Below are 57,671 nucleotides of genomic sequence, written 5' to 3' on the forward strand. Positions count from 1 at the left end.
ATAAACCATTAAGTTTAGTGATTGTTTTTATTAGGACCAGGGGAATTTCTAATAATATAAAAGCGACTACCCTTGGGTAGTCGCTTTTTATATGTCTAAAATTTAAAGCTAGGCTTAGCCTTCAATTTTGTGTAGAATCATTTTCTTAGCTGTACTGATAGCCGCATCAATCCCCTGAGGATCTTTACCCCCTGCAGAAGCAAAGAATGCCTGGCCACCGCCACCACCTTTAATTTCTTTAGCTGCTTCGCGAACAATTGCTCCAGCATTCAAACCATATTCTTTAACCAAATTATCCGAGAACATGATGGTCAGGTTGGCTTTTCCATTTAAATCAGCACCAGCAATAAACACAAGGTTTTCAACTTCAGCTTTCAGTTGGTAAGCGACATCTTTAATTGCATCAGCCGATCCGATATTCATCTTTTTGCTGATGAAATTAACACCTTTGGTTTCAGATATATCAGATTTTAAAGCATTCTTCACAAGCTTAAGTTGATCCTTCTGGAAAGCTTCAAGACCTTTTTTCATTTCAGAATTTTCCGAAATAAGGGCTTCGATATTTTTTAGAAGATTTTGGTTCGACTTGAAAGTACGCTCAATCTCTTTAAGTGTGTTTAACTTGTCGTTGATGTATTTCTCAGCTTTAACAGCAGTAATCGCTTCAATACGACGAACACCTGCAGAGATAGCACCTTCTGAAGTAAACTTGAATAAACCAATTTGACCAGTAGCCTTAACGTGTGTTCCCCCACAAAGTTCAACTGACTCGTTTAATTTTACAACACGAACTAAATCACCATATTTCTCGCCAAATAGAGCCATTGCACCTAATTCAACAGCTTCCTGCATAGGAATGTTGTTCTTAATTTCAGTGGTCGCATTTTCGCGAATCTTTGTGTTTACAATTTCTTCAACCTTAGCAATTTCTTCTTCAGTCAATTTTTGGAAATGAGAAAAGTCGAAACGCAGATGATCAGGAGTCACCAAAGAACCTTTTTGCTCTACATGATCGCCCAATACTTCGCGAAGTGCTGCATGTAATAGGTGAGTAGCCGTATGATTGTTAGCAATTAATTGACGCTTTTCAGTATTAACAACGGCTTTAAAAGTCAGGGTTGGATCGCTAGGTAATTCATCAGTAATATGGATGATTAAGCCTGTCTCCTTTTTGGTATCAACAATGGAAACTTTCTCGCCATTTGCCTCGATATAACCCGTGTCACCAACTTGTCCACCACTCTCGCCGTAAAAAGGTGTATAGTTGAATACCAACTGGTACAAATCTTTCCCTTTGATATTCATCTTACGGTATCGAGTGATCTTTACGTCAGTCGATAAGTAATCGTAACCTACAAATTCTTCGTTATCGTCTTTTAGAATCTCGATCCAGTCGCCAGTTTCCATTGCAGTAGCTGAACGTGAACGGTTTTTCTGAGCTTCCATTGCCTCATTAAATTCTCTACGATTCACGACCAGGTCGTTCTCTTTAAGAATCAATTCAGTTAAATCTAATGGGAAACCGTATGTATCGTAAAGTTCAAAAGCAACTTTACCTTGAACAACTTTAAAGTCGTCTTCTTTTGTTTTTTCAATAATTTGATCAAGCAACTTGATACCGTTAGCAAGTGTTCTTAGGAAAGAATTCTCTTCCTCTTTCACCACTTTCTCGATCAAATCTCTTTGCTTAATCAATTCAGGGAAGTGTTTTCCCATAACCTCGATAAGAACCTCAACCAAACGGTACATGAAAGGATCTTTCAAATCAAGGAAAGTGTAACCGTAGCGTACTGCACGACGAAGAATTCGTCGAATCACGTATCCAGCTTTGTTATTCGATGGTAATTGACCATCAGTAATTGCAAATGAAATCGTTCTAATGTGGTCAGCAATTACACGCAAAGCGATATCAACTTCTTCGTTTTTGCCATAAGTCTTACCACACATCTTAGCAATAGCCTGAATGATTGGCTGGAAAACGTCTGTATCGTAATTCGATTGTTTTTTTTGCATAGCCATACAAAGACGTTCGAATCCCATTCCAGTATCAACATGCTGATGAGGTAATGATTCTAGCGAACCATCAGCTTTACGGTTGAATTGCATGAATACCAGGTTCCATATTTCAACAACCTGTGGATGATCCATATTAATAAGATCTCTACCATCAACAAGTTTTCTTTCGTCTTCACTTCTAAGGTCGATATGAATTTCAGAACATGGACCACAAGGACCAACATCACCCATTTCCCAGAAGTTATCCTTCTTGTTTCCATTGATGATGTGATTTGCAGGAAGATATTTCTCCCAGTAGCCTGCAGCTTCATCATCACGCTCCATCTTATCTTCTTCGCTACCTTCGAAAACACTGGCATATAAACGGTCGGTAGGAAGTTTTAAAACATCTACCAATAGTTCCCAGGCCCAATCGATAGCTTCTTGCTTAAAATAGTCGCCAAAAGACCAGTTGCCCAACATTTCGAACATGGTATGGTGATAGGTGTCATGTCCTACTTCTTCCAAGTCGTTGTGCTTACCCGATACTCGCAAACACTTTTGAGAGTTGGCAATTCGTTTGTATTTAATCGGAGAATTACCCAAAAAAAGATCCTTAAACTGGTTCATACCAGCATTAGTGAACATTAATGTAGGGTCATCTTTAATTACCATCGCTGCCGATGATTCAATTTTATGTTGTTTGGATTCAAAGAAATCCAAAAAGGTTTGTCTGATTTCGCTAGAATTCATATAGTATTATGTTTTAAATCAATGAGATTTTGATACTTAGCTTGCAAAGTTAGATTATTTCCTTAATTTTGCTCACATGCGTGAAGAAAAATGTATGTTTTTCTAAAAAAATAAATTGAATATTAACCTATGGCAAAAACCAAATATCAGTTTAATCCTGAGTCGATTAGTTACGAAGAAGTTGAAGTAAGCTTTAAGACTCGAGCATTAGGCTTTTTAAAACATATAGCTTCAAGTTTGGTCCTTGCTGTTATTATGGTGGCCATTCTCTTCAATTATTTTGGTTCACCAAAGGAGCGTTCGCTAGAACGTGAGAACCAGGAATTACTATCTCATTACGAAAGATTAAATAACGAATTCAATAAAGCACGTGTTGTTTTGGGTGACCTTGAGCAACGAGATGACAACATTTATCGTGTGATTTTTGAAGCGGAACCTATTCATAATAATATTAGAAAAGCAGGTTTTGGTGGGGTTAATCGTTACGGAAATTTAGAGAATTTAGAGAATGCTGATCTAGTTATTTCGACAGCAAAGAAATTGGATCAATTATCCAAATCTATTTACGTTCAAACCAAGTCGTATGACGAGGTAGAGGTAATGGTTAAGAATAAGTTCAAACTCTTAGCAGCTATACCGGCTATTATGCCAATTGCGATCAAAGATTTTAATCGTATTTCTGCGGGTTACGGATGGCGTGTTCATCCGATTTATAAGACTCGTAAATTTCATGATGGTATGGACTTTACAGGTAAATTGGGAACCCCGCTTTATGCCACAGGTGATGCTGTTGTTAAAGATGTTTCTATGCATAAAGGCTATGGGAAAACGGTTGTTTTGGATCATGGTTATGGGTATACAACTCTTTATGCTCATTTAAATGGTTATAACGTCAAGCGTGGACAAAAAGTAAAGCGAGGAGAAGTTATTGCATTCTTGGGTAATACTGGGAAATCGACAGGACCTCATTTGCATTATGAAATTAGAAAATCAGGTCAGACTTTAAATCCTATTAATTATTACTTTAATGACCTATCGGCAGATGAATATGACCGTATGGTTGCCTTCGCTGCGAACACTGGTCAAACAATGGACTAGTTTCACCAAAAAGATACTGGCAGACATAAAAAAGTGGCACGAAAAATTTAACTTCGTGCCACTTTTTTGTTAATTTAGTCTAAGCTTATAATTTAAGCTCCTGTCATACTGTTTGAAAAAGAGTCTGCTGTGCCATATCGAGAAACGAAAATAGAAAAACTCTACTACTCCATTGGAGAGGTTGCCGAAATGTTTTCGGTTAATACTTCTCATATCCGATATTGGGAGAAGGAGTTTGATATTATAAAGCCAAAGAAGAACAAAAAAGGGAATCGTTTTTTTACAAAGGCCGATATCGATAATTTCCATTTAATCTATCATCTTGTAAAAGAAAGAGGGATGACCCTTAGTGGTGCTAAATTGAAGTTGAAGGAAAACAAAGAAGATACTCAAAATAATTTTGATGTCGTGTCAAGACTTCAGGATATTAAGACGCTCCTTCTAGAGATGAAAGAAATGATCTAGAATTCCGAATCAGGAATATAACCCTTAAAATTTTAGAATTGAAAGTAAAAGATATAGTAGCTGCGATAGAAGAAATAGCACCCCTATCTTATCAGGAGTCCTATGATAATGCAGGTTTAATTGTAGGGAGATATGATTGGGAAATTACTGGTGCATTAATATGCTTGGATGTTGTAGAGGAAGTTGTAGAGGAAGCTATTAAAAAAGGCCTAAATCTGATCATATCACATCACCCCATTGTTTTTAAAGGGCTGAAACGATTTAATGGAAATAACTATGTGGAACGCACAGTAATGTTAGCCATTCAAAATAATATTGCCATTTATGCTGCTCATACTAATCTGGATTCTGTAAAAGGGGGAGTTAGTGATAAAATGTGTGATGTATTGGGCTTAGTAAATCGTAAAGTTTTAGATCCGCTAAGTGCTGATTTGAAGAAATTAGTGACTTATGTGCCATCTGATAAAGCAGAAGAGGTTCGTAAGTCTTTGTTTGAAGCTGGGGCAGGGCAGATAGGTCATTACGATTCTTGTAGCTTTAATTCAAAAGGAGAAGGTACTTTTAAAGCTAATGAGTCTGCGACACCTTATGTTGGTAAGCAAGGTGAGTTACATTATGAAGCGGAGACTCGAATTGAAACGATTTTTCCTAAGCATTTACAAGGGACAATTGTAAGCGCTTTATTCCGTTCTCATCCTTACGAGGAAGTTGCCTATGATATATATTCTTTAGAGAACAAAAACCCTCAAGTTGGTTTGGGCATGATTGGTGAATTAGAGAAGCCAATGGATAGTCTTGAGTTTTTGAAAAAACTGAAGGGCTTATTTCATTGTGGAGCTATACGACACACACCTATTATAAAGGATACGATAAGAAAAGTAGCACTTTGCGGTGGCAGTGGAAGTTTCTTATTGAGAAAAGCCATGGCATCCAAAGCTGATATTTATATAAGTGGAGATTTTAAATATCACGAATTTTTCGATGCCGAAGGAAAGCTAATTATTGTTGATATCGGACATTATGAAAGTGAACAGTTTACTAGAGAAATTTTTTATGAGATAGTTACAAAAAAATTCCCTAACTTTGCGGTTCGTATCTCAGAGATAAATTCGAATCCAATAAATTATTTGTAAACATATGACTACACAAAATCCAAAAGCTGCAGATTTAAAGGATATTTCAGTTGAAGAAAAATTGCGTGCACTATACGAAATGCAAAGTATTGATGCTGAGGTTGACAGGATTAAAACGCTAAGAGGAGAACTTCCTTTAGAAGTTCAGGATTTGGAAGATGAAATTGTGGGGCTTGACACCAGGATTATTAATCTTAACACTGAAGTGAGTGTACTTGGTGATACTATCACTAAGAAGAAGCAAGAGATAAAAGAAGCTGATTTGTTGATTAAAAAGTACGAGGCTCAACAGTCTAACGTTCGAAATAATCGTGAATTTGACTCTATCTCTAAAGAAATTGAATTTCAAAAGCTTGAAATTGAGTTATGCGAGAAGCGTATTAAAGAATTCACAGTAGAGGTTTCTGGCAAGAAAATCCAGATTGAAAAATCAGATGCTGTTTTAGCTGATAAAAAGATGGACCTTGAGGCTAAGAAAAGTGAATTAGACGCAATTGTTTCAGAAACTCAACTTGAAGAAGATAAGTTGAATGGTAAATCAGCTGAATACAAAACCAAAATTGAGCCGCGTTTAATTAATGCTTATAACCGTATTCGTAGTAATGCGCGTAATGGTCTTGCTGTCGTTACTGTTGAGCGTGATGCATGTGGCGGTTGTTTTAACAAAATTCCACCTCAACGTCAGATGGATATTCGTACTCGAAAGAAAATTATCGTTTGTGAATATTGTGGACGTGTTTTGGTTGACCGTTATATCGTTGATTACGATAGTAGCCTAGAAAAAGCTGATGTTGAAGAAGCTGATGCTAAGCCAAAAAGAAGAACTCGCAAAACAAAAGAGTAATTCTGACTATAGATATTACAAAGGCCGTCGAATTTCGACGGCCTTTTTGGTATGCTAGATTTGTGATGTGAATCCGATCTAGTTTGTTGGTGTAATTAAACCCTCTGCACTGATATTTAATTTAGCTTCAGGAAGATCACTTAGCGTTAATTCCTTCAGTTTTAAAGCAGCTTTGTTTTGTTTGTCAATTCGAGTCCCTAAACCTTTAATTTGTTTGCACGAAATTACTTCAGCCTTTTTGAATTCACCCTTCTTGTTTGTAAACACCTTTAGAATAGGAGCTAAACCATTAATGCCTGATACTTTCATACGACTATAAGTACAGAAATTTCCCAAGCTGTAGATGATAAAACGATCTTTGTACAGATCAACAGCTCTTAAAACATGCGGTCCATGACCTAAGATGACATCAGCGCCAGCATCAATCATTTTTCGAGCAAATTCATACACATTACCTCTGTCTTCACCCAAAAATAATTCTCGCTTTTTAGTTAGATGTTCGTATTTCGATCCTTCAGCTCCACCATGAAAAGAAACGACTGTCACATCACATCTTTCGTTTAGAGATTTTATAATACGTACAGCTTCTTCTGTATCATTAATATCACAAGTTCCTTTAATAGGAGCAAAGGCACAAAATCCAAATTTGACGCCATCACGTTCAACAACAATAGTAGGATATTCTAATAAACCGACATGCCTTAGACCAGTCTTTTCAATCAGTTCAATGGTATTTAACCTACCAGCAACACCTAAATCTCCTGAATGGTTATTAGCCATACTCAGGACATCGAATCCAGCATCAGCAATATGTTTGAAGAGAAAATCAGGACTTCGAAAAGCATAGCAATTAGCAGTATCCTGACATTTTTTTGTAATGGGTAATGAATCAGAAAAAGCACCTTCTAAATTTCCAAAACTGATGCTTGCATCACTTATAAATGGATAAAGTTCTTTCATGAGATTATCACCATTTTGTGGAGGTAGATATTTGGGATGAGGGAAATTAGTTCCCAGCATGATATCTCCAACTCCAACAATACTGACTAATTTTTCGTCAACTTGTTTTAGAATCGTATCAGGCGTTACGATGATACGATCTTGTAAAGGAATCGTATCAACAGCCTCTTGAGCTATTAGAGCTGATTGGCTCACAAGTAGAATTGATATGATTTGAAGTGAAAATAGTCTCATAGACGTGTGTATTGTAAATAAAATGTTTAATTACCAAGATCCACCAGCTCCGCCACCACCGAAGCTTCCGCCTCCAAAGCCTCCGAATCCACCAAAACTACTTCCTCCGCCACCAAATCCACCGCTACCCGATGAGAAATCGTTGAAAGAACTACCATGTGATCGTGAACTAGACCCCATCAGACCGAGTAGCATCCAAAATGGAAGACTACTTCCTGTACTACCCATGGTCTGATGTCCACGAGATCGAGAGCGTCCTATAAATGAAAAGATAAGGATGATAAAAAGAGGGATTAGGAATCCCAATGAGCCACCTTTACTTGAATACTGTTTTGCATATTGCTGATGATTGAATTCACCTTTTGCCAAGCCCATCAATACAGAACTAGCCTGATTGATTCCTTCATATATTTGACCTTGTTTGAAATAGGGAATCATCTCGTTACTCACAATCTCTTTAGCTGTAGCGTCAGGTATAGCGCCTTCAAGGCCATACCCTGTTGCAATGAATACTTGTCCGCGGCTTTCTGAAGTTTTTGGCTTGAAAAGTATCACGATCCCATTGTCAAAGCCTTTTTTTCCAACTTGCCACTTTTCACCTATCTCATATGCAAAACTTGAAGCATCAGAACCTTTTAGACTTTTAACCGTAACTAAAGTAATTTGATTACCTGTATTAGCGTAAAAATCGAGCAATTTTCTCTCTAAAGCATTCGCCTCTGATTTTGTAAGAACATTGGCAAAATCATTAACCAATACTTGCTGTTTAGGCCGCGCTGGAATGTCCTGCGCTTGAGAAAAACTTGAAAGAGCTAGAGTTAGTATTAATAATAGTTGTTTAAAATATCTCATTGCTTTAATTTTAGTTATCTCCAAATGAGATGTCATCACTTAATTCATTCACATCATCAGCTTGATAAGGGAAATGAGTTTTTAATTGTAGTCCAGCCATCTTTATACCTTCTGAAAGCCCAGTGGCAAACTCGCCTTGTTTAAAGTAGCCTAGTATTTCTTCTTTGGTATGATTCCAAAATGATTCTGGAACCTTAGCATTAATACCAGCATCGCCTAGAATGGCAAATTTATGATCGCGAATGGCGAGATAAAAAAGAACACCGTTTCTCAATTGAGTTTTGTGCATTTCCAGTTTTGAAAAAAGAAAAGCGGCTCTATCCATAACATCATCAGGGCAATTATTCTCAACATGAATACGAATTTCCCCCGATGTATTTGTTTCGGCTTCTGCAATGGCTCGTTTAATAGCTATTTGCTCTTCTTTACTAAAAAAATCAGCAGCTGATTTCATCTGTTATAATTTTAAATTTCGTTCAGATGGAAGTCGCCATAAGAACTTTTATTTCTGGATTGTAGAAATATCCTGAATGGCTCGTTTCATATTATTAATATTGGATGTGAGTATTGAGATATGTGATCTGAGAATATTTGATATCTCAGAGCACACATCATTATCTCATTACATTTATTAAAATTTAACCTCAGGAGCTTTTTCTGAACCTTTAGTGGCTTCGAAATAAGCTTTCTTCTCGTAATCAAAGAATCCCGCAAATATTGAATTAGGAAACTTTTTAATGTAAATATTATATTGCTTAGCCGACTCGTTGAATTTCTTACGCTCAACAGTGATGCGATTCTCCGTACCCTCTAATTGTGCTTGAAGGTTCATGAAATTCTGATTAGCTTTAAGCTCAGGGTAACGTTCAACACTCACCATCAAACGAGATAATGCAGAACTTAATCCGTCTTGAGCCGCTTGAAACTGCTTTATGCTAGCGGCATTCATATTATCAGGAGTAATATTTACTGAGGTTGCTTTTGCACGTGCTTCAATTACTCCTGTAAGGGTTTCTTTCTCATGTTCAGCATAACCTTTTACAGTATTTACCAGATTCGGAATTAAATCGGCACGGCGTTGATAAACATTTTCTACTTGTGCCCATTGACCATTCACATCCTCGTCCATGGTAACCATATTATTCTTAAAACCGACAGATTTACTTATTCCCCAAATAGCAAGAAGAGCTATAATAATTAGGATAATGACTGATTTTTTCATGTGTTTTGAATTTATTTTTGAAATTATTGTTAGAATTTTAGACGAATTCATTTGTATAATGACGATATGAATCTACATTATTTCTATGAGATAGATTTAAAACTACAAGATATTCGGCAAAATGTATGCCTATATGGATAAGTGGACAAAAAGAGTAGTTAAAATGACAGGCTGACAGAGTTGTATTTTGACTTTAGGGTATTTTCAATTTTCATCTATTACAATTATTGTAGGATAGAATAATTGCTTAAAAATTCTAATTTTGGGTCAGAAATCATAAAAATACCAAAAATAAAAGGGAGATTCGAATCCTCCCTTTATTATAAATTTTGCAAAAATGCGCATCCAATCTTTAAACGAAATCGAAAAATTAAAAGAACAAGAAGCTTCGTTTTGTATCTATTTCTCATCGCCCAATTGTGGTGTATGTCAAGTGCTAAAACCCAAAATAATGAGTCTGATGAAGGATGATTACCCTAAAATTCAAACTTATCAAGTAGATACAGCTATCCATCCTGAAATAGCAGCTCAAATGGGCTTTTATACGAATCCTAGTTTTATTGTTTATTTAAATGGACAAGAATATCTAAGAAGATCTCGTTCTATTAGTCTACAGGAGTTAGATGAGAGCTTAGCTCGCCCTTATAAGTTAATGTTCTGAATTTAAGGGTTTAATAGGTTCCTACATTTAGCATGACCAGTGGACACGCTTGTTCAGTCAGGATCCCATTGGCACGAGCTTTTATCTCAAATTCTGAATTCTCTGTTCCCGGTGGGAATAATATGCGTTGAGGTTTTAAACTGATTAAATAATCGTAATAACTTTTTTGGTTTTTTGCCGAAATATAAATTGCAACTGTATTAATATCGGTATAATGAGGGAATCCAGTTTCAATGTTTACAGTGTAAGCAGTACCTTCTTTATTACCAATAGCATAAGTCTTTATTTTATGCTCTTTTAATAGCTTGATACATTTGTTTGAATAGCGTTCAACATTCGTACTTGCGCCAATAACCAGAGTTGTTTTCATTTTGGAAGCTTAATGGTTAATATTTTGTTACCCTATGAATATACAAAATATTAAGCATAAGTTAAAAAGGCAAATGTTATTTATTTGAAATTCAATTCACTATTTTTTCTCAATGAGGACGGTCGCATAGGCTGAAACACCATCTTCGGTACCTTCAAAGCCTAGTTTCTCTGTTGTTGTGGCTTTTATGGCTAAATCTTCAATATCTATTCCCATAACATTGGCAAGTGTTTGTTGCATTTCAAGAATATGCGGATTGATTTTTGGTTTTTGCAAAGCGATGGTCGAATCGATATTACCAATTGTAAATCCTTTTTCAGCAATGATCTCAACCGTTTTCTTGAGCAATATTTTACTGTCAATTCCTTTTAGTTCAGCTGATGTGTCAGGGAAATGATAACCAATATCTCTCATGTTCGCAGCACCCAATAAGGCATCACAAATGGCATGAATTAAAACATCACCATCTGAGTGTCCAACACTTCCCTTATAATGATCCAATTGAATGCCACCTAACCAAAATTCTTCACCCTCTGCTAATTGGTGAACATCGAATCCGAACCCTACTCTAATTTTCATTATTTATAATTTTTATCATGACTGTATAGGCCTTAAATTGACTAAACAGTGTTGAAATGAATTTGTACAAAAAAATCCTCATGTGAAATGAGGATTTTAAAGTTATATATTTTTTTAATTTATCTTCTATTCGATTTCAAATCCAGATTTGCAGAAATGGAAACACGTAAAGTATTTTGTAGAGGATTATTTTGACTTGATGGGATTAAATATGAGAAATCAAGATCGAACATACTAAGTTTAACGCCAACACCAGCGGTGTAGAATTTACGATTCCCTTTATCTTCGTTTTCGTGAAAATAACCCGTACGAACGGCAAATTGATTTTGATACCAATACTCCAAACCTAAGCTCCAAGTTATTTCTTTGAACTCCTCACTCATGCCATTAGGGGCATCAGAAAATGAACTGAAAATACCAGACATCACACTCTTATCATTTTTATTTGAAGATAGGTTGTCATCATTCTCATCAATTTTTCTTCCAGATGAACTTGGAACTAATAGCTTATTCATATCAAGTGAGACAGAGATCGAATTATATTGGTCGATCTGGTGCTTATAAGTCGAACCAATTCTCAAATTCGTAGGGATAAATTCTTTCTCACTATCATCAGAATAACTTATTTTAGAACCAATATTAGATACATTTACTCCCCATGACCAGACTGATGGATTATGTGAAGAACCATATTCTTTTCGATGATAAATCGATAAATCTGCAGCAAAAGCATTAGCCGTTTTAGAAAGATTATCGTAACCTCCCTGTGAAATATCTGAGAATATATAGCGGAACGCGATCGCTCCAGAGAGATTGTCTCCCAAGAGGCGTGAGTAAGCGACATCAATAGATAATTCATAAGGACTTTTTTTAATTGGGATATCATCTGCTTGTTGTTGTAAGAAAATATCTCCAAGAGAAAAATATCTAAAGGATGCAGCTATGGTTTGATACTTATCTAAACTGTAATAACCTGAAAGATAGGATAGGCTCATGTCATCCGTTATTTCTCTTAACCAAGGTGTGTAGGAAGCGCTAATACCAGCCTCACTTTTTGTAAAACTATACTTTGCAGCATTCCAAAACATAGAGTTGTGATCAGGACTAGTAGCAACCCCCGTATTTCCCATGGCACCAGCTCGGGAATCAGGTGTTATAGAAAGAAAAGGAACAGCAGTTGAAATATAATTTGCTCCTGTTACTGATGTCCCTTGAGCATTAGCTTTGTTTAATAGAGTACAAAGAGCAAGTGCACAAAGTGCTCTAGCTATGATTTTTTGAATATTCATAAAGTTGAAATTGATTCGATCTGCAAATATATTATAATAACTCTGATTCTTTATTTTTATTATTTAAGGATGACTAATTTTTGAAATTTATTTGCCACTTTACCATCCTCAGTTCTCAGCTTAACTCGATAAAAATAGACGCCTCGGCCTATGGCGTCACCAAAGTCATCTTTTCCATCCCAGTTTATAGGCCCCACTCTAAAGCCAGAGGAGCTAATGGAAGTTTCTATGGTTTTAACTAGTTTACCAGAAACAGTCAATATTTGAATTAAGACTTCAATTTCACCACTTGCTTGATTGTGTTCAAAATAGAATCCTGTGTTCGTTGTGAATGGGTTGGGATAATTAAGGAGGTGTTTAATGGCTAATTTTGCATCCTTTGCCACAATAAAATCAATTTGACTTTCAGATGAATTGTTCACATTATCCCAGACCTTCAAGTTTAATTGATGTTCTCCTTCTTCAAGATTAGAAAGTTGGTAAGTTATTTGGCCTTTTTGGTAACTATCTAGTTCGGCTTGATAATGATCATTTAATTCTATGCTTTTATCATTGTTTTGATCTATTGTAGCAAGAATATTATGTCCAGAATTGGTCCCTAGTGTATTTATCCCACTTGAATCTTGAACGATTGCAAGTAGGAGTGGAGATTCATTGGTTGTTCCACCATTAACGAACTGTTCATCATTCATGTAAAGCTCAATTTCAGGACCTATTTTGTCGTCGATATTATTAATATCTGACCCACCTACAATAATATTATCGCTATATCCGCTTGCAGTAGTGGTGTTACTCTTTGCGTAGTATTGAATTTTTCCTTTACCATATTCAAAATTGATATCCTTTGGCACTAAAAAACTAAAGCTAAACTCACCGTTTTTTATACTGGCTTTCCCTGAATAAAGAGCATTTCTTTGCTCCTTGTATTCAAAAGGAGTTTCGTCGTTGCCTAATGTGGTTTTATCAGAAAATTTGTCAAAAACGGTAGGGTAAAGTATTCCATTAAATTGAGCGAGTTTTTGAGCATTTTTATCTTCAAGTTGCCCTGATATTGTAATCTTGCTTAGTGCTTTAAGAGTGTCAGTTGTTTGATTGATATCAATATTATTAAGCTTAAGAGTGGTGATATTTTCTTTGGGATAATTTAATTTTAAGGCAGGGTCTCCCAATAGGGTGAAGTTTCGTTTGTTATTACTTGAACCACTTGCATTTTTTGTGAGTCTCATAATATCACCCAAGCGTAAGTTCTCATTCTTGCTATCCCTAGAGAAAACATAGTTATAGAAATTCTGATTTAAAAAGAAATTAGGAGTTGAGTATACCAAGCGTGTTGTTGTGAATAATCCAATTCCACCACCATTATCTCTAAGGAGAATTCTTTCGCCACCCGATAATTTTTGATATTGATCAAACCGACTGAATTCACAGGTTGCTGTCATAAATAGGGGGAGGCGGTTCTCATTTTTCCAGGAATCAATATCTTCAAACATCATTATTCGTTCATGAGCCAAACCATTTTCATTGCCATGCCCTGTATAGTTAACGATTAAGTTCCCTTTGTTGATATTGTCTTCTATGTTTCTATTTACTTCAGGGTACCTGTCTCCTGCTGATGTGCTTACTTGTGTGAAGTCATCCAGAAAGATACGATGAATTCTATATTCCGGATTACTTTCTTCGAGCTGAACGGCTAACTTGTTAGCATCGCGCATATGGACGTTATTATCTTCATCATCTCCAATGAATGAAATTGCGGTTTGCCATTTTCCTAGGTTTTCATTTTTGTTGTAGTTTAGAATTTTAAACGTTACAATTTGAGCTTCTTCTTTTGAATTAACTGGCAGGCGGCCAATACCGATATCTACCAAACCTAAAGCTTCACCTTCATTATCGTCGAGAAGACCAAAGAAATCATCGGTTACAAATGATTGAGTTGGTGAGAGAGAATAGATCGATTGATAAGTAGGAATTTTATTTGTGTTGCTTTGGCTAACCAGTTTATTGTCGTACGAACCATCCCCAAAGAGAAGAAGGTATTTGGGCATTTCGTTTTCGCTTGACGCTCTATCGTAAAACATCTTAACGAAATTTCGAATCGCTGCAACATCGACAGTTCCTGATGAAAATTCATTGTATATACTTTCAGTACTGACTAAAGAAACCTTAAGTTGATCTTGTGTTTTGTGAAAGCCTGCAATTTGATTAGCGTGGCTTAAGAAATCAGGATGACTCACTATAATAAGATCGGTGGCTGAAAGGCCATGTAAGTTTTGATTCGGTATTTCACCTACAAGTCTGGGACTAGGGAATTTAGAGTTGAGATCAAAAGCTATCAGTTCTTTTAGTTCGTTATGGGAAACATTTATGTTGGCTGTAGTTCCAACAAGTTCTCTTGCAATTTGTTTTACCTGCGAAGGATCAGTTACATCCCAAACCATTGTGTTTGAGTTCGAATTTTTTAGTTTGAAGTTTGTAATATTACCTGATCCTACTGATCGTGAATCACGAAAAGCCAACTGTTCTCCTTCAAATTGAAGTTGACATCTTGCATTTAACCTCATATAATCTAACCATCCTATTGATGATGAAGAACCTTTTTCATATTCAATTTTAATAGTGAATTGATCTTGTGTTGCCTTATAATCAGTAAATCGTTGTCTGATTTGAGAAGCATATGTGGCTGTATAGCTACCGGTATTCACTGATGGAATGTCAATTTCTCCAATGGAATTGTTATTGGAGCTTAATATGAATTTTGTGCTTGAAGAAGAGCGTCCAGCAACATGTGTGTTAATACTTATTTCTTCATCTGTATTGAGATTTGGAAAACTGAATTGTAGAGTATAAGACGTTGTAATATCAAATATCTGTCCAAACCAAAGTTGACCTGACCGGAGAAGATTTTTATTGTCCAGATCGACAACTCTGTAGGCATCGAAATCACTGACTGTTATATTTGGATTAAGCTCGTTACTTACTTTTTGAATTAATGGAGATGCGGTTTTGTCTGATGTCAAAAAATAATGAGATACATTACTGTAGAGGTGATTTTCATGAACAAACTCATCGGTATCTTCATCGTATTGCCAGGATCTTGGTCCTTTTGCATAAAATAAAATGTAATCTCTAGCGTTGAATATCCCATCGCTACCTTTGTACATATAAATGTGATTCAGTACAAGATCATCACTTTTAAGAGCATTATTCATTTTAGGAAGCATGCCACCACCACTACCATATACTCTTATGTTTGTTGGGTTTTCAATACCCATATCTAAAAGTTGTTGGTATGTTATCTTATGGATGGCTGTTGAATCGACACTTATTTTAATCCATTTACCATTTGATAATATGGAGTTGTTTGCATAAGTTGCGTTAGTACTACTTTTTGTTCTTTGTTCCGAAGCTTGAGGAATAAGTTTGATTTTGAATTTTTTTAATTTTTCAAGTAATCCAGTTGATGGATTTTTTCTGATGGGAAGAAAGTTAACTTGTAAGTACTCTTGCTTTCGAATTCCAACTTTACTTAGTTGAAAATCGAATTTGGATTTGATTTGAGATGGGTCTATTAGATCTAGTTCATCTTGTGTAAACGATTCATAAATGGTGTTGTTTAGAACAAGTGAATAATCAGAACGACTATTATCTATTTTTAAGTTTTTAGAAAAATAAGGTAGAAAGTTTGTGCTTGCTTCAGTATTTGAACCTTCGAAACTGAGTATTTTAATTGATTTGCCTTCATCGGTGAAAACTTCTGAATTAAACCAGTTGAGTTCAAATTCTTGTTGGTTTTGAGCAAAACAGAGCTGTGATGCAAGTGATAATATAAGTATAAAGAGCTTACGCATTATTGATTTTGATTGAATTGGTTTTAGAAAATATTATCAATGAAATAGACTGTGAATATATTCATAATTTAGATGAAGAAATAATATTATATCCAGAGAGGAAGTCTATATCTAATTAGAATACTAAGGCATTTTGATTTAAGTTAATATTAGATTGAAAATTTGGATAAGTATTTAGGTAAAATGAGTGTTGATTTATAAAATGTATAAAAAAGTAAAATTCTATACAATAAGTTCTATTTACTTTTAGTTATATTTGTTGGGTGAAGTGTGTGTTTTTTTTGATTAAAGACTAGTTTTCTTTAACTATTGGAGAATCTGAAGCTATTTTAAACTTCCTTTACTCAAATTATAAATAGTTGAAAAAAATTGGTAAATTAGAAGTTTACACTAACACATTGTTCAATAGATATGAAGGTTGTATGCTTTTTTGGCATTAACTGGATGAGGTTTATATGTCAGGTTAAAAGGAATATCATATTAATTGATTGATGATAAATCTTTATATTTGAGTAAGCCATTTAAATATTTAAAGTTGTACTTATTCCCTTCATTATCTGGGATAAATTTGAAGTAAAAAGAAAATTTAATCATATGAAATCGAATTTATTATTTTCCGCTTTCGCAATTACTTTATTGCTTTTTTCATCCTGTTCTAAGGTGAAGAATCTTGTAGGTAAGGAAGAACGTTCGTCTGCTACAGGTTGGGCTTATAATGATCCTGAGAATGGAGGATTTGAATACAAGAAGGGTTACATTCAGAAAACCGGACCAGGTTTGGTATTTATTGAAGGAGGAACTTTTGTTTTGGGTCGTACTCAGGATGATGTCATGTTCGAATGGAATAATATGCCACGTCGTGTAACACTTCCATCATTTTATATTGACAAGACTGAGGTTAAAAATGTCAACTATTTAGAATATTTACATTGGACAAAACGTGTTTTTGTTGATTATCCTGAGGTTTATAAAAAAGCATTGCCTGATACGATGGTTTGGAGATCTGAGCTTGCTTATAATGAGCCTTACGTAAATAATTATTTACGTCACAAAGCTTATTCAGAGTATCCTGTTGTGGGTGTTTCCTGGGAACAAGCTTCTGATTTTTGCGAATGGCGCACCGATCGTGTAAACGAAAGAATTCTAATTGAGAAGGGGATTTTGAAAGAAAACCCTGATCAACGAAACGAGAATAACTTTAATACTCAAGCCTACTTGATGGGACAATACGAAGGTGTTGTTGGAACCAATCTTAAAGATTTAAATCCTGATAATGAAGAACGTCGTGTACGTTGGTCAGATGGGATTTTGTTGCCTAAGTATCGTCTTCCAACTGAAGCTGAGTGGGAATATGCAGCTTTAGCTACTGTTGGTAACTCTACTGATGAGCGTATTGGAGATAAAAAGATGTTCCCTTGGAATGGACACTGGGTTAGAAATGACTCTAAGAAGCACAGAGGTGAAATGATGGCTAATTTTTCGAGAGGGAAAGGTGATTTTATGGGGTCGGCTGGTGCTCTTAATGATGCTGGTGATGTGACTGTACCTGTAGATTCTTATTGGCCAAATGATTTTGGTTTATTCTGTATGGCTGGAAATGTTAACGAGTGGGTTGCAGATGTCTATCGTCCACTTTCATCCTATGATGTTGCTGAGTTCAATCCATATAGAGGTAATGTGTTTAAAACACCATTACTTGATGAAGAAGGTAATATTGCTGAGAAAGATAGTTTAGGCCGTATTCGTTATCGTGATCAAAAAGATGCGGAATTGGTTAATCGTGTAAACTATAGAACAGCTGATAATAGAAACCATAGAGATGGTGATTTGGCTTCAAGTGTGGTTTCTGAGACAGAATGGACGAATGACGAACTTCGTACTAAAGGTTCATCTTTAATGTATTTAAATGCGCAAGGTGCAGATAACAAAACTTACAATACATTGATTAACGATGAATCACGTGTTTATAAAGGAGGTTCATGGAAAGATAGAGTATTCTGGTTGTCTCCAGGTGCCCGTCGTTTCTTAGATCAAAAGAGTTCTAGAGATGATATTGGCTTCCGTTGTGCAATGACACATGTGGGATCTCCAGTAGAAGGCAAATAGATTATATGATTCTTACATAAGATTTACCCCATCGCAATAAACGATGGGGTTTTTTCTTGTAATTTTTTATAAATTCGCTAGTTCAATTTCAAGCTCATTCTATGAATATTTCAGAGATTTATACCCTATTTCAAAATTTCCCTATTGTCGTTACTGATAGTAGAAAGGTTGTTAAAGATTCCATATTCGTTGCCCTAAAGGGGGATAACTTTAATGGTAATAAGTTTGCTTTAAGTACTCTTGAAAATGGATGTTCTTATGCTATAGTGGATGAAAAGGAGTATGCTATTGATGATCGATTTATATGGGTTGAAGATGCTTTGGATTGTCTTCAGCAGTTGGCAAGAGAGCATCGAAGAGTATTAGGTATTCCAATTCTTGCCATTACCGGAACCAATGGAAAAACAACAACCAAAGAATTGGTCAATGAAGTTTTGAAAAAGAAGTTTAAAACCTCAGCAACTCAAGGTAATTTCAACAATCATATTGGAGTTCCCTTAACTCTTTTGGAAATGAATTCTGATACAGAGTTCGGAATTGTTGAGATGGGAGCGAATCATCCTGGTGAGATTAAGATGCTTTGTGAGATAGCTGAACCTAATTATGGCTTGATTACAAATGTAGGTAAAGCTCATCTAGAGGGTTTTGGTTCCTTTGAAGGCGTGAAAAATACCAAAAAGGAGTTGTACGATTATTTATCTAAACATGATGGTGAGGTATTTGTCAATTGTGAAAATGATCATTTATTAGGGATGCTTAATAAACAAAAGATAGTTTTCTATGGCAATTCCGATAAGGCTTATTCTAAAGCTCGCTTTCTTCAAGCTGAGCCGAAACTTATTATCGAACTTCGGTCTCCAATTGGGAAGTTATATATTAAAACGCAGTTGATTGGAGCCTATAATTTCGAGAATGTTCTAGCTGCTGTGACTTTAGGGCGTTATTTTGGAATTGATGAAATTGATATAAAAGATGCTTTAGAAACTTACACACCAAGTAATAATCGATCTCAGCTGAAAAAAACAGATAATAATGTTCTGTTTCTTGATGCTTATAATGCGAATCCAACGAGTATGAAGGCTGCAATTGAAAATTTTGCAGCAATGAAAATGAAGAATAAATTTCTCATTTTAGGAGATATGTTGGAGTTAGGAAATGAATCTGAAAGGGAGCATCTTGATTTGTTGGAATTACTGAATCAGAATGAACTTTCTGATACAATATTGGTTGGGGATATTTTTTCAACTTTATCTTCAAAATACAAGTTCAAAACTTTTAAAACAGTTGGTGATCTAATTATTTATCTTGACACTTTGAATTTAAAAGACAAATATATTTTAATTAAAGGATCGAGAGGAATTAAGCTTGAAAAAGCAATTGAAAAATTATAACTAATGAATATAGCTTGGGTTTATTTATTGATTGCAGGACTTTTTGAAGCAGCCTGGGCGATAGGATTAAAATACACACAGGGTTTTTCTCGTTTATGGCCTAGTATATTTACAATTATTGCGATGGGTATAAGTCTTTATTTTTTGGGTTTGGCACTTAAGAATTTGCCGGTTGGAACTGCTTATGCGGTTTGGACTGGAATAGGCGCTTTCATAACAGCAATCTTAGGTATCATTCTGTTTGGAGAGAGTGTTCATTTTGCTCGGATCTTCTTTCTATTCCTTCTCCTAGTCTCAATAGTTGGTTTGAAATTTACCGCTAGTTAGAAATATTTGTTAGAAAGTTAGATCAGAGAATCTCTTTTTACTTTGTATAAAATAGTCTGCAATGATACTTCCGTTATAAATTTCATTATGAAATTCTTTAGTTACTAAAGGATTTAAAACTCTTCTTTTTTCACGCATCTTACTTAAATTGGCATAAAAAGAGTAGTGGGCTTTTAATAAAGCCTTAAAATTGTCGAACTCTAGACTAAGAAGAAATTTGATACCTGCTACACCGTCTAATATCATTCTTAATAATAGGGTAGTAAGAAGTTTTTCAGAGGGTAAGTTTTTATAAAGCATAAAAAGATTATTCCTGAAATTCAGGTGTAGTTTTCTTGAACTGTGGTTTGGCAGGGTTGCACCACCAACATGATATACGACACTCTCAGGATTGCAAACTATTCGAAAGCCTCTGTTCTTAATTCTCCAGCAAAGGTCAATCTCTTCCATATGAGCGAAGAAATCTGCATCAAGTCCACCTAGTTTTTTATAGATCTCTGATCGGATAAAAAGGGCGGCACCACTTGCCCACATAACATCGGTAAGTTGATCGTATTGCCCAAAATCAGGTTCGATAGTATCAAAGACCCGACCACGACAAAACGGATAGCCTAAATGATCTATATATCCCCCTGAAGCGCCTGCATATTCAAATTCTGACTTGTTATTGTATGCTTTAATCTTTGGTTGAGCTGCTACAATATAAGATTCCTTTTCAAATAAATTATAAATAGGGTCAAGCCAGTTTTCACTAACTTCAACATCAGAATTCAGAAGAACAAAATAGTCATGATCAAGCTGATCTAAAGCTTTATTGTAACCATCAGCAAAGCCATAGTTTTTATCTAGAATAATGGTTTTAAGCTTTGGGTATTCACTTTTTAGAAAGGAGATGGAGTCATCAGAAGAAGCGTTATCAGCCACAATAACCTCTGCCCATTCTCTATTGGAAAACTGGGTGACAGAAGGAAGAAACTGTTCTAATAATTTCTTTCCATTCCAATTAAGGATAACCACTGCAATTTTATTCATGACTTTGTATTGTACTTGATGTGAATTGTAAGCTAAATATAAACTAAATTACTGACCTATGAATCTCGTTTGTGTTTCCACCTTTTGTGTGACCATAACCAGTATGATGGATTTTCATTGATAATATTTTCGAGTAGACGAGTGTGTATTTCTGTAATCTCGTTTTCTTCAGTTTCTTTTGGTTTATCAGTAATTGGGATAAACTCGTATTCGTAATAACCACGTTTGATTTTAGTCATTTTTGTGTAAATAACGACCTGGTCAAGTTTTTTCGCAATTCGTTCAGCACCTTGAAGAATAGGCGTGTCCTGATTTAGGAAATTGGTCCAATAATGCAGGTTTCTTCTATTAGGTGTTTGATCACCAATAAAGGCTGTGATAGTAAAATGACCTTGATTTTTATGTCTGATCATTGTGCGTAGTGTATCATTTTTTGCAAGTGTTTTCGCCCCCAAACGCTCTCTGATTTTGATGTACATTTTGTCGAAAACCTTGTTGTGTAAGGGTTTGTAGATAGGAAGGAAATCACCAATATGGTAGGTTGCGAAAGAACTTAACCATTCCCAGTTACCGTAGTGACCAGTAACAGCAATAACACTTTTACCTTGAGTTTTATAAGGTTCAAGGGAATCAGGATTTTTCCATACACAACGCTTCTTTATTTCTTCTTGGCTAATATTCCATAGTTTGATGGTTTCAACAAAGGTATCACAAAAATGATGGTAGAATTCTTTTCGTATTTTTCTGATTTCTTCAGATGATTTTTCAGGAAATGAATTTCTTAAATTTTGATTAACGACTTTCTTTCTGTAGGCTATAACTCTATAAATAATGAAAAAAACAAAATCAGAGAAAATATATAATACCCAAAGAGGTAAGAAACTCAATAAGCGACAAAAAGCATAAGCTAAGTATGAAAGAAAACGAGTCATATATAAATTAAATATTGAATAAGTTGATGCTATTATTTTAGCATGAATTTCTGAACGCAATTTTTTATTTCATTGAAATTTAGTGAATTACTTGCGATTATTTCTTGCCCGAAGATGTAATCACTTTCGCCAAGAAAATCACAAACTTTGCCACCAGCTTGTTGTACTAAAAATGCACCCGCAGCAACATCCCAGGATTGAAGCCCATATTCATAAAAAGCATCGAAACGACCACAGGCCACGTAAGCCAGATCAGTTGCTGCTGAGCCAGGCCGACGAACACCTTGAGAATTGATGCATAAATATTTGAGTAACTCCATATAGTTATCCAATTGCTCGAAATTGTGATATGGAAAGCCTGTTCCAATTAAACTTGTTTCAAGAGTATTAGCTTCTGAAACTGATATGACTTTGTTGTTAAGATAAGCTGGAGCTCCATCCCATGAATAAAAGCATTCGTTTAAACTTATTTCATAAACAAGCCCAAGAACGATTTTGTCATCTTTTTTAAGTGCGATACTAACTGCAAAAGGTGAGAAACCATGAATGTAGTTGGTTGTACCATCTAATGGATCGATAATCCAATTGTATTTTTCTCCTGTTGTCGTCTCAGTGCCTTCTTCTGCAATAAATCCAGCCTCTGGAATAAGAGGTTTCAGTGCCTCGATGATTTTAGCTTCAGATGTTTTATCAACATAGGTCACAAAGTCATGTGTGCCTTTATTTTGAATAACATTAGCATTGATTTTATTTTGTTGCTCTTTTATAAAAGAGCCAACTTCAATGGCAATTTTTTGAGTTTGTCTGCAAACTGACTCCAGATCTATCATGAGCTGCGTGGCTTTATGTTAGGATTTAAGCAAGTTTAAATTTAAAACTTTTTTCATCGAAAAGTTTAACTTTCACGTTTCCATTATCATTTATTTCTAATAGGCTAACTTCAGCGATACGATTGCTAAGATTTGGGTTGTATGTGATCTCAACTTTAATATAATTCTCAGTGAAACCATACATGATTCCATCGTTATTATGATCTTCAAATAGAACTTTTGCATTTGTACCAAGAAAACTCTGGTAGAAAGCTCGGAGTTTCTTTTCTGATAGAATTTGAAACATTTTAGCTCTTTTCTTCTTATCCTCATGACTAACCTCCTCTTTAATTTCAAGAGCTTTTGTACCTTGTCGTTCTGAATAAGGAAAAACATGTAATTGAGAAATAGGTAACTCGTTGATGAAATTATAAGCATCAAGGAAATCCTCGTCTCTTTCACCTCGACTGCCTGCTATGACGTCAATACCAATAAAGGCATCTGGAGTCAGTTCTTTTATTTTAGCAATCCGTTGAGCAAAAAGTTCACGATTGTAACGACGTTTCATCAATTTAAGCACATGATTTGATCCTGCTTGTAGTGGAATATGAAAGTGGTTGACAAATTTATTCGATTGAGCTACAAATTCAATAATCTCATTACTAAGTAAATTCGGTTCGATGGATGAAATTCGAAAACGTTCAATGCCTTTGACCTTTTCAAGAGCTTTTATTAAATCGAAGAAATTCTCATTCGTGCTTTGCCCGAAATCACCAATGTTAACACCCGTTAGAATAATTTCTTTGGCGCCTTGCGCAGCTACTTTTTCGGCTTCATTTACCGTATCAGCGATGCTCATATTTCGACTTCCACCACGAGCAAAAGGGATCGTACAGTAAGTGCAGAAGTAATTACAACCATCCTGAATTTTTAAGAAGCAACGCGTTCTGTCTCCCATAGAGTAGGAAGCTTGAAAATCTTTTACCGATTCAACTTCGCATGGATGCATTTCTCCTGTGCCTTTTTTTTCCAGATGCTCAATGTATTTATGTATATTGAATTTTTCATTAGTGCCTAAAACCAAGTCTACTCCAGGAATTTCTGAAATTTCTTTGGGTTTTAGTTGAGCATAACAGCCAATAACAATTACAAAAGCAATCGGATTTGTTTTGATGATTTTCTTTATAGCTTGTCGACATTTTTTGTCAGCCTGATCGGTGACAGAACAAGTATTGATTACGTAGATATCAGCTTTTTCAGTCGCTTTAACCGTTTCGAATCCCATTTCTTTAAACGAACGACCAATGGTTGATGTTTCTGAAAAATTTAATTTGCAGCCTAATGTGTAAAAGGCTACTTTCTTTCCTTGCGACATGTTTTCTTCTCCTTTGCTGATAAAATTGGTATGAGGTTTAAACATCATAGTCTAAAGAAATAAGATTAGATTTGAAGTTCAAACTCTGATAATAATCTCAATTTGCCTGAAACTCTATTGATAGTCAGGAAAGTAAGAGGATTCTAAAAACGAAAAGAACTACCTCAGGATATGAAATAGTTCATTGTTTATGAATCTGTTGCAAAATTAGAAAAAAGAATCTACTATGCCATAACTTTTGGGCTAGAGTACTGCTGATAGAGTTGATGAATAATACCATCAGAAACTCCAATTTTTGGTATTTGAATGACATCAGAATTGGCCCATTCCATAATACTAAGGAAAATGGTAGCAGCAGGAATAATCACATCAGCACGATCAGGATTCATATCGTAGTTAATCATCAGTTGATCGTAAGACATACTGCTGAATAATGAATGGATTTCTTTTAGCTCATGGTAGCTGAGAACACGCTCCTTTCTAGGACTAGCGTATTTAAAAAGTTTATTAATATTTCCACCTGAACCAATCAGTTCGATATTATCTTTTGATGAACAGATATCCAGTAGACATTCTTTAATGCGAATAAACTCGTTAGGAGGAACACAGTTCTTTAAGATTTTGATGGTTCCTACGTCGAATGAACATGAAAAGTGAGCAATACCACCAGAGAAAAGTGTGATCTCAGTGCTGCCTCCTCCAACATCTACGTATAAGTAATTCTTTTTAGGATCAAGAAAGGTGGTGTGTTTATTAGAAAAGATGATGTTGGCTTCTTCTTTTCCGGTGATCAAATCGATTTGAATATCAGCTTCTTTTTTAATTCGTTGAATGAGTTGAGTCCCATTCTTAGCTTCTCTCATAGCTGAGGTGGCACAAGCGCGGTAGGATTCGATCTCGTGAACATCCATGAGTTTACGAAATGCAATCATGGTTTTGACCATTTTTTCCTCTTTCTCAATGGATATATTATTGCTTGTAAAAGTATCGGCTCCCAAACGAATAGGTACTCTTATAAGAGAAGATTTTCTTAAATATGACTCACCATCTTTCTCAATAACATTCGTGAATAACAATCGAACAGCATTGGAACCTATATCTATGGCGGCAAATTTTATAATCTTCATAAGGCATAAGCTTAAAGAAACAGTTTAAAACCATGTTTTAAACTGTTTCGGTTTGCCTAATTAAATTAAAGTATTTTTTTAAATTATCCAATATTAATTTGTTAGAGTAGTTTACTTGCCAATTCAGCCAGAAAACTACGTTCTCCTTTTATCAGATTTATGTGTGCAAAAATATCCTGATCTTTCATTTTATCCGAAAGGTATGTGAGTCCATTCGATTTTCGATCAAGATAAGGCGAGTCGATTTGTTCAATATCTCCAGTGAAAACCATTTTAGTCCCTTCTCCTGCTCGTGTAATAATTGTTTTAATTTCGTGAGGTGTTAAATTCTGAGCCTCGTCTACAATGAAAAAGGCATTTGATAAACTTCGACCTCTGATATAAGCTAGTGGTGTAATTTGAAGTTTCTCATCTCTTAATAACTCATCTATATAAAGATATTGCTTACTATGAATGTTAAATTTTTTCTTGATTACAGCTAGATTATCGAAAAGAGGTTGCATATAAGGGCTTATCTTTTCTTTAGCATCTCCGGGTAAATAACCCAAGTCTTTATTGGCAAGAGCCACAATTGGTCGTGCTAAGTAGATCTGATCGAATTGTTCTGAAAGTTGCAAGGCCGAAGCAAGTGCTAATAATGTTTTACCTGTTCCAGCAGTTCCGGTTAAAGCAATCAAATTGATATTAGGATCAAGCAGTGCATCAATGGAGAAAGTTTGTTCTGCATTGCGAGGGTAAATGCCATACGCGCTTGGTTTTTCAACGCGTTGTACTTTTTTATTTAGAGGGTTAAAGTGAGCGAGTGCACTGGAGTTATTATTTTTTAAAATAAAGTACCGGTGACCAGTCAGATCATAGTCTAAATTAAGTTCTTCTTCAGTAAGACCTTCTTCACCCTGATAGAGTTCTGCAATTTTCTCGTCAGAAAAATCATAAATGGTTTGTATGCCCAGACTTATCATGTTATCGACATCTTGAACCTGATCATTTTTAAAATCTTCAGCAGGAATGCCTAGTGATTTTGCTTTCATTCTTAGATTGATGTCTTTGGATACGAGAATTGTGGTTCTGTCTGGATTATCATTATTTACGAATTCAGTGATCGCTAATATTCTATGATCAGGAATGTTATCCTGGAAAGAAACTTTCATCTTTTCGGAAAATGCTTTTCCAGTTTCAATAAATAGTCGACCTCGGTCATTTCCTAGGGCGACTCCATCACTAAAAAGGTCATCACCGGATAATTTATCAAGTTCCCGAGTGAATTCGCGTGCATGAAAATTTATTAAATCATTTCCTTTCTTGAATTTATCCAATTCTTCGAGAACAGTGATGGGAATCAACACATCGTGTTCTGCAAACTTAAAAATCGAATTAAAATCGTGAAGAATAACGTTGGTGTCTAATACAAAAATCTTTTTTTCTGTGGTCATATGCGCGGGTATTAGAGGGTTAGTAGTTTGACCCATCGTTTCACATCAAAGCGAAGATTTTTTGAAACGAATGAATCGTTTAGTGTGCTGAAATTTATATGAAATGTCTTGTTAAGTCTTGTTACTGAAATTAACAAAAAAGAAAGGAAAATCAAGCTGAGATCTTATTTTTTAGTATTTTTTTTTTTGCTTTGCAAAGAAAAAAAAGAAGAATTATGAATTATCAGGAAACGATTAACTACCTGTTCAATCAGTTACCTATGTTTCAAAGAACTGGGAAGGCTGCTTATAAGGCAAATTTAGACACAACTTTGGCTCTGGATGCCTATTTTGAACATCCTCACCATAATTTTAAATGTATTCATGTTGCTGGAACAAATGGGAAGGGATCGGTTTCTCATACATTAGCTTCTGTTTTGCAATCGGCTGGCTACAAGGTTGGCTTATACACTTCTCCTCACTTGCGTGATTTTAGAGAGCGAGTGAAGATTAATGGAGAGATGATTCCTGAAAATTCAGTTGTAGATTTTGTGGCTTCTCATAAGCATAAGTTTGAAGAATTGTCACCATCATTTTTTGAGATGACAGTTGCTTTGGCTTTCGATTACTTTGCTAAAGAAAAAGTTGATATTGCTGTTATTGAAGTAGGATTAGGAGGACGACTGGATTCCACAAATATTATTGATCCAATTTTGACTGTGATCACGAACATTAGTTTTGATCATACAAGCTTATTGGGGAATTCGATACCTGTAATTGCAGGTGAGAAAGCGGGTATTATAAAAAATAAGATTCCTGTTGTTATTGGTGAAAAGCAGGATGAATCTCAAGACGTTTTTATCGAAAGAGCAAGACCTTTATCTGCACCAATACTATTTGCGGAGGATGAGTTTGAGGTCGTGAGTACGGATTTGTATGAAAACTATCGTCATCTCGTATTTAAAGACGTGAATTTAGAAAATGAGATTTCTTTAAAGTCTGATTTACTTGGTATATATCAAGTGAAGAATATCAGAACTGCACTTGTTGCTCTAGGTCAATTGAATCAGATGGGATTTAATTTAAGCGAAGAGATTATTAAAGATGGCATATCGAGGATCGTAGAACAAACTTCACTTTTAGGTCGTTGGCAACGTTTATGCAATAATCCTAGAATTATTTGTGATACAGGACATAATGTTGCAGGTGTTTCTGAAATATTAAAACAACTTGATTCGCTTAAATTTGAAAATCTGCATATGGTAATTGGTATGGTTGACGATAAAGAAATAGATGGAATTTTGAGTTTGTTACCAAAAAATGCGAATTACTATTTCACAAAGGCTTCTATTCCTAGAGCATTAAACGAGGAAATTCTAAAAGAGAAAGCGGAGAAGTTCCAATTAAAAGGTAAAACTTATAAAACTGTATCAGATGCGCTTAATGCTGCGAAAAATAGAGCCGGTAATAGTGATTTGATCTTTGTAGGTGGAAGCACTTTTGTTGTGGCTGAAGTTGTCTAGATTCCCTAATAAATAGGCTTCAATCGCTATAAACTGATTTATAGGTTATTGAAAGTAAATATAAATTGCAGGAATTATTATTTTTTTGAAAATATCATTTTAAATGATAATGATATATGTAAGGGTCTAGATATCTGATAATTTCTCTTTGTTATTGCTTCAATATTTACCAGTTTGATGTTAAGTTTTAATTTGTACTGAGACTAAATTAATGTTGATTTTTTTCTTTAATAAAAAATCACTTATTTTTGTTTTTGGTATGTGATTTACTAATCTCATACACAGTATCTATTTTCTACTTAGTTGTAGTATTCATTTATAATGATTTTATACTGTGTTTTCTCAGATTGGTCGAAATCTGACATATATCATTTCTAATCTAAGATGTATTAAAGAAATAGCTATGGTTCAAAGTTCAAAAAAAGTAGTATCTGCCGTTCCTGAGCCTTCTTTGCGAAGAATGCCTGCTTATTTATCCTTTTCTGAAGGATTAATGAAGAAAGGTCAAGAGTTTGTTTCTTCTACTCAGATTGCCAATTATATGAATATTGATCCTACTCAGGTTACAAAAGATTTATCTTACACAAGTATTGTAGGTAAAACTCGTGTTGGTTATGAGGTTAAGGCTATGGTTGAAATTCTTTCTAATTTCCTTGGCTTTACGGTTATGGATCAAGCTTTTTTAGTAGGAGCAGGATCTTTGGGATCAGCGCTTTTACATGATGATGGTTTGGCGAATTTTGGATTAGATATTGTTGCTGCATTTGATGTGAATCCAGTTATTGTTGGTAAGAAAATAAATGACATTGGCGTTTATCATATAGATCAGTTTCGTGATTTAGCTCAAGAAATGAAAGCGATTATCGGAATCATTACGGTACCTGCAGAATATGCACAATCAGTAGCTGATTTAATGGTTGCTTGGGGAGTGAAGGCAATTTGGAATTTTACACCAGCAAGAATAAAGGTGCCAAGTGATATTGTTGTTCAAAATACATCGCTTTATGCCAATTTAGCCATCATCTTCAATAAGATTCACACCGACAAAGAAAAAGTAATCTAACTTACTGGATTCTAAAATATAATAGAGGCAATTCGTTTAAGCGTTTTGCCTCTTTTTTGTTTAAATTCGAAGATTATAAGAAATATAGAATTACGATTAGTGAAGCATACAGGATGAGGGAGACATATATAGAAAATCAAGTTTTTGAAAAGATAGATTATAGTGAAATAGTTTTTGAAAAAGGTGAATATGAGGATTGCCGATTTGTGAATTGCAAGTTTGCAGGCATTAACTTCACCAATGTCAATTTTGTGGAATGTGAATTTGAAAATTGCGATTTAAGTATGGCAAAATTGAACGATACGGCTTTAAAAGAGGTTAAATTTCGAAATTGTAAATTACTAGGATTGAATTTCAACGATTGTAACCCGTTTCTCTTGTCTCTCTATTTTGAATCCTCTAATCTGAATCTAGCCTCTTTCTATAGATTAAAAATGAAGGCGACTCAATTTAGAAAGTGTAGCCTGCAAGAAGTTGATTTTATTGAAACAGATTTGTCCGCAGCTGTGTTTGATGATTGTGACCTGAACGGTGCTATGTTTGAAGATACAATTCTTGAAAAAGCTGACTTTAGAACGTCCTATGCTTATTCAATCGACCCCGAAATAAACAAAATTAAGAATGCAAAATTTTCAATGCCAGATGTCATCGGTTTACTTGGAAAGTATGGGATAAAGATAACTCAATAGTTTGCCCCGATTCCTATTTTGAATCGGGGCTTTTTGCTTATTTTGAATCGACATTGATTTGGTACCAATTGATATTACGAGTGAAATACATGGTTGCAGCTAGGATTAAGGTTAATCCAATACTACCCATTAGAAGAGCATAATCTGCCAACTGAAGGGTTACGAATAAGAATCCATAAATACTTGTTAGTGTTGATAGAAGTAAAAAGCTTAGCTTTTTTGATTTAAAAATTGTGAGTGAATAAAGACTAACCATCCCAACAATAGCTATACTCGAAATAATGTAGGCTGTATTGAAATTTGAATGTTCCGAAATTGAGATCAATAAAATGTAAAAAAGACATAGACCCAGGCCAACTAATATGTATTGGAAAGGATGGATTTTACGTCGGTTAATTATCTCTACTAAGAAGAATATTAGAAATGTAAGGGCAATACACATAACGGCATATTTGGATGACCTTACTGATTTTTTATAGTCGTCAAGAGGAAGAATTAGATCAATCCCAAAATTGGATTGACTGATCTTTTCAGCGTGCTTGCTACCTATCCAGGATTGAGGGAAATTTCTGTTGAGCTGTAAAACCTTCCATTCTGCATTAAAACCTTTATCAGTGACTTTGCGATGATCAGGTAGAAAATTACCATTAAAACTTGGGAATGGCCAGTTAGATTCAATTTTAATATTCGTGGTACTCCCTAAAGGAATAAAATTTAAATTTTGACTCCCTTGTAAGTTTAGTGTGAAAGAAAAATCAATAGTCTTACTCTTGTTTGTTTCAATATTTGGAAGTTTTACGGTTATTCCCGAATAGATTAGATCAGATATTCTTGAACCTGGTTCAACTTTTAAATCTGTCTTTTCCCAATTTAAAATAACTTGATCTTCAATGCCTCTTAAGTCTGAAATCCCTATGGTTAAGAATGCCTGATCGTACTTGATCTCTTTCAGATTATTTCTGTCAATTTCTTTATTTAAAAGAAACTGTCCATTCACAGCTAGTTTAGATTTGTATACAACAACTTCGTAAATCCCTCTTTTAAGTTTCTCTGGTGAGATGTTCCCATTAATATTAAGTTCTTCGGGCAGGATGTGGAGATATTTTGTCGTTTCATGGCTTTTACCTTCATCATTATTTTCATAAATTAAGGGGATACTTAATATAGGGCCTTTTATTTGTTGACTTCCAGCCCATTTATTACTGACTTCAATCACGGTTTGATTACTAAGAGATTCTCTTTCGTATATGATCGATTTGATCATTGAAGCTGGTATTAGCAACAATAACATTAGAATTGTGATGATAATAAGTTTAAGACTAATTGAATTCTTTAGCCAACTATTGATTCTGTCGATGGGAGATGTTTCTTTGTTCATTTGATCGTTCTAAAAGTACTTTGAAACTCAAAGTGTGTAAGTAAAAAAATATTAGTTAAGCAATTGCTCTATTGCTTTTATATGTTTTTTAAATGCAAGCTTACCTTCGTCGCACACGGTGTACTTGGTGTTAGGTTTTCGTCCAATAAATTCTTTACTAAACTTGATATATCCACTTTTTTCAAGAGATTTTAAGTGGCTAGCAAGATTACCATCGGTCACATCTAAAAGATCTTTTAGGGTGTTGAAATCAAGGTAGTCATTGACAATAAGGGCTGACATGATTCCAAGTCGGACTTTATTCTCGAAGGCTTTATTTAGATTTTTTAGGATTTCTTTCACGATCCGTATTTAAGATGCATAATAATACCATAGACAATGTGTAATATTCCAAAACCGATTGTCCAAATAATTAGGCCATAACCAATAAAATAGATACCCAATAAGCCTAATATAATTTCAACGATACCGAGACTCCTTATTTCCTCAAGCGTGTATTTACTAGCATTAACCAATGCTAAACCATAAAAAATGAGTGTAAGTGGGGCGATAATTCCGATGAATCCTTTTAATAATAAAATCAAACATAAAACACCTCCTGTAGCTAGTGGGATAAATAAATTAATGAGGAGGGTTTTAGATTGTGAATCCCAAAGCTTTTGCTTGTTTCTTTTAGCCTTTCGAGTTGTAAAGAATATTCCCGAACCAATGGATAATAGAAGTGTTGCTAAAGCAATAACTAAAAGCGTGGATAAATTTTCAATACTTAATGTAGCTTGTCTGTAAACTAAATAATCTTGATTGGCATAAATAGTTTGATAGGCTAAGTAAGCTCCAATAATTGCTAAAATACCTGCGCTTATCCCCGATAGTCCGCTTAATGATATAAACCTTGATGAGCGATTCATCATTTGTTTGATATCTTTTAAATCTTCAATATATTTTTGCTTATCCATAAAAGTACTTTGAATTACAAAGTAAAACTAATAAGAATATTTATAAGAAACTAATCGAGATGAAAAATTGTTTAATAAAATTTGTTTCAATACTGACTTGTTTTAGTTTTTCAGCATGCTGTTGAGGAGTTTCCCAATTATGAGTGCCATGATGATTGTTAAATAGAATTGACCTACAATACCAGAAAAAATACTTAATGATTTGGCAATCTGGCTTTGAGGTATAATCTCTCCAAAGCCTATTGTGGTCATGCAGACGAATGAATAATAGACAATGTCACTAATGTCTGTAAGACCAATGTTTTTTAGGGAATGTGATGGCTTGATTATTATGCCATAGTATAGTTGAATTGATGAAACTAATGATGAAGCTTATAGTCAGATAGATTGTATATTTTAATTACATTAAGCAATGTTTAATTATAAAAAGAACTCCCCGCTGGAAGGCGAGGAGTAGTGGTTATTTAAATTTGAGTTTCAAAAAATTTTAAGCTTCGTCAAGAATACGAAATGCGCATTCGAGAATTGTTGTGTCATCTAGTTCTACAATGCCGCCGTTTGGCCCTTGTTCAACATGAACTCCAATACTTTTACCTTCTCTGTAATTTACACCTCCAAAATAATTTCGGACAGTTTCTACATTAAGATTTAATTCTTTAGAGATTTTTCTCATGCTGCCTTCAGGCAAGCGATCCTTGATGTTTCTAAGTTCATTAAATGTGATTGTCTTAGTCATATGCTATAAGTTTTATTTATAAAGGATTAAAATTCGCTTAGCTCTTTAAATTTAGCGAAAGTATTTTTTAATTGAAAGTTATCGGAGCATAAATCTGGCTGAGAATGAATCTAATTTGGTAATATTCCGATAAATATTTCGCTCGTTTCTTATATTCTTCTTGGTTTCCAATTTAATCTTTAGATTAAATTTAGATTAATACATAAGCTCTCAGTTGAATTCCTTATAATTTAAGATTTGTATTATTTAAATCAGATCTATCTGATTTTTAGTAAAGCTGTATGTATCTTAGGTGCGTTAAGCTTTTTTCTGATTACGGTTGGGATTTATAAGATGGTAGCAGTAATTGGGGACGTTTTATAGGACTAATTTTTTAAAGACAGAATTTATTGTGAAGAAAAAATCTTTATTAGCCCGTTTCCTTATTTGGCGATTGAAGCATGTTAGCGATCGTCAGTTTATTTCTTTTCTAGGGATTCTTATTGGAATTACCTCAGGAATAGCAGCTGTTGTCATTAAAAATTCCGTTCATTTCATTAGTTCCTTGCTGCAAGGAACATTTGAGCTTGAATACGCGAATTTCCTTTATATGATATATCCAACGATTGGTATTAGTGTTGCTGTTATCTTTATCAAGTACATTATAAAAAGACCAGTCAGGCATGGAATCCCCAATGTGCTTCATAGCATTTCAAAAAACAATGGGCAAATCAATACTCACAACATGTTTTCGTCTGTAGTGACTTCGGCTTTTACTGTTGGTTTTGGTGGTTCTGTAGGATTGGAGGGACCAACTGTGGCGACAGGCGCTGCCATTGGATCCAATATTGGTCGGCTTTTTCATCTAAACTATAAGCAAACAACTCTATTGTTAGCCTGTGCGTGTACGGGAGCCATGGCTGCTATTTTTAAAGCTCCTATTGCTGCCATTGTATTTGCTATGGAAGTCATCATGCTCGACCTAACAATGTATTCCTTAGTACCACTTTTATTGGCTTCTTCTTCTGCAGTTCTGACTTCTTATTTTTTCTTGGGAATGGATGTCCTTTATCCTTTCGATGTGGAGAATGGTTTTGATCTTAAAGATTTGCCTTACTACATCGTTTTGGGCATTTTCACGGGTTTGATAGCGACCTATTTTACTAAGATGTACATGTATATTCAGGCTTTGTTTGATAGGATTGGTAAAGCTTATCTAAAACTACTTATTGGAGGTCTGTCACTGGGAATGATTATTTTCTTTTTTCCCTCTCTTTATGGTGAAGGTTATCATGGTATAAATGCAAGCCTATCGGGTGACTATTCTTATCTGTTCAATAATTCGTTATTCTATTCATTCAGTGAAAACTTTTGGGTTTTATTGATTCTACTTTCTCTGGTTATCTTTTTTAAGGTGATAGCTGCTTCTATCACTTTTGGTGCTGGTGGTATTGGTGGTATTTTTGCACCCACCTTGTTTATGGGCGTTAATGCAGGAGTCTTGTTTGCCAAGCTGGTTCATGCCCTGGGCTTGAGAAATATTGAGGTCAATAATTTTGCCCTTATTGGGATGGGGGGGATGATTGCTGGTGTGCTTCATGCTCCTCTCACAGGTTTATTTCTTATTGCCGATATATCAGGTGGTTACCAGTTGTTTGTCCCTTTGATGATTACTGCAACCATATCTTATGCTACGGTTAAAAGTTTCGAGTCTCATTCTGTTTATACCATGCAATTGGCTCGTCGAAAAGAGCTTATGACTCACGATAAAGATCAAAATGTACTTTCGCTGATGCGTGTGACACGTTTGATTGAGAAGAATTTTAATACCATCAATTCTGATGCGACTTTAGGTGACCTCGTTAAGGTGATTGCAAAATCACAACGTAATCTCTTTATTGTAATTGATGATGAGAATAATTTTGAAGGGATTGTAAAACTTGATGATATTCGTGAAATCATGTTTCAGCCAGATAAATACGATGTAATGTTTGTTCGCGACTTAATGATTATGCCGACAGTGGTGATTCAACATGATGAGTCGATGGCAGATGTTGCTCGTAAATATCAATATTCAGATAAATTTAATATGGTTGTTTTGCAGGATGGTAAATATTTAGGTTGTGTTTCTCGTGCACAAATATTCTCAACTTATCGTCGTATGCTCAAACATTTTTCTGAAGATTAATGTATGTTATTTGTCTTGATTTTGTCAAATTGACCTTTAAAATCCTTTACATGCCGATAATGATCTAAACATAGAATTATAGCTGTATTTCTGATACTTTTAAGTGCTGAACATTTTTTGAAAAAAATATCAGTTTTCACCATTCGCTCAATAATATTCTATTACATTTGCACTCGATTTTATAAAAGTCGAACAGCGGATTCTTTAGTTCATTCTAAAGATTGTCAACCCAATACATCGTTTAAATAAAGATTCCTTAGTCTTTTTTATGTATTGCTCTCTACTAAGGTTTGCCTGACTCCAGTAGCCATCTGACCGATCGAATAGTTTATTGTAATTTTCCTAATTTTGTGAGGCCCAAATATCCTCAATAAAATAATAGCCAGCGTCATGAAGAATAAGAGTTTATTGTCCCGATTTTTAATTTGGAGAATGAAGCATATTAAAGAAAGACAGTTTGTTCTAATTCTTAGTTTTATCGTTGGTATCGTAAGTGGATTAGCGGCTTTGTTGTTGAAAACAACGATTCATCAAACCCATCACTTTTTAACTCATAATCTTCATGTAGATTCATTCAATCTATTGTATTTAGCCTATCCTACAGTTGGTATTCTACTTACTGTTTTGTTTGTGAAATTCTTTGTGAAGGATAATATTGGGCATGGTGTCACTCGAATTTTGTATGCCATTTCAAAAAATAACAGTCAAATAAAATCTCATAATAACTATTCTTCGATAATTGCAAGTACACTTACTATTGGTTTTGGTGGATCTGTAGGGGCTGAGGCACCTGTCGTTTTAACAGGGGCTTCGATTGGTTCAAATCTGGGACGCCTGTTTCATCTCAACTATAAAACTATCACTTTAATGGTGGGCTGCGGTGTAGCTGGAGCAATTGGTGGAATTTTTAAGGCTCCCATGGCGGGTATGGTCTTTACCCTAGAGGTACTAATGTTGGATCTAACCATGGCCTCTTTAATTCCATTGTTAATATCATCAATAACTGGAGCAAGTATTGCTTATTTTTTTATGGGTAAGGATGTCTTGCTATCCTATAATGTTACTGAGTCTTTTGTATTATCCAATTTCCCTTATTACATTTTACTTGGTATTTTCGCTGGTTTGGTTTCCTTGTATTTTACCCGGGTGGGGATGTATCTGGAATCTCAATTGGAACTGATAACGAATTCATATAAAAAGCTACTTCTTGGTGGAGTTACTCTTGGTATATTAATCTTTCTATTTCCACCTCTTTACGGTGAAGGATATACAACTATTCAATCCTTGTTAAATGGAAATATTGATGGTTTAGTAAATAATTCTGTTTTCTATTTCTTAAAGGACAATTACTGGTTGCTTTTAGGTTATGTGATTTTGGTTTTAGGATTTAAAGTAATTGCCTCAACCGTAACGACGGGCAGTGGTGGTGTAGGGGGGATTTTTGCTCCTTCGCTATTTCTGGGAGGTGTCTCTGGTTTTTTTGTGGCTCGTTTTATTAATGGTTTTAATTTCATCAAACTATCCGAAAGTAATTTTACTCTTTTAGGAATGGCGGGTATGATGGCTGGTGTGATGCATGCACCTCTTACAGCAATCTTCTTGATTGTTGAAATTACAGGTGGTTATGAACTTTTTGTGCCTATCATGATAACAGCTACTATAGCTTACCTAACCATTATGTACTTCGAACCGCATTCTATCTACACAAAACGATTGGCAAAGCGTGGCGAACTAATTACGCACAATAAGGATAAAGCTGTACTAACCTTAATGAAACTAGGGAAGGTGATTGAAACCGATTTACAGAAGATAGATCCAGATGCCAGTCTTGGAGAGTTGGTGAAGATCATTTCTCATTCTCACCGAAATATTTTCCCTGTTGTTGATGAGGAAGGAAAGCTATTAGGAATTGTTCTTTTGGATGATATTCGTCACATCATGTTTAACCCTGATATGTATGAAGAAACCTATGTTCGCAACTTGATGACAATGCCCCCAGCAATTCTTGATGCTGATGCACCTATGGATAAGGTTATGAAACGTTTTGAAGAAACAGGAGCATGGAATCTACCGGTAATAATGGATGGTAAGTATTATGGCTTTGTTTCTAAATCCAAGATTTTTAATGTTTATCGACGAGTTTTAGTTCATTTCTCTGATGAATAAAAATATAGTGTGTAGACACTTAAATATTCTCTAAATTTTTGATGCTTTAAATTGATTATTTGTAACATTGTCATGTTGTAAATACACTTGTTTATGCAAGTTGTTTTAATAATATTCTTGACACATTTAATTATTAATAAGCTCATGAACCCAAAACATTATCAGTGTATCCCTGAAGATTTCTGGAAAGGTCGAATTGATGATCTTGAGGATTATGATGCATTCCGTTGGCATCAGATTATTGAACCCATAAATTTATTGGAGGAGATAACGGTTGTAGCTGGCGGCTTTGGCTTGCTAGGTTTTTGTTGTGATAAGGGGGTGCAGAGAAATTTGGGACGTGTAGGAACATCGAAGGGACCCAGAAGTATTCGCAAAGAAATGGCGAATTTACCTTGCTCTTTTCCATCCACGACTAAGATTTACGATTGTGGTAACATTGTTGGCACTGACGGAAAACTAGAGGATTTGCAGGAGTCTCTTGCACATGCTGTTTACAAGATGCTGAAAAATGGTTTATTCCCAATCGTATTGGGTGGCGGCCATGAAATAGCTTACGGACACTATAAAGGAATCGACCGATTTCTTGAGGAAACAAATAGTGAGAGTCTTGGTATCTTCAATCTTGATGCTCATTTCGATATGCGTCCTTACGATAAGGGAACTAGTTCTGGAACGATGTTTGCCCAAATTGCCGATGATTGTAAGGCGAAAAACAAGCCGTTTAACTATATGGTTGCTGGTATTCAGCAATATGGTAACACAGTTAGTTTATTTAAGAAAGCAGATGCTTTAAAGGTGAAATACCTGATGGCTAAAGATATCAATTCAGCCAATATGTTTAATGTTGGGCAGGAGCTTTTGCGCTATGCAAAAAAACAAGAGAATATCTATTTTACCTTGTGTTCAGATGTTATTTCGTCAGCTTACGCTCCAGGAGTTAGTGCACCTCAACCATTTGGATTGCATCCCGAAATAGTATTGAAGTTGATAAAGATGATGATTCGATCGGGTAAGGTTATTGCTTTCGATATTGCAGAAATTGCGCCGCGTTTTGATGAGGATAGTCGCAGTTCAAAATTAGCAGCGATTATTGTTTTTGCTGTTATCAACTCCACTTTAGAGGAAAAAGAATAATATTATAAATTGTTATCCTTTTCAAAAAGGATAACAATCTGTTGTATATATCTGAATTATTTTATCTTTGTGTGTGTGTAGATTACATCGAATAATTTTTGGTGTTTATGATTTCCATGAGAGAAGCTTATTCTTATTAATTGTAATCATTAATCTTCACTTAATTAAAACAGTTGATCTTTTTATAGTAGAATTCATCCTTTCTCTTTTTAGAAGGCCAATACTTACAGACTTCAACGAAAATATGTTAAAAATTAAAGTCTATGGCAAACCGACCCGTAACAATTAAAGATATTGCTGAAAAGCTGAGTATCTCCGTTTCTACTGTCTCTCGTGCATTGAAGAATAATCCTGAAATTAGTTTACAGACTCGTGAAGCAGTTCAGAAACTAGCTAAAGAATTGAAATATCGACCAAATCCGCTAGCTGTTGCACTTAAAACTCAAAAATCTAATGCGATTGGAGTTGTTGTTCCTCAGATTGTGAGTTCTTTTTATGCATCAGTAGTAAAAGGTATTGAACAAGTTGCAGACGAACATGGTTACCAGATTTTTGTAAGTTCTTCTAATGAAAAATTGGAAAAAGAACAAAAAAATGTTGATGGATTTCTAAACATGAGAATGGATGGTATTATTCTTTCTTTATCTCGTGCTACAAATACTTACGATCATATTCATAAAATTAAGGAAATGGGAGTACCTATCGTTTTGTTCGATAGAACTTCTAAAGAATTAGATGTTTCTAAGGTTGTGGCTGATGATGCAGCAGCTGCTCATGCCGCAGTTACGCACTTATTGGAAGGTGGGGCTAAGCGTATAGCTTTCCTTACAGGACCAGAATACATGTTATATGGAGTCAATAGAATGCGTGGTTATAAGCAAGCTCTTTCTGACAAAGGCATTGACTTGGATGAAACCTTAATTTCGCGTTGTGAATTTACCGTAGATTCTGCAAAACAAGCAACTATGGATCTTCTTTCACGTAGTAATCGTCCAGATGCTTTCTTTGCCATCAACGATGAGTTGGCAATTGGTGCTATAATGGCTACTAAAGAACTGGGATTTAAAATTCCGGAAGAAGTTGCAGTCGTTGGATTCTCAAACAGTCGTCGTTCTCGTTACATGGAACCATCCATTTCTACAATGGATCAAAATCCTAAGTTAGTAGGGCGAGAAGCAGCAAACCTTCTATTTGAACAAATGGAAGATAAGCCTGATAGCGACAAGGTAAGAGAAGCTGTTGTACATGCTGATTTAATCATTCGTGCTTCATCTGAAAAGTAAGAAAACGAAATATAGAGTATAAAAAAATCCTGCCTTAAGAGCAGGATTTTTCAGTATTATCGTGTTATACTAGTAGTCTTTACTTTGTTGTTTGACTAGTTCCTTAGTTGATAATAAACCACAAGCAGCAAAAATATCCAAGCCTCTTGAGCGGCGGATAGTTGTTGTAATTCCTTTTTTGTTTAATAGATCTTTAAATTCTTCAATTGTCTCTTCATCAGATCCAAGTAGAGGCGAATTTGGAATAGGATGAAAACGAATCAGATTCATTCTGCATTTAATACCATCCAAAATCTTACACAATTCTTTAACGTGAGCAGGTGTGTCGTTTATTCCTTTGAACATGATATACTCAAAAGAAACTCTTCGTTGACGACCAAAATCAAATTCACGAATCATTTTGAGAACATCCTTTACGGGATAAACGTTCTGAACTGGCATCAGTTTCTTTCTCTCATCGTCAAAAGGCGTGTGTAAGCTGACAGCTAAGTGACATTCACTTTCGTTCAAGAATGTTTTCATACCTGGAATAATTCCAATGGTAGAAACAGTAATTCTTCGTGGACTCATAGCCATGGCGTAATCGGCAGTCAATATTTCAAGAGACTTCATTACCTCAGGTACATTATCAAGAGGTTCTCCCATACCCATATAAACGATATTGGTTAGCTGATGCCATTCTGGCAAAGAACGGACCTGATTGATGATATCACCTGCCTTAAGCTGACCTTGAAAACCTTGCTTACCTGTCATACAAAATAAGCAGCCCATTTTACATCCAACCTGCGACGAAACACAAAGGGTTGCTCTGTCATCATCAGGAATATAAGCCGTTTCGATAAACTGATTAGGCATATTGGTTGGATATAAATATTTCTTTGTCCCATCAACAGAACATTGTTCTTTTATAGTTGCAGTCAAACCAATATCGAAATTGTCTTTTAGGATAGTTCTTGCTTTCAAAGACAAGTTTAGCATTTCATCAATACTCGTTATGTCTTTTTTATAAAGCCAGTCAGCAATTTGTTTTGCTGTGAATTTAGGAAGTTTTAGATCTAATACAACTTGGGTTAATTCTTCCAATGTTTTTCCTAATAGTATTTCTTTAGCCATCTGGTAATAGTAAATTTTATTTGTGTTTGAGACACTCTCAATCTTCCATTAGAAATAGATTTCCGCAACAATCTTATTAAACGGAACACCTTTGTCAATTAGCAAATCTCTAACTTCGACAACCATTTCAGGACTGCCGCAAAGGAAATATCTACAATCTTCAGGGAAAATCTCAATATCCTGCAAATATCGGGTTAATCTTCCATTATACAAACCCTCACCTTCTTCTTGAGAGCAACATCGAATATAGTTGCCTTTAAGAACTGGACGAAATTCTTTTTCGAAAAAGAAAGAGTGAGTAAATCGTCCACCATGAATTAATTTTTTGTCAGCTATTAAACCTGAGCGAAACATGGATGCAAAGGGTGCAATTCCAGTTCCTGAAGCAATCCACCATGAAGGACTTTCATCATCAATAAAATCACCCTCGGGAGGCGTCATGAATATGGTTGAACCATCTTTGTGTTCGCTTAGTCTTGGGGTTAACCAACCATCGTCTTTCACATTATAGAGAACTTGAATTGTATGATCATCTGTTCCACTAGCAATGGTGTAAAGTCTAGGTGCAACATCCATATCAGTGGTAATGCCAATGTATTGGCCAGATTTAAAATCCAAGTTTCTTTTAATCTTTAATACAAAAACACCAGGTGCGATTTCTCTATTTGATACAACAATGCTTTCGGTTAATTTTTGTTTCGTTTTTATATCTGTTGACATACGCTTTATGTATATAATGTAATTGCAATCTTTTAATACTCTAATACAAAGATAATATAATTTAGAAGACGTCTAAATAGTAATTTATAAATATTAAGAAACTTATATGGTTCGTTGATGATTGCTTATATTTTTTTTCAATAGCTTGAGTTCTGATTCTTTGAAATAGTTTTTCCATCTAGAATTGTAACTATATGTTTACTTCTTGCGTCCTATGTAGAGTTAAGTGTGTCTAAGAATTGATGCTTAATACTGGATAGATCATTAATCTAAAAAACATTGATATGAAAATCAGAAAGATGAATATGAAGCAATTATTGACCCTTGTAGGGATCCTTTTTATGCCATTTTATAGTAATTCTCAAACGATATATGCTGAAGCAGATACTAAGTATGACGGAATTGAAAGAGTCGAGGTTGAAGGCCGATTTGCTGATGTGAAAATACTGGGTACAGGTGAAGATGGCGTTGAATTAAAAGGAATTATCCGAGGAAAGTTAAGAGGAAGCAACGATTTTGAAATTAAACACCGTCAGGAAGGTACGGTTTTAAAGGTTTGGATAGAAGCTCCAAGATCCATAATGGGCAGATTTGAGGCGCAATTGAGCTTTAAAGTTCCTTATTCAATGGATGTGGATATTACCAATTCATCCGGGGATATTTATATAGAAGAAATAGTTGCTGAACAGATGAAATTGAAAGCGACTTCTGGTGATATTGTAATCAAGAATGTTGAATCTCTTCTGACGACTACAACAACATCAGGTGATTTAGAAATAAATTATTTGAAAGGAGCGATTTCAGCTACATCAACATCTGGTAATCAAAAATTTAATCATATTAGAGCAAGTGTTTCTACTGTTGCAACTTCTGGAGATCTTTTATTTTTTGATGTTGTTGGTGATTTGAGCACTAGGACAACTTCAGGAGATTTACAGTTTGAAGGTATTGATGGAAGTTTATCAAACGTGTCAACATCTGGGAACCTAATCATTAATAAGGCCAAAACGAGGCTTGATCTTCTTACGACTTCTGGTGATATAAGTGGTGATGAAATTGAACTCATTGGAGATTCAAAATTTAAATCAACTTCAGGAGACATATCGATTGATTTTGCTAATGATTTAGATGGAATGAGTTTCGATTTGAGAGCTTCTTCCGGAGATTTAAGAGCTGGCAGACATTCTGCTGAAGGAAAACTTTATATGAAACATGGTGATGTTTGGGTCTATGGACATAGTAGTTCCGGAGATCAAAACTATCGTTAAGATAAAATTATTTGAATTTGTGTGCGATTTTGGACAGTGGTTGTGACAAAGTCGAACACTTTTGAGAATAAAGATTTTATGAATTGTAATCTTGTGTGTTGTTAGTTAGTGTTTTGGCATTTTTGGTCTGGTTGTTGGTTAACAAAAGTGGAACCATAGCTCATAAAAGGTTAATTCCTTTGTTGACTTTGGGAGTGGTGTCCCAAATGATGGTTTTAATAGTATAATTAATTGGTTTTCTTTGAAAGTGGCTGCTGACTTTTGTCAGCGGCCTCTTCTATTTTATAGAGGTTAGGCTTTACTTTAGGATTGTTTTTTAACTTCTTGTGGAGTTAGTCCTGTGTGTGATTTAAACTGTTTGTTAAAATATGACGGACTGTTAAAACCACATTCATAAGCAATCTGAGCCATGCTGAGTTTTCCTTCCACTAAAAGTTTAATTGCATAATTAATTCTCATCTCATTTAGAAATTCCGTAAATGTTTTATTTGTTTTTGATTTAATGAATCGGCAAAAAGCTGTTTTACTCAAATGTGCCACTTTAGCAGCTGCTTCTAAATCAATCTTTTGTTGGAAGTTTTTACTGACGTATTCGTAAATTTGATACAATTTTTGATTACTGGAATGTTTAAAACTTTCAACAAATGCTTCGGATGCTAGATTACTCAAGTCCTCAGAGTTTGATAGGACATTTAATAGTTGCAGAAGTAGGATGATACGTTCAGGTCCTTTTGAATCGTGCAGATTTTCAAACAGTTCTACCATTCTTAATTTTGTTTTGCCATGAATACGAAATCCCCGTGTCGAATTTTTGAGGAAGAACTTAAGTTTATGAAACTCGGGTAAATCTAATAATCTATCTCCTAATATCTCTTTCTTAAAATGGATGACTTTGGCAGTGACAAATAGGTTAGGATTTTTTGTGTAATATGAATCCTCATTTTTCATTACGTGAGGGATGTTTGGGCCAAGAAAAATCATATCTCCATCAGTAAATTTATCGATACAGTCCCCAACGATTAACGTACCTTGACTCTTTTCGATATAAATTAATTCAAATTCAGGGTGATAATGCCATGGTACAATAATATGTGGTAAGACATCAATTTTCGATCTAAATGAATAATGTGTGTTTAAAGGAACTTCTTCAAGAAATAAAGCCATGATTGAATATTAAACAAAATTGTACTTAATTGTTATCGTTGGATGCATAATTTAATATTAGTGCAAATATAGTGTTATTAAATGGTAACATATTACCATATTTCTTTCAGTAATTATTGAAGCTTTGTCGGGAAGAAACTTTAAAACTAGCATTATGGTATCAATAAGTACAAGAATGAGTCAGGCAGGTAGTCAAGCTGAGGGCAAGCCTATGAATTTAAAAGCAGCATTAGGATTACTCACCTCATTATTTTTTATGTGGGGTTTTTTAACCTGTATGAATGATATATTAATTCCTCATTTGAAAGGCTTATTCGATTTGACCTTTACTCAGGCCATGTTAGTCCAATTCACTTTCTTCGGTGCTTATTTTTTGATGTCGCTGCCAGCGGGTCGAATTATTAGCAGGATTGGTTATAAATCGGGTATTGTCTTAGGATTATCAGTTGCTGGTATAGGCGCTCTCCTGTTTTATCCTGCGGCTTCATTCTTATCCTATGGATTTTTTCTTTTTGCTTTTTTTGTTTTGGCTTGTGGTATTGTCATCCTTCAAGTTGCTGCAAATCCTTTTGTGGCTGAGTTGGGAAGTCCTGAAACAGCACCTAGTCGTTTAAATTTAACACAAGGATTTAATAGTTTAGGTACAACAGTTGCTCCTATGTTTGGGGCCTATTTGATATTAGATAATAATAGTGACGATTTGATAAGCCAGGCTTCTGCTGTCCAAATGCCTTATATTGGTTTGGCTGTGGCATTAGGACTAATTGCATTGGTATTTGCTTTTGTAAAGCTACCAAAGATTATAGATGCTGAGGAGCAAAAAGCAGAAGGATCCGCTTGGAATCATTCCCATTTAGTTTTGGGTGCACTGGCCATTTTTATGTATGTAGGAGCTGAGGTTTCTATCGGGAGTGCTCTTGTTAGTTATTTGGGTAGTGATGCTCTAAATTTGTTTGGTGAGGCTCAAGCGGCCGGCTATGTTTCCATTTTTTGGGGCGGAGCAATGGTCGGAAGGTTTATCGGATCAGCTATTATGCACAAAATATCGTCTAATAAATTATTAGCTTTTAATGCTATAATGGTTGTGGTTCTTGTTTTAATAAGTATGATGACAGAAGGTTATATCGCATTATGGAGTATTGTTTTAGTTGGCTTGTTTAATTCTATCATGTTTCCTACTATCTTTACGCTCGCAATTGATGGTTTAGGACAACATACCAGTCAAGGTTCAGGTATCCTATGCTTAGCAATTGTAGGAGGAGCAATTGTTCCACTATTAATGGGAGTTTTGGCTGATAATTTTGGTCTTCAGAATTCATTTATTATTACCGTTTTGTGTTATGCCTATATTTTCTATTATGCAGTAAAAGGTTTCAAACACAATTAATTTTATTAGAATGAAAGAAATTGCATTAGGAATTGATATTGGAGGAACTAACACTGTTTTTGGTTTAATAGATAGAGAAGGTATTTGTATTGCTGAGGGGACCTTGCCAACTCAGAAGCATGCCGATGTAGAGGATTATATCGATGAGTTGTTTCAGGCAATTAATACTGAAAAAGAGAATTTACCTTACGATGTAGATATAAAAGGGATTGGGATTGGTGCTCCTAATGCGAGTTATTATACGGGTACTATCGAAGATGCAGCAAATTTACGATGGAAGAAGAGTATTCCTCTTGCAAAATTGGTTAAAAAAAGATTAGACGTTCCTGTTTATATAACCAACGATGCGAATGCTGCAGCTATGGGCGAGAAAGTTTTTGGTGCTGCTCGCGATATGAATAATTTTATGGTGATTACTCTTGGTACTGGATTAGGTAGCGGGATTTTTGCTAATGGAGATGTGCTTCATGGTCATGATGGTTTTGCAGGAGAAGTAGGACATATGATTGTTCGTAAAAGTGGACGTGAATGTGGTTGTGGACGTAAAGGCTGTTTGGAAACCTATGTTTCGGCTACAGGAGTGAAAAGATCGGTCTATAAATTATTAGCCAGACATAGTGGCGATAGTGAATTGAGAGATATCCCATTCAATAAATTAACGGCTAAAATGGTTGCTGAAGCGGCTAATCGAGGGGATGAAGTGGCTAAAGAAACCTTTACTTATACGGCTACAATTCTAGGGGAAGTTTTAGCTAATGTCGTTGCAGTTACTAGTCCAGAGGCTATTTTCCTTTTTGGTGGTTTAACAAAAGCAGGAAATATCTTATTTGATCCCGTTCGAGAGACTTTGGAGAAAAATCTCTTATCAATTTATAAGAATAAAATTAGAGTGCTTCCTTCTGGATTAAAGGATAATGCAGCTGTTTTAGGTTCTGCAGCTTTAGTCTGGAATAAGATGAAATAAGTATTTAAGATATCGCTTTAAGCGACGTAGAATAGCTCCATCTCATTGTGTAATGAGGTGGAGTGTTTTTATTTAGAAGTTTTTCTTGATCCATTTAGGGAGCATGTACATCCCAATAAATAAATATGGGTAATAGGAAATCAATCGCCAAATTAAAGCTAAGGTGATGGTGAGTCCTGCTTCAGGAATAAAATCTCCCAAATATTGTGTAAAGACCCACTCTGAAAATCCACTTCCACCAGGTGTAGGGCTTATTAGCATCATGATCCACATAAGAAGTTGGCGTGCAAAAATCATGATATGATCCAAGGTGGTATAGTCGCAACACCAAAAGGCTAACAATATTGAATTAACAACCCAATAACGTGCTGTCCAGGAACAAAAACTTGCAAAAAAGGCTTTCATCCAGAATTTGTAATTTTTGTTTTTCAAATCTTTTGAACTTTCAATAATATCTGTTCCGGTTTGATTTGCTCCCTGTTTCCACTTTCGAAGGATGGGCAGTTTAAATATCCATAATAATAACCACTTTAGTCCACGAGGATTTTTGAAAAGTCCATAACTCAATACAATTAAGTAGGCTAGTTTTAGCATGTAAGCTCCTAGAATCAGAAGTATAAGAGAAGATGTTAGAGAGGATGTGTTTTCTGTATCGAGTAAAAAGAGTTGTTGCCAATCCAAAATAAAAAGAATTAAGGGAAGCATGATGATGAAATAAAGCTCGTCGAGGAAAGAGGTAGCCATAACAACAGCTGAGCTTTTTCCTAAGCTTAAACCTTCTTTATTTAGGTAAAGAATAGCAAAGGAAGTTCCTCCAATGGCTGATGGTGTAACAGCAGATGTAAATTCCCAGAGCATTATAATACGGAAGGTCTTTCTCCAGGAGAATTCATTTCCGGTTAATATTCTTAATCTGGCCATATAGCCAAAATCACGAAGTGCCATCATAAGGAGAGCGACGAGTATTCCTACAAGGGTAAGCCAGGAAAATTCGACTAAATCAAATGTTCCGGGTTTGAAATCTTTTACAAGCAAATAGATAATTACCACAAAACCAATCAAAATAGGCCAAATTACACGTTGGGGACGTATGGCTTTGAGTAATTTCTTCTGGTTCGTGATATTATTCTGCTCCATTAGATAAAATTCTATTCAAATTATTGATTAAATCTGGATCTGACTTTCAAACTTAATCAATAATAATATAAAGTCTAGGAGACTTTGACTTAAATATTATGATTTTCTGATTAAGAATTTATGCCTTGAATATTTTTCAATTTTAATCAAACTGCTGTGCAAAAAAAATCCTCTACAACTTCAAGCTGAAGTCGTAGAGGTTTTAGTTTTATTTATCACAGGTTAAATCCAGGATTCTAATTTGAATCAGGTGACCTAACAAGTCTTATTTTCTTTCGATAGTTTGTGATCTGTTCGGACCTACAGAAACAACAGTGATAGGTACACCAGTCGCTTTTTCAATGAAGTCAATATAGGCTTTAAAATCCTCAGGGAATTCATCTTCGTTTGACATTGAAGTCATATCAGTGTTCCATCCTTTGAATTCGGTGTAAACAGGTTCAATAGCATCAGTCATTTCGTAAGGAACATAGTCGATTTCTTTTCCATCAAGTTTGTAACCAGTACAAATTTTAATTGTATCAAATCCGTCTAATACATCCGATTTCATCATGGTTAATTGAGTTACCCCATTAATCATGATAGAATATTTTAAAGAAACCATATCTAGCCAACCGCAACGTCTTTCACGCCCCGTTGTAGAACCAAACTCATTCCCTTTATTTCTTAATTCTATGCCTACTTCATCAAAAAGCTCAGTTGGGAATGGACCCATACCAACGCGTGTGCAGTATGCTTTGAAGATTCCAATAACTTCACCAATTCTATTTGGAGCGATACCTAATCCTGTACATGCACCAGCACAAACAGTGTTTGATGAAGTAACGAATGGGTATGAACCGAAATCAATATCAAGAAGAGTACCTTGTGCTCCCTCAGCAAGAATTGATTTACCATTTTTAAGGCTATCGTTTAAGAATTGTTCGCTATCGATTAGCTGGAATTCTTGAAGTAACTTGATTCCTTCGAACCATTCAGTTTCATACTCTGATAAATTGTATTCAAAAGAATAGAACTTATTTAGCATATCGCCATGCTTCTCAACCAAAGCTTTATACTTTTCATCGAAATTAGTTAGAATATCACCAACTCTTAAACCATTTCGACCGGTTTTATCCATATATGTTGGACCAATACCTTTAAGAGTAGATCCAATCTTAGATTTTCCTTTTGCAGCTTCAGAAGCAGCATCTAGAATTCGGTGTGAAGGTAAAATTAAGTGAGCTTTCTTAGAGATGAAAAGATTCTTACTCAAATCAATACCAATTGCTTTGATACCTTCGATCTCCTTTTTGAAAATTACAGGATCAATTACAACACCATTTCCAATAACGTTTAATTTATCATCACGAAAAATTCCCGATGGAATTGTATGTAAAACGTGCTTGATCTGATTAAACTCTAGAGTGTGTCCAGCATTTGGTCCACCTTGGAATCGAGTTATAATATCATACTTTGGAGTAAGTACATCTACAATTTTGCCTTTTCCTTCATCTCCCCACTGGAGGCCTAAAAGTACATCAACTTTCATAGGGTAATAATTTGATCTGATTTATCGAATAGAACTAAGAATTCAGGCAGAATATTGGCCATAAATAGTATCATTCATCGACAAATAATTTGAATAAAACGGTTGATTATAACCCAGCAAATACATGCCAATTGAGGAAAGTATTAGCTGAGAGTATTGTTTGATGTTAACAGCTAATTGTTAACGGTCAAAGGTAATAAATATTTTAGATTAGAGAGTGACTTGTTGAAAAATCACAAGCTAGAATAAAAAAAGCCCTTATTAATAAGGGCTTTAAAATATATCGATTGTTGATATCTTAGTTGTCTTTTTTTCTACACTCTTGGCATGTACCATAAATGTAAAGAGAATGGTGAGATACTAAGAAGTCCATATCATCAGAAACATTGTTACGAACATCTTCTAGGCGAGTATCACAGAACTCTAGAACTTTACCACATTTAGTACAAATTAAGTGATCGTGCTTGTTGCTATCGTAAGCTTTCTCGAATTGAGCAATGTTTTTTCCAAACTGATGCTTAATTACAAGTTTGCAATCTAAAAGGAGATCGATAGTATTGTAAAGAGTTGCTCTACTTACACGATAATTCTTATTCTTCATAAAAATGTAAAGAGACTCAATGTCAAAATGACCTTCACGCGAATATATTTCGTCAAGTATGGCATATCTTTCAGGTGTTTTTCTGTGTCCCTTCTTTTGAAGGTAATCAGTAAACATCTTTTTTACAATTTCTTTTGTGTCTTCGCTAATCATACTTTTAAAGCTATATTACTATCTAATCTAATTTTAAATAACGGGACTAAAATAGTGTTTTTTTTTGATTACTTCCAAGAGTAGAAGCAAAATAAATTGATTAACTGTATTCTTCGATATTCTCGATTCGTCTTACATTGTCGAGACCTTTAATTTTGATGAGTTTCTTCATCAGGTTGTTTAAGTCTTCTGTATTATGCACATAGAGATGTATCAAGCCCTCAAAAACGCCATCGTGACTTTCAAAATGGATGGATCTCATGTTAACATGATGATCTTTTGAGATGATGGAAGTGATATCGTTAACGATTCCGATTTTATCGATGCCATTTAGTTCAATAATGGCCAGAAATGACATTAAACGATGACTGGTCCAGTTAGCTTCAAGAATTCTATCGCCTTGGCTTGACATCAATTTAAGGGCATTGGGACATTTTCTTTTGTGAATAGTGACATTATTTGCCATATCAACATAACCAACTACATCATCGCCTGGGATAGGTTTGCAACAAGTTGCAATCTTATATTTTTCCTCAGACATGGTTTCTTCCAAAAGGAAAGGTTTCTTTTTATCAATTTCAGGCTTACTATCTAGCTTGTCTGGTGTTTCTTTTTTTTCGTCGCTACCAAACAATTGTAGTTTCCAGTATTTGATAAATTTATTTTTTGACTTCTTTTTAACAATACCTTCTATTTCTTCAAGCTTTAGTTTCGAAGATCCAAAGTTTAAGAAGAGTTCATCTTTATTTGTGAACTGATAGTGTTCCATCAGTTTTTTTGTCGCTTTTGAATTTAATATTAGGCCAATACTTTGGAGATGTTCTTCTAATATTTTATTCCCAGCACGAATTAATCGCTTTCTATCATCTTTAAACTCAGCTTTTATTTTTGATTTTGCTTTAGCTGTTACGACATATTCTAGCCATTCGGGTTTAGGCTTTTGTTTATTGGATGTTAAGATTTCTACCTGATCCCCGCTGCGAAGAATGGTATTAAGAGAAACAAGCTTATGATTGACTTTAGCGCCAATGCATTGGTTTCCTATATCAGTATGAATTTCGTAAGCAAAATCTAAAGCACTAGCATGCTTAGGTAGTGTTTTGATTAAGCCTTTGGGTGTGAAAACTTGAATTTCCTGAGAGAATAAGTTTAAACGGAATTCATCAAGAAAAGCTAAAGCATCAGATTCTGGGTTTTCTAAAATTTCTCGAACATCCTTAAGCCATTTGTCTAGTTCTGACTCACTGTCTGTATTATACCTTGAGTGAGCAATAAAACCTCGTTCAGCAATTTCATTCATTCTATTCGAACAAATCTGAATTTCAACCCATTTACCGAATGGTCCCATAGCTGTCATGTGCAGAGCCTCATAGCCATTAGCTTTAGGTGTACTCATCCAGTCGCGAATACGTTCGGGTTTAGGTTTGTAGATATCTGTAATCAAAGAATAAATATTCCAGCACTGATTCTTTTCAGGAACATCTTCTTGGGGTTTAAAAATAACTCTTATTGCAGGTAGATCGTAGATATCTTCTATCTTAATCTTATGGTTTTCAATTTTATTCCAGATTGAAAAAATAGAGCGAGGACGATCTATAACCGTGCAAATAATATTATTATCATTTAAACGTTTCTTAATTGGTTGAATTATCTGGTCTATAACTAACTCTTGTTCAGCTTCTTTGTTTCTTATTTTTTCAGCAATATTTTTATAATCCTCCGGATGTTCATACATCAAACTTAAATCTTCAAGTTCTGATTTTATCTTGTATAGACCTAAACGGTGGGCAAGTGGAGCAAAGAGGAATAGGGTTTCGCCAGCAATTTTCATTTGCTTACGGAGAGGCATGGAACTTAGCGTTCGCATATTGTGCAGGCGGTCAGCAATTTTGAGGATAATCACGCGAATATCATCAGAGAGTGTTAGTAACATCTTTCTGAAGTTCTCAGCTTGCATAGATGTTTGCTGATTGAAAGCACCAGATATTTTTGTTAGCCCATCAACTATTGCTGCTACTTTGTCGCCAAAATGATGCGCAATATCTTCGACAGTATAATCAGTATCTTCAACAACATCATGTAATAAAGCAGCGACAATAGATTTTGTTCCAAGACCTATTTCTTTTGCTGCGATTTCAGCAACTTCAATAGGGTGTATAATATAAGGTTCTCCAGATTTACGACGCACACCTCTATGAGCGTCCCATGCAAAATGGAATGCCTTTTCTATCATTGCTTTTGTTTCAGGCGTGTTGCTTCTTTTACAACTTGCCAAAAGCTTCTGATAGCTTGCTAGTATTAATTCTTTATCTTGTTGGGTTTCAACAGTCATATGTTACTCATTTATATTAATCGTAAAAACAAATCGGGAAAATCAAAAGGTGATTTTATATAGAAGCTGTTGTTGAAAAAAGAATCTATTTTCGAGATGTTTGTTTTAAGTGATTTATAAAATTAGTTAAAACTACCGATTTTCCTGCTTGTTTAGATAATTTATTTAGACCCATTATTCTTAATTTTGAGAAAATACTTAAATAAACTTCTCAATTGTGAGACGCTAGAATTAAACAGAAATAAAAATGAGTAACCAGCCTTAGCTAATTGCTCAGAATTAGATCCATTTTTATTTAGGCTTTATTTTCTCCAACAACAACCTCATAGAGATCTTCCTCTTTGAAATAAGTGTTTGCTAGTTCCATTATTTTCTGAGATGAAGTTCCCTTAATTTCTTGAAGGAATTTCTCGTAATATGAATTATCAAATCCGAAAGGAAGATTTCCTCTTAGGCTTTCTGACAATGCAAACGGACTGTCAAAGCTTCTAAGTATCTCACCAGAGAAAAAGTTCTTTACAAGAATTAGTTCTTCTTCAGGAACCAATTCTACTCTCAAACGACTTATTTCCTTGTAGATTTCAGAGATAGCCGCCTTGCATACATCTTTTCCAACTTCAGTAACAATTGCAAAATGACCTGATTTAAGGTGTGAAAGCAAAAGAGAGTTGATACCATAGGTATAACCTTTGTCTTCGCGGATGTTTTGCATCAATCGAGAACCGAAGTAGCCTCCAAGTACAAGGTTGAGAAGCATGATACCTGCAAAATCGGGATGTGTTTTGTTAAAAAGAGGTCGACCAATTCTAATTGATGATTGTACGGCATCTTTTTTAAGAACAAATACTTTCTTTTCATTAGAAATTTGGAATTCGTGCTTGATTTCGATATTAGACGATTTTGTGCTCCAAGCTGAAGCACCAAAACGATCTTCTATCTTAGAGAGTATTGAATTATCCATTTTCCCAGAAACGATAATTCTACAATTATCAGATGTATACCGATCTTTATAATACGTTTTAATATCGTCCAACTGAACTTCGTCGAAAGCACTTGCCTTAAAAATATTGGCATAAGGATGCTTTTCGCCATAAATAAGGCTATTGAATTTTTCTTTAGCTAAGGCATTCGTTTTCTCTCTATTTACAAGATAACTTTGTTTTTTATTGCTGAGTATAGTTTTGAATTCTTTCTTAGGGAAAGTGGGGCGTTTAATAATTTCCTCAAGTAAATCCAGTGTTTCATCCAGATACTTATTGAGGGTATATAGACACACGCTAGCGTCATGCTGACTGTTATTGTAAGCAATATATGCACCATAAAAGTCAAACTTTTCGGCAAGCTGAGCAGCTGAATATTTTTCTGTTCCTTCGTTGAGCATAGAATTACAAGTGCCGGCAATTAGAGGCAATTTTTGATGCCATATTCCTGCATTAAATATCATCTCAATTTTAAGGACATCCTGACTTCCACCAGAAATAATATGGACAGGAATCTCATTACTCAAAACTTCTTGTTTTGATTTTGGGATATCTACATGCTCAATTGTTTTAAACTGAGGAGGTAGGTTGCGATTCAATTTCTCCATTATTGTTTTTTTGCGTGGTAATAAAGTGTGGAACAATTCTCTTTAATAAGAATTTTCTGAGCCATTTTTTGTAGGTCATCTGTGCTAACCTTATTATATTTTTCGACTTCAAGATTGATATCTTCTGCTTGCCCTGTGATTTCATGTTGGGCAATATTCATAGCCTTGTTTAAGAAACTAATCTCAGAGAAAACCAGTGAAGATTCAATTTTGTTTTTCACCTTTTGTAGTTCATATTCATCAGCTTTAGTTGCAGATACTTCATCAAGAACTTCCCAGATGGCTTTTTCTGCATCTTCCATGCTCACACCTTCAGTTAGCTTACCACTGATGACAAACAAACCTGGCTCAAAATCGCCAGTCAAATAAGCGTCTATGGTTGAGAAAAGGTTCTTCTCTTTTATAAGCGTTTGAAATATGCGAGATGATTGTCCGTTTGATAATATGTCAGAAAGTAAGTCGACCTTGTAGTAATCCTGATCGATACGGCTTCCCATATGAAAAGCCATATAGATGGCATCATAAGGGACATCTCTTTCGAGGTGAAGAGAGCGGAATTCTGTTTGTTTGGGTTCCACAGGTAAATTGCGAGCCGCAATTTCTCTGCGTTCAATTGGTCCAAACCACTTTTCCGCAAGACGTTTAACTTCATCAGTCTCAATATTGCCTGAAACAACCAATACCGCATTATTAGGTGCATAATGATGAAAGAAAAAATCTTTAACATCTTGCAACTGGGCATTTTCAATATGCTCTATACATTTTCCAATTGTTGACCATTGGTATGGATGTTTCTTGTATGCTAAGGGACGAAGGTGTAGCCAAACATCACCATAAGGTTGGTTGAAGTAGTGCTGTTTAAACTCTTCGATAACAACCGCCTTTTGAACATCTAAACTTTTTTGAGTAAAAGCCAAACTTAGCATTCGGTCAGACTCTAGCCAGAAACCAGTTTCAAGATTTTCCTTAGGAACAGTTAGATAATAATTTGTGACATCATTATTGGTCCAAGCATTATTATCACCTCCAACTTGTTGAAGAGGTTCATCGTAGTTTGGGATATTTACTGAACCACCAAACATGAGATGCTCGAAAAGATGAGCGAAGCCAGTTTGTTCTGGATTTTCATCTTTGGCACCAATATTATATAGGATATTAACTGCAGCTAAAGGCGTTGAAGCGTCTTTATGCACAATTACCTTGAGTCCATTGTCAAGCGTAAATTTATCGAATTCAATCATTTTGATATTTTAAATTCAGAAAGCTCATTTCTTCTTCTGCCTAATTGTTAAGCAAGATTAAAGCTAGCTTTTCTTAAAATTTATTAGAATTGGTATTTAGATTGTACTGATTGCAGAATTTCAAGTTCTTGTTTGTATTCAGCCATCATCTCATTCATAATTGTGGATACAGGCTGGATGGCTTTTATCATTGCTCCAACTTGACCAATTTCTAATTCACCTTCCTCAAGATCTCCTTCGAACATTCCTTTTTTGGAGCGTCCTTTACCAAGTATTTCTCTCATCTCTTCTGGAGAAGCTCCGCGGCACTCAGCCTCATAAACTTGCTCGAAGAATTTGTTCTTTATTAATCGAGTTGGTGCTAACTTCTTAAGAGCAAGTTTTGTTCCACCTTCCTCTAATTTTACAATAGCTTCTTTGAAGTTGATGTGAGATGAGGATTCTTCGGATGCAGCAAATCGAGTCCCAATTTGAACACCATCAGCGCCTAAACTTAGTGCTGCTAGAATGCTTTTACCACAGCCAATACCGCCAGCAGCGATTAAGGGTAAGTTAGTTGCTGTTCTAACATTTGGAATTAGCGTCAAAGTCGTTGTTTCTTCACGACCATTGTGACCACCAGCTTCAAATCCTTCAGCGACAATAGCATCAACACCAGCCTCTTCGCATTTTTTAGCAAAGAACGCACTAGATACAACATGTACAACGGTAATACCGTGTTCTTTTAAAAATGGGGTCCATTTTTTTGGGCTACCTGCGGAAGTAAAAACGATTTTGATTCCTTCTTCAACGATGATATTCATAATTTTATCCATTTCAGGATAAAGAAGAGGTACATTAACCCCGAAAGGTTTATGACACGCAGCTTTTGCTTTTTGGATATGTTCCTGGAAGATATCTGGGTGCATAGATCCAGCACCAATTAATCCTAAACCTCCAGCATTACTAACTGCTATGGCAAGCTTCCATCCTGAGCACCAGACCATTCCGCCTTGAATGATAGGTTTTTCGATTCCAAAAAGTTGAGTGATTCTATTTATCATGATTATTGTTTACAGATTGTGTGCAAAAAAAAGACACGAAGAAAAACAAGCTTCTTGTGTCTTATTGTATGTTGGCAAAATTAGGAAAAATCTTTGGATATGACTGATATTAAGGATTAAGATTAGAACTTAGCATGTCTTCTGATAATTTTTGTTTTGAAGTGAAATTCAGTGAATATAGAATCTTGATTTCATCTGCAGTTGAAATAGCTCCTAAAAATGCAGTAGGTGCTTCAATTTTAAAATTAGACATGTTAAGATCAATATGTCCAGTTAGGTTCAGTTTCTTTTTTCCTAAGAAATTACCATTTATGGGTAATTTAACATCTTGTGATTGACCTGAAATAACAAGGGTCCCTATCGCAAAGGCATTAAAACTTGTTGCTTTATGATTTCTAATTGTAATTTTCTTTAATAAGAAACTTATGAAAGGGTATTTAGTCAACTTAAGAGCTTTGTGGGCCTTTTTCTCCATAGTACTTTCCTTACTTTTTAATCTGATTCCTTCAATTTTAAACTGAATATCTTTAAGGTCTTTAATTGTGTTGTTTGGAAGTTCATAGTCTGAAACCTGGGGTTGAAATTCTACATGCATCTCCCAATCATGAATATTTGAAGTCCTAAATACACGTATAGAGCTTGATTCAGGAATAAGTTGGATACTGTTTTGAGCAATTGCAGAATTACTTATTAAAATAAACAAAATGAGTAAGGTCTGTATATGTCTGAAATGCATATGAATAAGAATTAATAGTTATTACTGAAGATTATCCAATTTAAGCAATATTTTTCTCTTGTAAGTCATAACTTTTATCATGGCTTGAATCAAAAAAAAATCCCCTACTTGATTTTCACATCAAATAGAGGATAATGGTATGCATATTTTATGCTTTATTTGTTTCTAAAGTCATTCATTCTTTTAATCTCAAGACCTTTGTGTTTGCCTATCACTTTAATGAAATCTAATATTTCTTTATTAAAACGGATAGCAAGATGTCTTAGTTTAAATGGAAACAAACTATCATCGTTTTTTGTGAAGAGGAAGTAATTGGGTTTGTATTCTATCTCTTTAATTTCATCCCAGAATATAGTTTGTTCCTTATTAAATACACCTTTTTTAATACTTATCCGTTCTTCATCAATTAGTATAAAAGCTTTCCCAAAAATCTTAGCAAAAGGAATGCCTGTTCCTTCGAGTATGAATAATGATCCTAGTAGAAAGATGGCGATCAGGTAAATGATATCAAACGTTTCGAAACTCTGTTCAATATAAATTTTTGAACTGATTAATAATGTAATTAGTACCATGTGTAGCGCTCCTACAATTGTTTTGACAGTAGATTTCTGAACTAATAAATCTTTTTCAAATTTCATATCATCTATATTTTTGTATTTGAAGATAATGATAATTATTTATATGTATGGTTCTGAGAAGTAAGATTTTATGTTTTCATATTTAAATTCTATTTTATGACTTTGGTTTGTTAATTAACGTGTTTACTTCTCATCATCCAAAG

At 34.9% G+C, this 57,671-nt stretch carries 52 protein-coding genes (2 of these 52 running past the window's edge); 19 read left to right on the plus strand and 33 right to left on the minus strand.

Annotated elements, in window-relative coordinates; genetic code table 11:
* A protein-coding gene (locus DWB61_RS04265) for a P-loop NTPase fold protein (RefSeq protein ID WP_125029655.1) crosses the window boundary here: on the plus strand, position 1 shows a 1-nt sliver of it. Its footprint begins 1,424 nt before the window's first position; just 1 of its 1,425 coding nucleotides falls inside the window; its start codon lies off the left edge, out of view; the stop codon is cut by the window's left edge — 1 of its three bases falls inside, at position 1.
* Positions 2-114: 113 nt separating this feature from the next.
* On the opposite strand, the gene alaS is transcribed toward DWB61_RS04265, so the two are convergent.
* Positions 115-2,748, minus strand: a complete 2,634-nt coding sequence (gene alaS / locus DWB61_RS04270) for an alanine--tRNA ligase (RefSeq protein WP_125029656.1) — start codon at positions 2,746-2,748, stop codon at positions 115-117.
* A 129-nt stretch (positions 2,749-2,877) separates the two neighbouring features.
* Between alaS and DWB61_RS04275 the strand changes: the two genes are divergently transcribed.
* The 4 genes from DWB61_RS04275 to DWB61_RS04290 all read left to right on the plus strand — a co-directional run bounded on the left by DWB61_RS04275 (position 2,878) and on the right by DWB61_RS04290 (position 6,288).
* Positions 2,878-3,846, plus strand: coding sequence for a M23 family metallopeptidase (locus tag DWB61_RS04275; RefSeq protein ID WP_125029657.1), 969 nt, complete (start codon positions 2,878-2,880; stop codon positions 3,844-3,846).
* 129 nt (positions 3,847-3,975) lie between these two features.
* Positions 3,976-4,311 carry a MerR family transcriptional regulator gene (locus tag DWB61_RS04280; protein ID WP_125029658.1) on the plus strand — a complete coding sequence of 112 codons (336 nt, stop codon included), beginning with the start codon at positions 3,976-3,978 and terminating at the stop codon, positions 4,309-4,311.
* 38 nt (positions 4,312-4,349) lie between these two features.
* Complete coding sequence (locus tag DWB61_RS04285) at positions 4,350-5,444, plus strand: Nif3-like dinuclear metal center hexameric protein (protein WP_125029659.1); 1,095 nt, start codon at positions 4,350-4,352, stop codon at positions 5,442-5,444.
* Between the two features lie 4 nt (positions 5,445-5,448).
* Positions 5,449-6,288 (plus strand): zinc ribbon domain-containing protein, encoded by an 840-nt coding sequence (locus DWB61_RS04290; RefSeq protein ID WP_125029660.1) that lies wholly within the window; start codon positions 5,449-5,451, stop codon positions 6,286-6,288.
* Between the two features lie 78 nt (positions 6,289-6,366).
* On the opposite strand, the gene DWB61_RS04295 is transcribed toward DWB61_RS04290, so the two are convergent.
* From DWB61_RS04295 to DWB61_RS04310, 4 genes are all read right to left on the minus strand, one after another.
* Positions 6,367-7,482, minus strand: a complete 1,116-nt coding sequence (locus DWB61_RS04295; protein WP_125029661.1) for a CapA family protein — start codon at positions 7,480-7,482, stop codon at positions 6,367-6,369.
* Positions 7,483-7,512: 30 nt separating this feature from the next.
* The gene (locus DWB61_RS04300; protein ID WP_125029662.1) at positions 7,513-8,334 is read right to left on the minus strand and encodes a TPM domain-containing protein; all 822 of its coding nucleotides are present in this window, start codon (positions 8,332-8,334) and stop codon (positions 7,513-7,515) included.
* Positions 8,335-8,344: 10 nt separating this feature from the next.
* A complete protein-coding gene (locus DWB61_RS04305; RefSeq protein ID WP_125029663.1) occupies positions 8,345-8,788 on the minus strand; it encodes a TPM domain-containing protein in 444 nt (147 codons plus the stop codon).
* Between the two features lie 177 nt (positions 8,789-8,965).
* Positions 8,966-9,556, minus strand: a complete 591-nt coding sequence (locus tag DWB61_RS04310) for a LemA family protein (RefSeq protein WP_125029664.1) — start codon at positions 9,554-9,556, stop codon at positions 8,966-8,968.
* Between the two features lie 337 nt (positions 9,557-9,893).
* On the opposite strand from DWB61_RS04310, the gene DWB61_RS04315 reads away from it, so the two are divergent.
* Positions 9,894-10,217, plus strand: coding sequence for a thioredoxin family protein (locus tag DWB61_RS04315; RefSeq protein WP_125029665.1), 324 nt, complete (start codon positions 9,894-9,896; stop codon positions 10,215-10,217).
* A gap of 10 nt (positions 10,218-10,227) precedes the next feature.
* Here DWB61_RS04315 and DWB61_RS04320 read toward each other — a convergent pair whose 3' ends face one another.
* From DWB61_RS04320 to porU, 4 genes are all read right to left on the minus strand, one after another.
* A complete protein-coding gene (locus DWB61_RS04320; protein WP_125029666.1) occupies positions 10,228-10,587 on the minus strand; it encodes a CoA-binding protein in 360 nt (119 codons plus the stop codon).
* 99 nt (positions 10,588-10,686) lie between these two features.
* Positions 10,687-11,166, minus strand: coding sequence for a 2-C-methyl-D-erythritol 2,4-cyclodiphosphate synthase (gene ispF / locus DWB61_RS04325; RefSeq protein WP_125029667.1), 480 nt, complete (start codon positions 11,164-11,166; stop codon positions 10,687-10,689).
* A gap of 119 nt (positions 11,167-11,285) precedes the next feature.
* Positions 11,286-12,455: a type IX secretion system outer membrane channel protein PorV gene (gene porV, locus DWB61_RS04330; RefSeq protein ID WP_125029668.1), complete on the minus strand. Its 1,170-nt coding sequence runs from the start codon at positions 12,453-12,455 to the stop codon at positions 11,286-11,288.
* A gap of 59 nt (positions 12,456-12,514) precedes the next feature.
* Positions 12,515-16,303, minus strand: a complete 3,789-nt coding sequence (gene porU, locus DWB61_RS04335) for a type IX secretion system sortase PorU (RefSeq protein ID WP_125029669.1) — start codon at positions 16,301-16,303, stop codon at positions 12,515-12,517.
* Positions 16,304-16,897: 594 nt separating this feature from the next.
* Between porU and gldJ the strand changes: the two genes are divergently transcribed.
* The 3 genes from gldJ to sugE all read left to right on the plus strand — a co-directional run bounded on the left by gldJ (position 16,898) and on the right by sugE (position 20,127).
* Complete coding sequence (gldJ, locus tag DWB61_RS04340) at positions 16,898-18,409, plus strand: gliding motility lipoprotein GldJ (protein ID WP_125029670.1); 1,512 nt, start codon at positions 16,898-16,900, stop codon at positions 18,407-18,409.
* 101 nt (positions 18,410-18,510) lie between these two features.
* On the plus strand, positions 18,511-19,800 hold the full coding sequence (locus DWB61_RS04345) for a UDP-N-acetylmuramoyl-tripeptide--D-alanyl-D-alanine ligase (RefSeq protein WP_125029671.1): 1,290 nt from the start codon (positions 18,511-18,513) through the stop codon (positions 19,798-19,800).
* A gap of 3 nt (positions 19,801-19,803) precedes the next feature.
* Positions 19,804-20,127, plus strand: a complete 324-nt coding sequence (sugE, locus tag DWB61_RS04350) for a quaternary ammonium compound efflux SMR transporter SugE (RefSeq protein WP_156190172.1) — start codon at positions 19,804-19,806, stop codon at positions 20,125-20,127.
* A 9-nt stretch (positions 20,128-20,136) separates the two neighbouring features.
* Here the strand turns inward: sugE and DWB61_RS04355 are convergent, their stop codons facing one another.
* The 6 genes from DWB61_RS04355 to DWB61_RS04380 all read right to left on the minus strand — a co-directional run bounded on the left by DWB61_RS04355 (position 20,137) and on the right by DWB61_RS04380 (position 26,835).
* On the minus strand, positions 20,137-21,159 hold the full coding sequence (locus DWB61_RS04355) for a glycosyltransferase family 2 protein (RefSeq protein WP_125029672.1): 1,023 nt from the start codon (positions 21,157-21,159) through the stop codon (positions 20,137-20,139).
* Positions 21,160-21,215: 56 nt separating this feature from the next.
* Positions 21,216-22,091, minus strand: coding sequence for a lysophospholipid acyltransferase family protein (locus DWB61_RS04360; protein ID WP_125029673.1), 876 nt, complete (start codon positions 22,089-22,091; stop codon positions 21,216-21,218).
* A gap of 32 nt (positions 22,092-22,123) precedes the next feature.
* Positions 22,124-22,921, minus strand: a complete 798-nt coding sequence (locus DWB61_RS04365; protein ID WP_125029674.1) for an inositol monophosphatase family protein — start codon at positions 22,919-22,921, stop codon at positions 22,124-22,126.
* 25 nt (positions 22,922-22,946) lie between these two features.
* Entirely contained in the window at positions 22,947-24,323 is a 1,377-nt protein-coding gene (mtaB, locus tag DWB61_RS04370) for a tRNA (N(6)-L-threonylcarbamoyladenosine(37)-C(2))-methylthiotransferase MtaB (protein WP_225423352.1), read from the minus strand.
* Between the two features lie 176 nt (positions 24,324-24,499).
* Complete coding sequence (locus tag DWB61_RS04375) at positions 24,500-25,402, minus strand: Ppx/GppA phosphatase family protein (RefSeq protein WP_125029675.1); 903 nt, start codon at positions 25,400-25,402, stop codon at positions 24,500-24,502.
* Between the two features lie 101 nt (positions 25,403-25,503).
* On the minus strand, positions 25,504-26,835 hold the full coding sequence (locus DWB61_RS04380; RefSeq protein ID WP_125029676.1) for a PhoH family protein: 1,332 nt from the start codon (positions 26,833-26,835) through the stop codon (positions 25,504-25,506).
* Between the two features lie 215 nt (positions 26,836-27,050).
* Between DWB61_RS04380 and DWB61_RS04385 the strand changes: the two genes are divergently transcribed.
* The 3 genes from DWB61_RS04385 (at position 27,051) to DWB61_RS04395 (ending at position 30,089) form a co-directional block, all read left to right on the plus strand.
* Positions 27,051-28,337 (plus strand): bifunctional folylpolyglutamate synthase/dihydrofolate synthase, encoded by a 1,287-nt coding sequence (locus tag DWB61_RS04385; protein ID WP_125029677.1) that lies wholly within the window; start codon positions 27,051-27,053, stop codon positions 28,335-28,337.
* Between the two features lie 403 nt (positions 28,338-28,740).
* Positions 28,741-29,400, plus strand: a complete 660-nt coding sequence (locus DWB61_RS04390; RefSeq protein ID WP_125029678.1) for a redox-sensing transcriptional repressor Rex — start codon at positions 28,741-28,743, stop codon at positions 29,398-29,400.
* Between the two features lie 113 nt (positions 29,401-29,513).
* Entirely contained in the window at positions 29,514-30,089 is a 576-nt protein-coding gene (locus DWB61_RS04395; protein WP_125029679.1) for a pentapeptide repeat-containing protein, read from the plus strand.
* 37 nt (positions 30,090-30,126) lie between these two features.
* On the opposite strand, the gene creD is transcribed toward DWB61_RS04395, so the two are convergent.
* From creD to DWB61_RS04420, 5 genes are all read right to left on the minus strand, one after another.
* Positions 30,127-31,467, minus strand: coding sequence for a cell envelope integrity protein CreD (gene creD / locus DWB61_RS04400; RefSeq protein WP_125029680.1), 1,341 nt, complete (start codon positions 31,465-31,467; stop codon positions 30,127-30,129).
* Between the two features lie 51 nt (positions 31,468-31,518).
* Positions 31,519-31,809, minus strand: coding sequence for a winged helix-turn-helix domain-containing protein (locus DWB61_RS04405; protein WP_125029681.1), 291 nt, complete (start codon positions 31,807-31,809; stop codon positions 31,519-31,521).
* Positions 31,806-32,423 (minus strand): hypothetical protein, encoded by a 618-nt coding sequence (locus DWB61_RS04410; protein WP_125029682.1) that lies wholly within the window; start codon positions 32,421-32,423, stop codon positions 31,806-31,808. The genes DWB61_RS04405 and DWB61_RS04410 overlap by 4 nt, the downstream gene beginning before the upstream one ends.
* A gap of 102 nt (positions 32,424-32,525) precedes the next feature.
* Positions 32,526-32,774, minus strand: a complete 249-nt coding sequence (locus tag DWB61_RS17650; protein ID WP_158614374.1) for an ion channel — start codon at positions 32,772-32,774, stop codon at positions 32,526-32,528.
* Positions 32,775-32,910: 136 nt separating this feature from the next.
* Complete coding sequence (locus DWB61_RS04420) at positions 32,911-33,159, minus strand: DNA-binding protein (protein WP_125029684.1); 249 nt, start codon at positions 33,157-33,159, stop codon at positions 32,911-32,913.
* A 391-nt stretch (positions 33,160-33,550) separates the two neighbouring features.
* Between DWB61_RS04420 and DWB61_RS04425 the strand changes: the two genes are divergently transcribed.
* From DWB61_RS04425 to DWB61_RS04440, 4 genes are all read left to right on the plus strand, one after another.
* Positions 33,551-35,326, plus strand: coding sequence for a chloride channel protein (locus DWB61_RS04425; protein ID WP_125029685.1), 1,776 nt, complete (start codon positions 33,551-33,553; stop codon positions 35,324-35,326).
* A 390-nt stretch (positions 35,327-35,716) separates the two neighbouring features.
* A complete protein-coding gene (locus DWB61_RS04430; protein ID WP_125029686.1) occupies positions 35,717-37,492 on the plus strand; it encodes a chloride channel protein in 1,776 nt (591 codons plus the stop codon).
* Positions 37,493-37,636: 144 nt separating this feature from the next.
* Positions 37,637-38,629 carry a formimidoylglutamase gene (gene hutG / locus DWB61_RS04435; RefSeq protein WP_125029687.1) on the plus strand — a complete coding sequence of 331 codons (993 nt, stop codon included), beginning with the start codon at positions 37,637-37,639 and terminating at the stop codon, positions 38,627-38,629.
* Positions 38,630-38,892: 263 nt separating this feature from the next.
* On the plus strand, positions 38,893-39,912 hold the full coding sequence (locus tag DWB61_RS04440) for a LacI family DNA-binding transcriptional regulator (RefSeq protein WP_125029688.1): 1,020 nt from the start codon (positions 38,893-38,895) through the stop codon (positions 39,910-39,912).
* A 69-nt stretch (positions 39,913-39,981) separates the two neighbouring features.
* Here the strand turns inward: DWB61_RS04440 and rlmN are convergent, their stop codons facing one another.
* The gene (gene rlmN / locus DWB61_RS04445; RefSeq protein WP_125029689.1) at positions 39,982-41,025 is read right to left on the minus strand and encodes a dual-specificity RNA methyltransferase RlmN; all 1,044 of its coding nucleotides are present in this window, start codon (positions 41,023-41,025) and stop codon (positions 39,982-39,984) included.
* Positions 41,026-41,073: 48 nt separating this feature from the next.
* Entirely contained in the window at positions 41,074-41,745 is a 672-nt protein-coding gene (locus DWB61_RS04450; protein ID WP_125029690.1) for a ferredoxin--NADP reductase, read from the minus strand.
* Positions 41,746-42,029: 284 nt separating this feature from the next.
* On the opposite strand from DWB61_RS04450, the gene DWB61_RS04455 reads away from it, so the two are divergent.
* The gene (locus DWB61_RS04455) at positions 42,030-43,013 is read left to right on the plus strand and encodes a DUF4097 family beta strand repeat-containing protein (RefSeq protein WP_125029691.1); all 984 of its coding nucleotides are present in this window, start codon (positions 42,030-42,032) and stop codon (positions 43,011-43,013) included.
* A 303-nt stretch (positions 43,014-43,316) separates the two neighbouring features.
* Here the strand turns inward: DWB61_RS04455 and DWB61_RS04460 are convergent, their stop codons facing one another.
* On the minus strand, positions 43,317-44,177 hold the full coding sequence (locus DWB61_RS04460) for an AraC family transcriptional regulator (protein WP_125029692.1): 861 nt from the start codon (positions 44,175-44,177) through the stop codon (positions 43,317-43,319).
* A 154-nt stretch (positions 44,178-44,331) separates the two neighbouring features.
* Here DWB61_RS04460 and DWB61_RS04465 point away from each other — a divergent pair, with 154 nt between their 5' ends.
* Positions 44,332-45,564, plus strand: a complete 1,233-nt coding sequence (locus tag DWB61_RS04465; protein ID WP_125029693.1) for a sugar MFS transporter — start codon at positions 44,332-44,334, stop codon at positions 45,562-45,564.
* A gap of 10 nt (positions 45,565-45,574) precedes the next feature.
* Entirely contained in the window at positions 45,575-46,528 is a 954-nt protein-coding gene (locus tag DWB61_RS04470; protein ID WP_125029694.1) for an ROK family protein, read from the plus strand.
* A gap of 72 nt (positions 46,529-46,600) precedes the next feature.
* Here DWB61_RS04470 and DWB61_RS04475 read toward each other — a convergent pair whose 3' ends face one another.
* From DWB61_RS04475 to DWB61_RS04520, 10 genes are all read right to left on the minus strand, one after another.
* Positions 46,601-47,665, minus strand: a complete 1,065-nt coding sequence (locus tag DWB61_RS04475) for a lysylphosphatidylglycerol synthase transmembrane domain-containing protein (protein WP_125029695.1) — start codon at positions 47,663-47,665, stop codon at positions 46,601-46,603.
* Positions 47,666-47,930: 265 nt separating this feature from the next.
* Positions 47,931-49,196, minus strand: a complete 1,266-nt coding sequence (locus DWB61_RS04480) for an adenylosuccinate synthase (RefSeq protein ID WP_125029696.1) — start codon at positions 49,194-49,196, stop codon at positions 47,931-47,933.
* A gap of 298 nt (positions 49,197-49,494) precedes the next feature.
* Positions 49,495-49,950, minus strand: a complete 456-nt coding sequence (locus DWB61_RS04485; protein ID WP_125029697.1) for a Fur family transcriptional regulator — start codon at positions 49,948-49,950, stop codon at positions 49,495-49,497.
* A 100-nt stretch (positions 49,951-50,050) separates the two neighbouring features.
* Positions 50,051-52,282 carry a RelA/SpoT family protein gene (locus DWB61_RS04490; RefSeq protein WP_125029698.1) on the minus strand — a complete coding sequence of 744 codons (2,232 nt, stop codon included), beginning with the start codon at positions 52,280-52,282 and terminating at the stop codon, positions 50,051-50,053.
* Positions 52,283-52,577: 295 nt separating this feature from the next.
* The gene (locus DWB61_RS04495) at positions 52,578-53,870 is read right to left on the minus strand and encodes a M16 family metallopeptidase (RefSeq protein ID WP_125029699.1); all 1,293 of its coding nucleotides are present in this window, start codon (positions 53,868-53,870) and stop codon (positions 52,578-52,580) included.
* Positions 53,870-55,111, minus strand: coding sequence for a M16 family metallopeptidase (locus DWB61_RS04500; RefSeq protein WP_125029700.1), 1,242 nt, complete (start codon positions 55,109-55,111; stop codon positions 53,870-53,872). Before DWB61_RS04500 ends, DWB61_RS04495 begins: the two co-directional genes overlap by 1 nt.
* Before the next feature lie 83 nt (positions 55,112-55,194).
* Positions 55,195-56,154 (minus strand): NAD(P)H-dependent flavin oxidoreductase, encoded by a 960-nt coding sequence (locus DWB61_RS04505; RefSeq protein WP_156190174.1) that lies wholly within the window; start codon positions 56,152-56,154, stop codon positions 55,195-55,197.
* Positions 56,155-56,263: 109 nt separating this feature from the next.
* Positions 56,264-56,890, minus strand: coding sequence for a YceI family protein (locus tag DWB61_RS04510; protein ID WP_125029701.1), 627 nt, complete (start codon positions 56,888-56,890; stop codon positions 56,264-56,266).
* Positions 56,891-57,045: 155 nt separating this feature from the next.
* Positions 57,046-57,528 (minus strand): hypothetical protein, encoded by a 483-nt coding sequence (locus DWB61_RS04515; protein ID WP_125029702.1) that lies wholly within the window; start codon positions 57,526-57,528, stop codon positions 57,046-57,048.
* 123 nt (positions 57,529-57,651) lie between these two features.
* Positions 57,652-57,671 carry the 3' end of an endonuclease/exonuclease/phosphatase family protein gene (locus DWB61_RS04520; protein WP_125029703.1) on the minus strand. It continues 970 nt past the right edge of the window, so 20 of the gene's 990 nt are visible here — the last part of the coding sequence; the start codon falls outside the window, past its right edge; it ends in the stop codon at positions 57,652-57,654.

The sequence above is a fragment of the Ancylomarina euxina genome, assembly GCF_003863355.1.
Lineage (GTDB): Bacteria > Bacteroidota > Bacteroidia > Bacteroidales > Marinifilaceae > Ancylomarina > Ancylomarina euxinus.

Coding starts and splice junctions, on each gene's coding strand:
- alaS (WP_125029656.1), bottom strand. CDS start 2,748: ATGAATTCTAGCGAAATCAGACAAACCTTTTTGGATTTCTTTGAATCC.
- DWB61_RS04275 (WP_125029657.1), top strand. CDS start 2,878: ATGGCAAAAACCAAATATCAGTTTAATCCTGAGTCGATTAGTTACGAA.
- DWB61_RS04290 (WP_125029660.1), top strand. CDS start 5,449: ATGACTACACAAAATCCAAAAGCTGCAGATTTAAAGGATATTTCAGTT.
- DWB61_RS04295 (WP_125029661.1), bottom strand. CDS start 7,482: ATGAGACTATTTTCACTTCAAATCATATCAATTCTACTTGTGAGCCAA.
- DWB61_RS04300 (WP_125029662.1), bottom strand. CDS start 8,334: ATGAGATATTTTAAACAACTATTATTAATACTAACTCTAGCTCTTTCA.
- DWB61_RS04305 (WP_125029663.1), bottom strand. CDS start 8,788: ATGAAATCAGCTGCTGATTTTTTTAGTAAAGAAGAGCAAATAGCTATT.
- DWB61_RS04310 (WP_125029664.1), bottom strand. CDS start 9,556: ATGAAAAAATCAGTCATTATCCTAATTATTATAGCTCTTCTTGCTATT.
- DWB61_RS04315 (WP_125029665.1), top strand. CDS start 9,894: ATGCGCATCCAATCTTTAAACGAAATCGAAAAATTAAAAGAACAAGAA.
- DWB61_RS04320 (WP_125029666.1), bottom strand. CDS start 10,587: ATGAAAACAACTCTGGTTATTGGCGCAAGTACGAATGTTGAACGCTAT.
- ispF (WP_125029667.1), bottom strand. CDS start 11,166: ATGAAAATTAGAGTAGGGTTCGGATTCGATGTTCACCAATTAGCAGAG.
- porV (WP_125029668.1), bottom strand. CDS start 12,455: ATGAATATTCAAAAAATCATAGCTAGAGCACTTTGTGCACTTGCTCTT.
- porU (WP_125029669.1), bottom strand. CDS start 16,303: ATGCGTAAGCTCTTTATACTTATATTATCACTTGCATCACAGCTCTGT.
- gldJ (WP_125029670.1), top strand. CDS start 16,898: ATGAAATCGAATTTATTATTTTCCGCTTTCGCAATTACTTTATTGCTT.
- DWB61_RS04345 (WP_125029671.1), top strand. CDS start 18,511: ATGAATATTTCAGAGATTTATACCCTATTTCAAAATTTCCCTATTGTC.
- sugE (WP_156190172.1), top strand. CDS start 19,804: ATGAATATAGCTTGGGTTTATTTATTGATTGCAGGACTTTTTGAAGCA.
- DWB61_RS04355 (WP_125029672.1), bottom strand. CDS start 21,159: ATGAATAAAATTGCAGTGGTTATCCTTAATTGGAATGGAAAGAAATTA.
- DWB61_RS04360 (WP_125029673.1), bottom strand. CDS start 22,091: ATGACTCGTTTTCTTTCATACTTAGCTTATGCTTTTTGTCGCTTATTG.
- DWB61_RS04365 (WP_125029674.1), bottom strand. CDS start 22,921: ATGATAGATCTGGAGTCAGTTTGCAGACAAACTCAAAAAATTGCCATT.
- mtaB (WP_225423352.1), bottom strand. CDS start 24,323: ATGATGTTTAAACCTCATACCAATTTTATCAGCAAAGGAGAAGAAAAC.
- DWB61_RS04375 (WP_125029675.1), bottom strand. CDS start 25,402: ATGAAGATTATAAAATTTGCCGCCATAGATATAGGTTCCAATGCTGTT.
- DWB61_RS04380 (WP_125029676.1), bottom strand. CDS start 26,835: ATGACCACAGAAAAAAAGATTTTTGTATTAGACACCAACGTTATTCTT.
- DWB61_RS04385 (WP_125029677.1), top strand. CDS start 27,051: ATGAATTATCAGGAAACGATTAACTACCTGTTCAATCAGTTACCTATG.
- DWB61_RS04390 (WP_125029678.1), top strand. CDS start 28,741: ATGGTTCAAAGTTCAAAAAAAGTAGTATCTGCCGTTCCTGAGCCTTCT.
- DWB61_RS04395 (WP_125029679.1), top strand. CDS start 29,514: ATGAGGGAGACATATATAGAAAATCAAGTTTTTGAAAAGATAGATTAT.
- creD (WP_125029680.1), bottom strand. CDS start 31,467: ATGAACAAAGAAACATCTCCCATCGACAGAATCAATAGTTGGCTAAAG.
- DWB61_RS04410 (WP_125029682.1), bottom strand. CDS start 32,423: ATGGATAAGCAAAAATATATTGAAGATTTAAAAGATATCAAACAAATG.
- DWB61_RS04420 (WP_125029684.1), bottom strand. CDS start 33,159: ATGACTAAGACAATCACATTTAATGAACTTAGAAACATCAAGGATCGC.
- DWB61_RS04430 (WP_125029686.1), top strand. CDS start 35,717: ATGAAGAATAAGAGTTTATTGTCCCGATTTTTAATTTGGAGAATGAAG.
- hutG (WP_125029687.1), top strand. CDS start 37,637: ATGAACCCAAAACATTATCAGTGTATCCCTGAAGATTTCTGGAAAGGT.
- DWB61_RS04440 (WP_125029688.1), top strand. CDS start 38,893: ATGGCAAACCGACCCGTAACAATTAAAGATATTGCTGAAAAGCTGAGT.
- rlmN (WP_125029689.1), bottom strand. CDS start 41,025: ATGGCTAAAGAAATACTATTAGGAAAAACATTGGAAGAATTAACCCAA.
- DWB61_RS04450 (WP_125029690.1), bottom strand. CDS start 41,745: ATGTCAACAGATATAAAAACGAAACAAAAATTAACCGAAAGCATTGTT.
- DWB61_RS04455 (WP_125029691.1), top strand. CDS start 42,030: ATGAAAATCAGAAAGATGAATATGAAGCAATTATTGACCCTTGTAGGG.
- DWB61_RS04460 (WP_125029692.1), bottom strand. CDS start 44,177: ATGGCTTTATTTCTTGAAGAAGTTCCTTTAAACACACATTATTCATTT.
- DWB61_RS04465 (WP_125029693.1), top strand. CDS start 44,332: ATGGTATCAATAAGTACAAGAATGAGTCAGGCAGGTAGTCAAGCTGAG.
- DWB61_RS04470 (WP_125029694.1), top strand. CDS start 45,575: ATGAAAGAAATTGCATTAGGAATTGATATTGGAGGAACTAACACTGTT.
- DWB61_RS04475 (WP_125029695.1), bottom strand. CDS start 47,665: ATGGAGCAGAATAATATCACGAACCAGAAGAAATTACTCAAAGCCATA.
- DWB61_RS04480 (WP_125029696.1), bottom strand. CDS start 49,196: ATGAAAGTTGATGTACTTTTAGGCCTCCAGTGGGGAGATGAAGGAAAA.
- DWB61_RS04485 (WP_125029697.1), bottom strand. CDS start 49,950: ATGATTAGCGAAGACACAAAAGAAATTGTAAAAAAGATGTTTACTGAT.
- DWB61_RS04490 (WP_125029698.1), bottom strand. CDS start 52,282: ATGACTGTTGAAACCCAACAAGATAAAGAATTAATACTAGCAAGCTAT.
- DWB61_RS04495 (WP_125029699.1), bottom strand. CDS start 53,870: ATGGAGAAATTGAATCGCAACCTACCTCCTCAGTTTAAAACAATTGAG.
- DWB61_RS04500 (WP_125029700.1), bottom strand. CDS start 55,111: ATGATTGAATTCGATAAATTTACGCTTGACAATGGACTCAAGGTAATT.
- DWB61_RS04505 (WP_156190174.1), bottom strand. CDS start 56,154: ATGATAAATAGAATCACTCAACTTTTTGGAATCGAAAAACCTATCATT.
- DWB61_RS04510 (WP_125029701.1), bottom strand. CDS start 56,890: ATGCATTTCAGACATATACAGACCTTACTCATTTTGTTTATTTTAATA.
- DWB61_RS04515 (WP_125029702.1), bottom strand. CDS start 57,528: ATGAAATTTGAAAAAGATTTATTAGTTCAGAAATCTACTGTCAAAACA.